The organism is Xanthomonas sp. NCPPB 1067, from assembly GCF_020783795.1.
GTDB classification, from domain to species: Bacteria; Pseudomonadota; Gammaproteobacteria; order Xanthomonadales; family Xanthomonadaceae; genus Xanthomonas; species Xanthomonas melonis.
Genome location: NZ_JAJGQG010000004.1, coordinates 170,511 through 227,833 on the forward strand (window position 1 = coordinate 170,511; position 57,323 = coordinate 227,833).

General features: G+C 61.5%; 53 protein-coding genes and 1 tRNA gene (2 of these 54 cut by a window edge). 31 read left to right on the forward strand and 23 right to left on the reverse strand.

Features of this window, described 5'->3' with window-relative positions; genetic code table 11:
* The 3 genes from LL962_RS05120 to LL962_RS05130 form a co-directional block, all read right to left on the reverse strand.
* On the reverse strand, nt 1-303 hold the beginning of the coding sequence (locus LL962_RS05120) for a TonB-dependent receptor (RefSeq protein ID WP_228316148.1). 2,760 nt of this gene lie to the left of the window's left edge; the window shows 303 of its 3,063 coding nt (coding positions 1-303); the start codon lies at nt 301-303; its stop codon lies beyond the left edge, outside the window.
* Nucleotides 304-408: 105 nt separating this feature from the next.
* Complete coding sequence (locus tag LL962_RS05125; RefSeq protein WP_228316149.1) at nt 409-1,458, reverse strand: FecR family protein; 1,050 nt, start codon at nt 1,456-1,458, stop codon at nt 409-411.
* Nucleotides 1,439-2,014, reverse strand: a complete 576-nt coding sequence (locus LL962_RS05130; protein WP_228316150.1) for an RNA polymerase sigma factor — start codon at nt 2,012-2,014, stop codon at nt 1,439-1,441. The genes LL962_RS05125 and LL962_RS05130 overlap by 20 nt, the downstream gene beginning before the upstream one ends.
* A 205-nt stretch (nt 2,015-2,219) precedes the next feature.
* On the opposite strand from LL962_RS05130, the gene LL962_RS05135 reads away from it, so the two are divergent.
* On the forward strand, nt 2,220-2,882 hold the full coding sequence (locus LL962_RS05135; RefSeq protein ID WP_228316151.1) for a LuxR C-terminal-related transcriptional regulator: 663 nt from the start codon (nt 2,220-2,222) through the stop codon (nt 2,880-2,882).
* A 146-nt stretch (nt 2,883-3,028) separates the two neighbouring features.
* Here LL962_RS05135 and LL962_RS05140 read toward each other — a convergent pair whose 3' ends face one another.
* The 3 genes from LL962_RS05140 to LL962_RS05150 form a co-directional block, all read right to left on the reverse strand.
* Nucleotides 3,029-3,613, reverse strand: coding sequence for a hypothetical protein (locus LL962_RS05140; RefSeq protein ID WP_228316152.1), 585 nt, complete (start codon nt 3,611-3,613; stop codon nt 3,029-3,031).
* 107 nt (nt 3,614-3,720) lie between these two features.
* On the reverse strand, nt 3,721-4,149 hold the full coding sequence (locus tag LL962_RS05145) for a hypothetical protein (protein WP_228316153.1): 429 nt from the start codon (nt 4,147-4,149) through the stop codon (nt 3,721-3,723).
* Between the two features lie 191 nt (nt 4,150-4,340).
* Nucleotides 4,341-4,691: a hypothetical protein gene (locus LL962_RS05150; protein ID WP_228316154.1), complete on the reverse strand. Its 351-nt coding sequence runs from the start codon at nt 4,689-4,691 to the stop codon at nt 4,341-4,343.
* A 375-nt stretch (nt 4,692-5,066) separates the two neighbouring features.
* Between LL962_RS05150 and LL962_RS05155 the strand changes: the two genes are divergently transcribed.
* The 10 genes from LL962_RS05155 (at nt 5,067) to LL962_RS05200 (ending at nt 16,521) form a co-directional block, all read left to right on the forward strand.
* A complete protein-coding gene (locus LL962_RS05155) occupies nt 5,067-5,522 on the forward strand; it encodes a hypothetical protein (protein ID WP_228316155.1) in 456 nt (151 codons plus the stop codon).
* 242 nt (nt 5,523-5,764) lie between these two features.
* On the forward strand, nt 5,765-8,131 hold the full coding sequence (locus LL962_RS05160; protein WP_228316156.1) for a TonB-dependent siderophore receptor: 2,367 nt from the start codon (nt 5,765-5,767) through the stop codon (nt 8,129-8,131).
* A 222-nt stretch (nt 8,132-8,353) separates the two neighbouring features.
* The gene (locus tag LL962_RS05165) at nt 8,354-10,588 is read left to right on the forward strand and encodes a type VI secretion system Vgr family protein (RefSeq protein ID WP_228316157.1); all 2,235 of its coding nucleotides are present in this window, start codon (nt 8,354-8,356) and stop codon (nt 10,586-10,588) included.
* Nucleotides 10,589-10,597: 9 nt separating this feature from the next.
* Nucleotides 10,598-11,938 carry a DUF2169 family type VI secretion system accessory protein gene (locus LL962_RS05170; protein WP_228316158.1) on the forward strand — a complete coding sequence of 447 codons (1,341 nt, stop codon included), beginning with the start codon at nt 10,598-10,600 and terminating at the stop codon, nt 11,936-11,938.
* Entirely contained in the window at nt 11,928-12,287 is a 360-nt protein-coding gene (locus LL962_RS05175) for a DUF4150 domain-containing protein (protein ID WP_228316159.1), read from the forward strand. The genes LL962_RS05170 and LL962_RS05175 overlap by 11 nt, the downstream gene beginning before the upstream one ends.
* A gap of 6 nt (nt 12,288-12,293) precedes the next feature.
* Nucleotides 12,294-13,283, forward strand: coding sequence for a hypothetical protein (locus LL962_RS05180; protein ID WP_228316160.1), 990 nt, complete (start codon nt 12,294-12,296; stop codon nt 13,281-13,283).
* The gene (locus LL962_RS05185; protein ID WP_228316161.1) at nt 13,283-13,759 is read left to right on the forward strand and encodes a hypothetical protein; all 477 of its coding nucleotides are present in this window, start codon (nt 13,283-13,285) and stop codon (nt 13,757-13,759) included. Before LL962_RS05180 ends, LL962_RS05185 begins: the two co-directional genes overlap by 1 nt.
* 29 nt (nt 13,760-13,788) lie before the next feature.
* Nucleotides 13,789-14,919 carry a hypothetical protein gene (locus LL962_RS05190; RefSeq protein ID WP_228316162.1) on the forward strand — a complete coding sequence of 377 codons (1,131 nt, stop codon included), beginning with the start codon at nt 13,789-13,791 and terminating at the stop codon, nt 14,917-14,919.
* A gap of 143 nt (nt 14,920-15,062) precedes the next feature.
* Nucleotides 15,063-15,425 carry a hypothetical protein gene (locus LL962_RS05195; protein ID WP_228316163.1) on the forward strand — a complete coding sequence of 121 codons (363 nt, stop codon included), beginning with the start codon at nt 15,063-15,065 and terminating at the stop codon, nt 15,423-15,425.
* 235 nt (nt 15,426-15,660) lie between these two features.
* Nucleotides 15,661-16,521, forward strand: a complete 861-nt coding sequence (locus LL962_RS05200; RefSeq protein WP_228316164.1) for an AP2/ERF family transcription factor — start codon at nt 15,661-15,663, stop codon at nt 16,519-16,521.
* A gap of 8 nt (nt 16,522-16,529) precedes the next feature.
* Here the strand turns inward: LL962_RS05200 and LL962_RS05205 are convergent, their stop codons facing one another.
* Entirely contained in the window at nt 16,530-16,793 is a 264-nt protein-coding gene (locus LL962_RS05205; protein WP_228316165.1) for a hypothetical protein, read from the reverse strand.
* Nucleotides 16,794-17,189: 396 nt separating this feature from the next.
* Here LL962_RS05205 and LL962_RS05210 point away from each other — a divergent pair, with 396 nt between their 5' ends.
* Entirely contained in the window at nt 17,190-18,152 is a 963-nt protein-coding gene (locus tag LL962_RS05210; RefSeq protein ID WP_228316166.1) for a hypothetical protein, read from the forward strand.
* Nucleotides 18,153-18,785: 633 nt separating this feature from the next.
* On the opposite strand, the gene LL962_RS05215 is transcribed toward LL962_RS05210, so the two are convergent.
* From LL962_RS05215 to LL962_RS05225, 3 genes are all read right to left on the reverse strand, one after another.
* Entirely contained in the window at nt 18,786-19,412 is a 627-nt protein-coding gene (locus tag LL962_RS05215; protein ID WP_228316167.1) for a LysE family translocator, read from the reverse strand.
* 96 nt (nt 19,413-19,508) lie between these two features.
* Complete coding sequence (locus tag LL962_RS05220; protein WP_228316168.1) at nt 19,509-19,844, reverse strand: hypothetical protein; 336 nt, start codon at nt 19,842-19,844, stop codon at nt 19,509-19,511.
* The gene (locus LL962_RS05225) at nt 19,841-20,473 is read right to left on the reverse strand and encodes a hypothetical protein (protein WP_228316169.1); all 633 of its coding nucleotides are present in this window, start codon (nt 20,471-20,473) and stop codon (nt 19,841-19,843) included. The genes LL962_RS05220 and LL962_RS05225 overlap by 4 nt, the downstream gene beginning before the upstream one ends.
* A 309-nt stretch (nt 20,474-20,782) precedes the next feature.
* On the opposite strand from LL962_RS05225, the gene LL962_RS05230 reads away from it, so the two are divergent.
* From LL962_RS05230 to LL962_RS05250, 5 genes are all read left to right on the forward strand, one after another.
* Nucleotides 20,783-22,018, forward strand: a complete 1,236-nt coding sequence (locus LL962_RS05230) for a DUF1444 family protein (RefSeq protein ID WP_228316170.1) — start codon at nt 20,783-20,785, stop codon at nt 22,016-22,018.
* Nucleotides 22,019-22,277: 259 nt separating this feature from the next.
* Nucleotides 22,278-22,982, forward strand: coding sequence for a hypothetical protein (locus LL962_RS05235; RefSeq protein ID WP_228316171.1), 705 nt, complete (start codon nt 22,278-22,280; stop codon nt 22,980-22,982).
* Complete coding sequence (locus LL962_RS05240) at nt 22,979-23,695, forward strand: hypothetical protein (protein ID WP_228316172.1); 717 nt, start codon at nt 22,979-22,981, stop codon at nt 23,693-23,695. The genes LL962_RS05235 and LL962_RS05240 overlap by 4 nt, the downstream gene beginning before the upstream one ends.
* 293 nt (nt 23,696-23,988) lie before the next feature.
* The gene (locus LL962_RS05245; RefSeq protein WP_228316173.1) at nt 23,989-24,975 is read left to right on the forward strand and encodes a hypothetical protein; all 987 of its coding nucleotides are present in this window, start codon (nt 23,989-23,991) and stop codon (nt 24,973-24,975) included.
* Between the two features lie 24 nt (nt 24,976-24,999).
* Nucleotides 25,000-25,464, forward strand: coding sequence for an STY0301 family protein (locus tag LL962_RS05250; RefSeq protein ID WP_228316174.1), 465 nt, complete (start codon nt 25,000-25,002; stop codon nt 25,462-25,464).
* A gap of 353 nt (nt 25,465-25,817) precedes the next feature.
* Here LL962_RS05250 and mobH read toward each other — a convergent pair whose 3' ends face one another.
* From mobH to LL962_RS05270, 4 genes are all read right to left on the reverse strand, one after another.
* On the reverse strand, nt 25,818-27,716 hold the full coding sequence (gene mobH / locus LL962_RS05255) for a MobH family relaxase (protein ID WP_228316175.1): 1,899 nt from the start codon (nt 27,714-27,716) through the stop codon (nt 25,818-25,820).
* A 130-nt stretch (nt 27,717-27,846) separates the two neighbouring features.
* A complete protein-coding gene (locus LL962_RS05260) occupies nt 27,847-29,022 on the reverse strand; it encodes an MFS transporter (RefSeq protein WP_228316176.1) in 1,176 nt (391 codons plus the stop codon).
* 71 nt (nt 29,023-29,093) lie between these two features.
* Nucleotides 29,094-29,927 carry a hypothetical protein gene (locus LL962_RS05265; RefSeq protein ID WP_228316177.1) on the reverse strand — a complete coding sequence of 278 codons (834 nt, stop codon included), beginning with the start codon at nt 29,925-29,927 and terminating at the stop codon, nt 29,094-29,096.
* Between the two features lie 175 nt (nt 29,928-30,102).
* The gene (locus LL962_RS05270) at nt 30,103-30,825 is read right to left on the reverse strand and encodes a helix-turn-helix domain-containing protein (protein ID WP_228316178.1); all 723 of its coding nucleotides are present in this window, start codon (nt 30,823-30,825) and stop codon (nt 30,103-30,105) included.
* Between the two features lie 247 nt (nt 30,826-31,072).
* Here LL962_RS05270 and LL962_RS05275 point away from each other — a divergent pair, with 247 nt between their 5' ends.
* The 11 genes from LL962_RS05275 to LL962_RS05325 all read left to right on the forward strand — a co-directional run bounded on the left by LL962_RS05275 (nt 31,073) and on the right by LL962_RS05325 (nt 42,726).
* Nucleotides 31,073-32,062 (forward strand): Bug family tripartite tricarboxylate transporter substrate binding protein, encoded by a 990-nt coding sequence (locus LL962_RS05275; RefSeq protein ID WP_228316179.1) that lies wholly within the window; start codon nt 31,073-31,075, stop codon nt 32,060-32,062.
* A 5-nt stretch (nt 32,063-32,067) separates the two neighbouring features.
* Entirely contained in the window at nt 32,068-32,988 is a 921-nt protein-coding gene (locus LL962_RS05280) for a PhzF family phenazine biosynthesis protein (RefSeq protein ID WP_228316221.1), read from the forward strand.
* Nucleotides 32,985-33,464 carry a RidA family protein gene (locus tag LL962_RS05285; protein WP_228316222.1) on the forward strand — a complete coding sequence of 160 codons (480 nt, stop codon included), beginning with the start codon at nt 32,985-32,987 and terminating at the stop codon, nt 33,462-33,464. Before LL962_RS05280 ends, LL962_RS05285 begins: the two co-directional genes overlap by 4 nt.
* Nucleotides 33,465-33,475: 11 nt before the next feature.
* Nucleotides 33,476-34,729, forward strand: a complete 1,254-nt coding sequence (locus LL962_RS05290; protein ID WP_228316180.1) for a lyase family protein — start codon at nt 33,476-33,478, stop codon at nt 34,727-34,729.
* 33 nt (nt 34,730-34,762) lie between these two features.
* Nucleotides 34,763-35,518, forward strand: coding sequence for a sulfite exporter TauE/SafE family protein (locus LL962_RS05295; protein ID WP_228316181.1), 756 nt, complete (start codon nt 34,763-34,765; stop codon nt 35,516-35,518).
* Nucleotides 35,519-35,750: 232 nt separating this feature from the next.
* Nucleotides 35,751-38,750: a DEAD/DEAH box helicase gene (locus LL962_RS05300; protein WP_228316182.1), complete on the forward strand. Its 3,000-nt coding sequence runs from the start codon at nt 35,751-35,753 to the stop codon at nt 38,748-38,750.
* Between the two features lie 85 nt (nt 38,751-38,835).
* Nucleotides 38,836-40,371: a hypothetical protein gene (locus LL962_RS05305; RefSeq protein WP_228316183.1), complete on the forward strand. Its 1,536-nt coding sequence runs from the start codon at nt 38,836-38,838 to the stop codon at nt 40,369-40,371.
* Between the two features lie 405 nt (nt 40,372-40,776).
* Complete coding sequence (locus LL962_RS05310; protein ID WP_228316184.1) at nt 40,777-41,400, forward strand: hypothetical protein; 624 nt, start codon at nt 40,777-40,779, stop codon at nt 41,398-41,400.
* 300 nt (nt 41,401-41,700) lie between these two features.
* Nucleotides 41,701-41,934 carry an AbrB/MazE/SpoVT family DNA-binding domain-containing protein gene (locus LL962_RS05315; protein WP_128421519.1) on the forward strand — a complete coding sequence of 78 codons (234 nt, stop codon included), beginning with the start codon at nt 41,701-41,703 and terminating at the stop codon, nt 41,932-41,934.
* Nucleotides 41,921-42,334, forward strand: coding sequence for a PIN domain-containing protein (locus tag LL962_RS05320; protein ID WP_228316185.1), 414 nt, complete (start codon nt 41,921-41,923; stop codon nt 42,332-42,334). The genes LL962_RS05315 and LL962_RS05320 overlap by 14 nt, the downstream gene beginning before the upstream one ends.
* Before the next feature lie 23 nt (nt 42,335-42,357).
* Complete coding sequence (locus LL962_RS05325) at nt 42,358-42,726, forward strand: DUF3742 family protein (RefSeq protein ID WP_228316186.1); 369 nt, start codon at nt 42,358-42,360, stop codon at nt 42,724-42,726.
* Between the two features lie 4 nt (nt 42,727-42,730).
* Here the strand turns inward: LL962_RS05325 and LL962_RS05330 are convergent, their stop codons facing one another.
* The 7 genes from LL962_RS05330 to LL962_RS05360 form a co-directional block, all read right to left on the reverse strand.
* Nucleotides 42,731-44,248 (reverse strand): conjugal transfer protein TraG N-terminal domain-containing protein, encoded by a 1,518-nt coding sequence (locus LL962_RS05330; RefSeq protein WP_228316187.1) that lies wholly within the window; start codon nt 44,246-44,248, stop codon nt 42,731-42,733.
* A 488-nt stretch (nt 44,249-44,736) separates the two neighbouring features.
* Nucleotides 44,737-46,683 (reverse strand): DUF3732 domain-containing protein, encoded by a 1,947-nt coding sequence (locus tag LL962_RS05335; protein WP_228316188.1) that lies wholly within the window; start codon nt 46,681-46,683, stop codon nt 44,737-44,739.
* Entirely contained in the window at nt 46,680-47,195 is a 516-nt protein-coding gene (locus LL962_RS05340) for a three component ABC system middle component (RefSeq protein WP_228316189.1), read from the reverse strand. Before LL962_RS05340 ends, LL962_RS05335 begins: the two co-directional genes overlap by 4 nt.
* Nucleotides 47,192-48,406 carry an ABC-three component system protein gene (locus tag LL962_RS05345; protein WP_228316190.1) on the reverse strand — a complete coding sequence of 405 codons (1,215 nt, stop codon included), beginning with the start codon at nt 48,404-48,406 and terminating at the stop codon, nt 47,192-47,194. The genes LL962_RS05340 and LL962_RS05345 overlap by 4 nt, the downstream gene beginning before the upstream one ends.
* A 28-nt stretch (nt 48,407-48,434) precedes the next feature.
* A complete protein-coding gene (locus LL962_RS05350) occupies nt 48,435-50,342 on the reverse strand; it encodes a UvrD-helicase domain-containing protein (protein ID WP_228316191.1) in 1,908 nt (635 codons plus the stop codon).
* Nucleotides 50,339-52,309 carry an ATP-dependent nuclease gene (locus LL962_RS05355; protein ID WP_228316192.1) on the reverse strand — a complete coding sequence of 657 codons (1,971 nt, stop codon included), beginning with the start codon at nt 52,307-52,309 and terminating at the stop codon, nt 50,339-50,341. Before LL962_RS05355 ends, LL962_RS05350 begins: the two co-directional genes overlap by 4 nt.
* Before the next feature lie 1,072 nt (nt 52,310-53,381).
* Nucleotides 53,382-53,465 (reverse strand) — tRNA-Leu (locus tag LL962_RS05360).
* Nucleotides 53,466-53,606: 141 nt separating this feature from the next.
* Between LL962_RS05360 and LL962_RS05365 the strand changes: the two genes are divergently transcribed.
* Nucleotides 53,607-54,899 carry a nucleotide sugar dehydrogenase gene (locus LL962_RS05365; RefSeq protein WP_104587069.1) on the forward strand — a complete coding sequence of 431 codons (1,293 nt, stop codon included), beginning with the start codon at nt 53,607-53,609 and terminating at the stop codon, nt 54,897-54,899.
* On the opposite strand, the gene LL962_RS05370 is transcribed toward LL962_RS05365, so the two are convergent.
* Nucleotides 54,883-56,145 (reverse strand): TIGR03862 family flavoprotein, encoded by a 1,263-nt coding sequence (locus LL962_RS05370; protein WP_228316193.1) that lies wholly within the window; start codon nt 56,143-56,145, stop codon nt 54,883-54,885. The two genes, LL962_RS05365 and LL962_RS05370, sit on opposite strands and share 17 nt — an antisense overlap.
* An 11-nt stretch (nt 56,146-56,156) precedes the next feature.
* Entirely contained in the window at nt 56,157-56,588 is a 432-nt protein-coding gene (locus LL962_RS05375) for an FKBP-type peptidyl-prolyl cis-trans isomerase (RefSeq protein WP_228316194.1), read from the reverse strand.
* A gap of 59 nt (nt 56,589-56,647) precedes the next feature.
* On the opposite strand from LL962_RS05375, the gene LL962_RS05380 reads away from it, so the two are divergent.
* Both LL962_RS05380 and LL962_RS05385 read left to right on the forward strand, forming a co-directional pair.
* The gene (locus tag LL962_RS05380) at nt 56,648-57,013 is read left to right on the forward strand and encodes a DUF6164 family protein (protein WP_104587071.1); all 366 of its coding nucleotides are present in this window, start codon (nt 56,648-56,650) and stop codon (nt 57,011-57,013) included.
* A gap of 166 nt (nt 57,014-57,179) precedes the next feature.
* Nucleotides 57,180-57,323: the 5' portion of a sulfurtransferase gene (locus LL962_RS05385; protein ID WP_228316195.1), read on the forward strand. Its footprint extends 618 nt past the window's final position; the window shows 144 of its 762 coding nt (coding positions 1-144); its start codon is at nt 57,180-57,182; the stop codon falls past the right edge of the window.

Consider the following 57,323-nt stretch of genomic DNA (forward strand, 5'->3'; position numbering starts at 1 on the left):
CGGTGCCGGTTGCAGCAATACCGCGCCGGAAGCATCGCGGTGCGCCATGAGGCCAGTGCCGCGGAGCAACTGTTCCAGCGCTTGGTCAGCGCCCGCTGCGCCATGGGCGCCGGGGCTTGAGACACCTTCAACCTGCTGCGGCTGGTACAGCACCTGCGTCCCGGCACGGCGCGACAGGGTGTCCAGCGCCACGCTCAGCGGGCCGGCGGGGATGTCGATCGTGGTGGGTATGGCGATTGCCTGCAGCGCGGGCACTGCACAGCAGATCAAGCCGAGCCATTGCGAGCACGCACGAAGCGACATCCGGTCCTTCTTTCCCATTCACGGCGCACCGTTGCGCCCGCTAATAAAGACGAACGAATGCGCTGTATCCCCACCGACAGACGCGTGGCACCACGCAGGCGGCGCTCAGCGGGCGTGAAGGATGACCTGTTCGGCGCGCGATTCGGCGCGTATCGGATAGCTGCGCTCGAGCAGCCGCGCGAACCCGTCGGTGTTGCGCCAACTGAAGCGCCCGCCGATGCGCAGCTCTCCCAACTGGGGATCTGCCAGGACCAATGGACGTGTGCTGAAGCGATTGAACTCGGCCACCGCCTCGCGCAGCGGCGCATTGACGAAGCTGAGATAGCCCGATCGCCAGTCCACTTGCTGCTCTGCTTCGGCGATGGTGCTGGCGCGAACGAGCACGCCATGGGGACCGGCCACGGCGATCCCGCCCGCGGCGATGAGTACCGGCGATTGCGGTTTGCCATCCTTTGGATCGGTCTCCAGGCGTACCGTTCCCTCGGTGACGATCACCCGCAGTTCGTCGGCATCGCGGCGCACGGAAAACTGCGTGCCGACGGCCACGACGCGGCGTGTGCCGACCTGCACGACGAATGGGCGGCTCCTGTCCTTGGCGACCTCGAAGAAGGCTTCGCCTCGCTGCAGCGCAATCTGCCGTTCACGGCCCCCGAGATCGACGCTGATCCGCGTATCGCTGCCAAGCGTGGACCGTGAGCCATCGGCCAGGGTCAACGACCGCAGTGTGCCGGGCATGCTCTGGTAGGCGAGCCCCGCTCGTGGCGGCGCAGGTGGGGCGCGGTCCAGGAACAGGGCGCCGGCAATGGCCATGCCACCGACCAACGCGACAGCGAGCGGTGCCTTCCAGCGGCGCCTGGGCCGAGCGGGGCGGGACCATGGCTCTGTGCGCGCGAGCGTGCCATCGGCGGCACCGGCGACTGCATTCCCGGCAAAACGGCCGCGCGGCGGCGGGCCGCCCTTCGGGAGGCCGGCGGCGATCGCCTTCAGGCGCCCAGCTTCCCGCCAGGCTGCATCCAGGCGCAGGAACGCAACGCGATGCGCAGTGGACTGTGCCAGCCAGGCGTCGAGTTGCATCTGGTCGGTCGCATCCCACGGGCTGCTCTCGCGCCGCGCCAGCCATTGCGCGGCGACCTGTTCAATCTGCCTGCTGTCCATCGCGCGTTGAATTGAGTGCCTTGACGGGCGTCGGAAGCGGGGGTGTCGTGGAGCCGTGGAAATAGTCCGCCAGCAGGCGCACGCCCTTGGCCATGTGTTTTTCGACGGTCTTCTCGCTGATACCCAACTGCACGGCGACCTCCCTTTGCGACAGTTCCTGCACACGGCGCAGCCACACCACTTCGCGGCAGCGATCTGGCAACCGGTCGAAGGCGTGGACAAGGCGTGCGAGCAACTGGCGCCCACCCATCCAGCGCTCCGGGGTGCACTCATCTACTAAGACGAGCAGGGAGTCTGGATCACCCACTGCCTCGATCGATACCACCCTGCTGCGGCGGATGCGATCGGTGACGAGGTGATTGGCGGTGCTGAAGAGGAAAGCCCGCGGCATGTCGGGAAGTTTGCGGCTCGCCGACTCGTACACGCGGGCATAGATCTCCTGGCGAAGATCGTGGACGTCATCAGGGTTGGGCCAGCAACGCCTCAGGTAAGCGGTCAAGGCCGTTTCGTGGATGAGGATGTGCTGGACGAACCATTCGTCGACGGCGCTAGACATCCGTCCAGATTAGCCCAAATCAGTGCTGTTCGCACCAGCGCTCCCGTCTCGATCGGGAGGTAGGGAAATCCGCCTCTCGCTCGACTACGTTAAGTGAAGCGCTGCGAATTGAAGTCCGGCCCAGCGGCTCTTGGTGCAACAACCGCAGTGATGCAATCGCAAGAGCAGGAGCAGGAGCAGGAGCAGGCGCAAGCAGGGCAGCAGCATGGCTATCGCGGTCTATGTCATTGGAAGGCATACGTTGGTGCGCGAAAGCATCGAGATGCTCCTTTCCCACGAGCCTGGAATCGATGTGCGCAGTGGTGCTGGCTCGGGCAAGGAGGCACTGCAAAAGATTCGCATGGCATGCCCGGACGTGGTGCTATGCGATATGACGTTGCCGGACGCCCGCGCCATCGATGTCATCCCGCATCTGATTGGGAATGACGGTATGCCGCGCGTCGTCGTCCTGTCAGAGATGGATGATGGACCCTGGCCTGCGCGTGTGATGCGTGCGGGAGCATCGGGTTGCATCAGCCTGAGTAGTGAAGTGCGCGAACTGATAAAAGCCGTGCGTAAGGCCGCTGCCGGTCACTCCTATCTCGGAAGCGCTATCGCGCAGAACCTGGCTTTCGATTCACGCCCATCCAGTGGTGATCCATTCGACATGCTATCCCCTCGCGAGCTGGCGGTGGCATCTTTGCTCATCCAGGGCCAGCGGCCAAAAGAGGTCGCTCGGCGTTTAGGCGTGAACTCCAAGACGGTGGGAACCTACAAGGCGAGATTGCAAAAGAAACTAGGGGTCTCCCACACCGTCGCGCTGTTGCAGCTAGCCAAACGCTATGACCGATTGAGCTCACTCGACCTGGCTTGGCTACAACCACGATGAAAGGTGCAATCTCGCAATCGTGCTTGTTCATGCTGATCGCGCGAATGGAACGCCATGCATGCGTGCATGAATCGCCTGTCTTGAGTCCAGTTGTCGGACTGAGCATTCGAATCATTGCAGCGCGTTCAAGTCATGCAGATCGGGAACTATGGCGTTGTCGTGGGTGGCTTGAACGCCGCAATCCTCACTTGGACGCCCACGCGCCGACACTGAGAGTGCTCACGATCAACCCAGGAACGGCTCACCAGAAAGGTGCTGGTGCCGACATCCTCGTCGGTCGGAACCACATCGGTGGTGAGATCCACGGCGTCTGTGCTGGAGGCCAGTAACCGCCCCTCGGTCAACGGATCCATTGCGCTATCACGTTCGTAGCGCTCTCCCGATCTAACGAGGTTGACAAGGTAGATCGCCTTGCCTTCATGCCAGATCATGGACAACACACTCATGCCCGGATCGGCCGTCTCCGGCCGGTCCAGTCGCCGCTGTACGAAACAGAACGTGTTCGCGCGAGCGTAGCGTTTCGTTTCAGTCAAGAACGCACGCAGCGTAGCGCGGCTCGGCATGCGCTGTGCGTCGGGCCGGGAGAACGACGGGTCGGTCGCGGGATAGGGGACGGTTTGCGGGGCAGATGCTGCCTGCGCAGGAGATAGCGCTGCGATCGCAGGAGATGCAGCAGCCAAGGCGAGTGCCAGCCCAAGGCTGGGAGAACTGAAGCCTGCAATGGTGGTCATGGTCCTGCGGTTCGTCGATGGCTGCGGTGGGGGAAGGCTTGCCAAAAGGTGCCAGCAGGCCGGCATTCCCGTTGGGGGATATCGAATGTCGACACGGGCATGCTGCCTCAAAGCCCGTCAGGCTCGAATGCGTGTGCGGGCAGCCTCTGCGCGCACCAGGGACAGAAATTCGCAAACGCGTAGTGCTCATTGATCAGCCAGCACGGGTCGAGACGGAACAGCTCGAACGAGAATCGAATCTCGGCCGCAGGATCTGTCACTGCCTCGAACATGTGGAGACAGCAATATCTTGCTTGCCGTTCCCGGTGTCGGATGCGTTCCGGGGACTGCGCATCCAGCCAACTGCTGAGCCAACTCTGGCATGCCGGGCAGCCCTCCACATGGACTGCCGCCTCATAGGCCTGTCTGTTGGGGAAATTTTCCTCTTCCACCAAAATCGCACCTTCGAAGGTCAGTTTCAGGGCTGGATCTGTCTCGATCTGGCGGTGCATCGTCGACACGATGTGCCTGGCGGCAGTGCAGATATTGGGGTTCATTGGCCGTGTGCAGTCAGGCTCGTGGTGGAAAGGGGAAAACCTCGTGCAGCGCTGAGGTCGAGGTGCCACAGGTTTCGACGATGTAGTCGGGAGACAGCCAATTGCCGGACCAAAAGCGCGATCACAGTAGCTCGGCATCACAAGCCTTGGTACAGCGTCGCATATGACATCGGTGGCCATATGGCGATTGCTCAATCGCGCTTTCGCGCGCGGGCTGATGGCGCGATTGTCCTACGCCGTCGCAGGCCCATGCGCAGCCCGAACACCAGCGCGGTAACGAACACCCCCGCACCCAGGTACGCCTGAAGGTAGTAGATCCAGCCTCGCTCTGCAGACAGGTAGGGGCCGATGTCGGGCGAGTGCATTTCCAACAGCAGTCCAGTCAGCCAAAACGCAGGCAGAACGGTGGCCAAGGCCCCCACCCAAGGCCGCCAGGCGATGAGCGCGCCACACACACCCGACGCGGCAAGCGCGATGATCCAGACATCCGTCGGGGAGGGCATCTTGTCGCTGACTTCGGCGACAGCCAGGGCCGGCGTCAACGAAAGAGCCAGCCCAGCCAGTCGATGAAATGAAGTCGAGTGAACAATGCGTAGCATTTGTGCAGGCCTGGCTCTCGTTTGCGCCTTTCCAGCGGACCGATCAGGATCGGGCCGCCCACGCTAGCCGCAGGAACTGGACCAGGCAAGCGGTCAGGGACGCTGGCGCACTGGCCGAAGTAGCCAGCGCTGCAAAGCGCGACACCCCGAAGCGGTTGCTTGAATCCTGCGGGTGGGGAAATCGACCGCTTGTTCGTCTTGATACAGGCAGGGCGGTTGAGTTCGTGAAGCCAGCACGTGGTGTGTGATCCAGCTGCTGAGCCTTGAGTCCTGAACCTCTCCGTACGTTCCCTGACCTATCCACCAAGGAAGATGTTGATGAAACTTCGCTACCGCCTGCGCCAGTTGACTGCCACGGCCGTGCTCTTTCCCGTCCTGTTTGCCGGTGCTGTTGCGACGGTCCATGCAGACGCGCCTCGCGCGGAAATCGCCACGCAGGTGAAGACCTATGCGTCCACCGATGGCGTCAAGGCCTGGACCTTGCGTTACGGCCCGCGCGAGAAGAACCAGGCACTGATCCAGGTCACCGATTCCGACAGCACGATCGACAAGAAGATTTTGCTCGCAACGACCAGCACCACGGCCAAGGACACGCGTTACACGGTCCAGCTCAACGGACGCCCCTACGTGCTGCTGATCCTCAATGGGAGCGCGGGCGAGCTGTATGTCCCCGGCTCGCAGAAGTCCACCTGGGTGCGCTATGACGAAGATCTGTCCGCGCAGAGCAACCCGGAGCACTACCTGACGGACTACGAGCAGCAAGGCAAGCCGTAACCGCCCGGGCTGCGTCCTTGCCTTGCAAGGCGAGGTGAGAAGGATCCTGCTGCTTGCGTGCCGCAGGATTCTGCCGCAGCCAATCGGTCTTCCCACTGCCATACCGTTTTACCAAGGCAGCCAATCCGAGAGTCCGCTCGCGCATGCAGGGCGGCGCCGAAGCGCAACAGCGCGAGCCCGGCCCCTCATCGGTCGCCACCGAGGCAAAGGTCGTTCATTCTTGCCCGTCGGAGTCCGGTTCCATGCCCCATCGTGTGCCTTCCATTGTTTCAACCGGCATGGCCGCTGCCTTGCTTGTCCTTGGTGTGTCCGCTCCCGCATCGGCAACCGATGCGCGCGAGCATGAGGCGCCCATTTCCGTCTCGGTTCCCGCGCGACCGCTCGGCGAGGCGCTCAACGAGTTTTCCCGGCAAGCCGGCATGCAGTTGCTGGCGCCGCCTTCGCTGACGGCGGGCAGGCAATCGGTAGCCGTCTTCGGCCGTTTGAGCCGTCGCGAAGCCCTGCACCGGATGCTGGCTGGCACAGGGCTCGCCGCCGAGATCGACCTGCAAGAACGCCTGGTGGTGCTGAGGTCCGCGGCACTACCCGCCGCCACCTCGCTTCCGACGCTCCAGGTCACGGCGGATGCACAAGTGCCCGAGCCCATCGGCTATGCGGCGCAGCGAAGCCTGACGGCCACCAAGACCGACACCGCGATGCTGGAGACACCGCAGTCGATCTCGGTGATTGGGCGCACCGAAATGGATGCGCGCGGCTCGCTGGACCTGATGGACATCGTGGCGCAGACGCCCGGTGTCTCGGTGGCCGCGTACGGACCGGACAACCGCGGCTGGGAGTACATCGCGCTGCGCGGCTTTCCGGGCAACACCAGCAGCTACAGGGACGGCTTGCCACAGACGCAGTTCGGGGTGATCTATCGCCTGACCGAGCCGTATGGGCTGGAGCGCGTGGAAGTGCTGCGCGGCCCGGCGTCGGTACTGTTCGGCCAGGGGGATGCGGGCGGTGTCGTCAACCGTGTGAGCAAGGCGCCGGGTGCGGACGCTGCGCGCGAGATCGAGGTGCAGGTCGGCAGTTTCGACCGCAGGCAAGTGGCATTCGATGTGGGCGGTGCTCTGGGCGATGGCAGCAACGTGGGCCTCCGGTTGGTGGGCGTGGGCTTGGACAGCAATGACCAGGATCGGTATCCCAATGGTGAGCGCATCAACCGCACACGCGTTCATCTCGCCCCATCGGTGCGTTGGCGGCCTACGCCCACCACCTCGCTCACACTACTGGGGGAGTTCATCAAGGATCGCTCGGGCGAAGACCCGTACTACGCCAATTTTGTCGATCCCGACGACCGCCTGCGCCGCATCAAATACGGCGATCCGTCGTTCAGCCGCTTCCAGCAGAACCAGTACTCGCTCGGCTACCAGTTCGAGCATGCATTCCAGGGCGGCTGGACGTTGCGCCAGAACACGCGATACACCGACATCGCGCTGGAGCGCGATGCCCTGTGGGGCGATGCACTGCAGGGGGACGGACACACACTGTCCCGCAGCACGCGCTCCTGGGACGACGGACTGAAGCAAGGGTCCGTCGACACGCAGGTGCAGGGTAGTGCGCGCACCGGATCAGTCCAGCACACACTGCTGTTCGGGCTGGATTGGAACCACCTCGAAGGCAGGGCGCTGCGCTTTCGGGGCACGGGACCCAACCTGGACTTGCTCTCTCCGGTCTACGGGATGGCCGTGCCGGCACCGCGCACCCCCATGGCGGATTTCACCCAAGACATGGATCAGATCGGGCTCTACGCACAGGATCAGATCCGCGTTGGGGACCGTTGGGTCACCACGCTGGGCGGGCGCCGGGACCGCGTTACGACCACCACGGCCAACCGCCTGAACGCGCAACGCACGGGACAACGGGACGACGCCTTCAGCGGCCGCATCGGCGTGAACTACCTGCTGGGCCGCGGATGGTCGCCCTACGCCAGCTATGCCGAATCGTTCCTGCCCACCAGTGGCGTGGACGCCGACAACAAACCGTTCCAGCCCAGTCGCGGCAAGCAGGTGGAGGCCGGCATCAAGTACCAGCCCGAGGACGGCAGAAGTCTGTTCACCGCAGCGTTGTTCGATCTTCGAAAGACCAACGTGGTCACGTACGACAGCATCACTTCGGACGCACGTCAGATCGGCAAGCAGCGCTCGCGCGGCTTGGAACTGGAAGCCAAAGGCGCGTTGTCTCCGAAGCTGCAGCTCGCCGCATCCTATACCTGGCTCGATCTCGAGGTGACCGATAGCGCGGACGTCACCGAAGTCGGCAAGATCCCGCCCACGGTGCCCAAGCAGACTGCATCGCTTTGGCTGGACTACGCGCTCGCTGGAGGCTTCGGTGTGGGCGCGGGTCTCAACTACGTGGGGGAGCGCCAGAACGACGAAGCCAACACTTCGGCAGAGGGCGGATTCACCCTGCTGGCAGCCATGCTGCGCTATGACACGGGAAAGTGGCGGATGGCCTTGAACGTCACCAACCTGCTCAACCACCAATACAACACCATCTGCTACCACGGCGAGTGCTACCTGGGAAAAGAGCGCACCTGGACCGCCAGTGCCAAGTACCGGTTCTGAGCGTTGCATGGGCGCCCGATGCAGGCGCTGCAACATGGCGACTCCCTTGCTCAAAGCATGGGATTACCATGATGGAGATAAAAATGGCTTATCTAAAATATAAGAAATAACATTTGAATACACATATTCGCTCGTAGGGGAAGGGCGTATGTTATCGGTTGCACGTTAATATCCGCGCCAATTGATACAACTGCGTTTCCTTCACGGGTACGCCCATGGAAAATGACCCGGCGCGTTACGATTCAAACTCCCGTTGGCGATCAACTGCAATTCAGGCAGTTGAAGGGGGAGGAGGCCATCAGCCAACTGTTTCGTTTCGATATCGACTTGTTGAGCGACAGCAAGGGGATCGATCCCAAGGCGTTGCTGGGCAAGAACGCCACCGTCGTGGTGGAAACGCAGGGGGGTGGGGTGCGACATCTCGATGGAATCGTCACGCGATTTGGTATGCAGGGTGAGGATCATCGGTATTACGCCTACCGGCTCGAACTGAGTCCCTGGCTTTGGCTGGCCACCCGCAAGAGCGATTTCAAGATTTTTCAGGGAAAGACTGCCCCGGAAATCATCGAGCAGGTCTTGGGGAAATATGGTTACCCCATGGAAAAACGCCTGACGCGCAGCTATCGCACCTGGGATTACTGCGTCCAGTACAACGAAACCGATTACCAATTCGTCTCGCGCCTCATGGAGCACGAGGGCATCTATTACTTCCATCAGCACAATGCGGGCCAGCACACGCTGACCCTGGCCGACGACATCGTCGCCTCGCACAGCCCATTGCCAGGGGCGGCGGTGATTCCGTTCTACCCGCCGGAGAAGGCGGCGGTCGCTGATAAGGAAAACATCCACGCCTGGCAACTGAGCCAGAGCATCCACTCCGGACGGCACTACAACGACGACTACGACTTCACCAAACCCCGGGCGGACCTCTCCAACATGCGTCAGACCCCGCCGGGCCATGCGCACGACAGCTACGAGATGTACGAATGGCCTGGGGGCTATACCGACTTTGGCGACGGTGAGGCCTATGCCCGTGTTCGTCTGCAGGAGAGCCTGACGGGTCACAGCATCGTGCGTGGGCAATCGCGCCACAGGGCCCTTGCACCTGGCTATACCTTTACGCTGGAGAACTACCCCCGCGAAGACCAGAACCAGCAGTACCTGCTCACCAGCCTCGAGTACCACTTCAAGGAAAATCCCCAGGTCAGCGCCGCGGCGCCCGGGCCGAAGGGCACGCCGCAGGAGGAGGGTTCGTTTCAGAAGTTCACCCTGCAGGCGCAGCCGACTACGTTGCCCTATACGCCGGCGCGCACCACGCCCAAACCCAAGACCACTGGCCCGCAGACTGCTGTGGTCGTCGGTCCGCCCGGCGAAGAGATCTGGCCCGACCAGTACGGGCGCGTCAAAGTGCAGTTCCACTGGGACCGCGTGGGTGCGATGGACGAGAACTCCAGTTGCTGGGTGCGCGTCTCCAGCAGTTGGGCCGGCTCCGGCTTCGGGGCCATGTTCATCCCGCGCATCGGCCACGAGGTCGTGGTGGATTTTTTGAACGGAGACCCCGATTACCCGATCATCACCGGCTGCGTCTACAACGCCAACAACATGCCCCCGTGGTCGTTGCCCGGCAACGCCACGCAATCGGGCATCAAGACCAAATCGAGCAAGGGTGGCGCATTTGGCGACGGATTGAAGAACGGAGCGGGCGATGCCAATGCCATCCGATTCGAAGACAAGGCCGGGGCCGAGCAGCTGTGGCTGCACGCGCAGAAGGACCAACTATCCGAGGTGGAAAACGACGAGGACCGCTGGATCGGCCACGATCTGCGTACCGTGGTGGACCACGATGAAACCCGCACGGTGCACCACGACCGCGTGACCACCATCGACAACGACGAAACCCAGACCGTCCACAACGACCGCAAGCGGCGCGTGGACCATAACGAAACCCTGTCCGTGGGCGACAACCGTCGGCGCGACGTGGGGATCGATGAGACGGTGAGCATCGGCAAGAACCGAACTCAGACCATTGGTCGCAACGAGAAAGACAAGATCGGCAATAACTGGTCGATCAAGGTGGGTAGTTTCAAGACCGAGACCATTGGCTTGGCTTATCTGCAGAACGTGGGCCTGGCCAAGATGATGAACATCGGAGCGGCCTACAACGTGAACGTGGGCGCGGCCATGGTGGTCAACGTGGGGCTGACGCAGAGCACCAACGTGCTGATGGGCCGCTCGGTCACCGTGGGGCAGAGCCAGACCACCAAGGTGGGGGAAAACTGGAGCCAGAAGACCGGCAAGGTAATCCGCATCGAGGCAGGCGATTCCATCGAACTGGTATGCGGCGCCTCGGTGATCAAGATGGAAAAAGGCGGGCAGATCACCGTCAACGGCAAGGAAATCGATGTGGTGGGGACCAAGCACATTGGCCTGGATTCCAAGCGCATCGACCTTAATTGAATCGACGCCATGGCACTCCCATCGCACACCTTGCCCAGCCCTATCGATGCTGCGGGCGTTCCGGAAGTCATCAACCACACGCCTTGGCCGAGCCAATACTTCCAGCATGTGGATCCGCAGGGGGACATCTTCCATGTGGTGGTCACCCGCATTTCGTACTCATTGCTCCAACTTCAGGAAAAGAACGGACGCATGGAGCCGGTGCTGCTGCCGCCCGAGCAGCAGCTACCGCTGTGCCAAGCGGACCAGTTCCAAGGCAAGGTCAACGAAAGTAGCCTTCTGCAAGAAAGCGACTACGCGCCATATAAGCCCAGGTGCGACGTGCTTTTGGTCAATGCAACAGCACATTCGCCGGAAGGCACGCCGCTGGCCCGTTGGCCAGTGGGATTTCGCTTCGGAAGCGCCATCGAAAAAACCTTTCATGTTACCGGTCCGCGCCGCTTTGCCCGGTCCGTCGCCGCACTGGGCATGCTCCAACTGACCGATCCCGAGCCGACTACCCGTGTGCGCCTGCGCTACGAAACTGCCTTCGGCGGCCCCAACGTCATCCGCCAGGAAAATGCCTTGCAGGCCTGTGCGGACGGCGAACTGGACGGCGGCATGCCCGACGCATCGCGGCAATTTGCACGGAAGGCGCATTCGCAACTGCCGGCGCTGTACCCCGCCAACCCTATCGGTTGCGGGCGGTTGCCCGACGCGGTGGTGCAAGCCAACGAGGCGTTGGACAGACTCCGGCGCGACGGTGCCTCGCTGGGATCCCCGCCCATCACCGATGCATCGATGTCCGACGCCGAACGGCCCGCACCGCAGATCGAGGCATTCAATCGCCCTTATACCGGGCAGGACGACTATCCCGTCGTGGGTGTCGGGCCGGTAGGCCGCTGGTGGTCCCCGCGGGTGGCGCTGGCCGGCACCCACGACGAGCGCTGGAAGCAGATCCAGTGGCCCAGGAGCCCGCTCGACCACGACTACCGCTACTGGAACTGCGCACCCGAGGACCAGCAGATCGACTATCCGCAAGGCGGTGAGGAAGTGGTGTTGGTGCATTTCACGGCGGCAGCAAGGCACAAGGGCCCCTACCGTTTCACGCTGCCCCGCCAGGACTTGCAGTTGCTGGTGCGGTTGAAGGTCGGTGTGCTGATGTTCGCGCCGATGCACATCGACACCGTGATCCTCGATCTGGAAGCGGGCACGCTCAGCATCGTGCGTCGCGCGGTCGTCAGCGCCAAGACCGATGTGCGGCAGTTGGAACTGGGCACCTGGCCTGCAGGCACTGGCATGCAACTCGATGAGGCGATGCAGCAGGCAGCCCGGCAGAACCAAGCCCGGGGAGCCAGCCATGGCCAATGAAAACATCGTCGCCAAGGACGGGCGCTTTCGCGTCGTCTCGCTCGCGCCCGACGTCTGCCTGACGCCCAGCAAGAACGGCGTGCCGGTGCCATATCCCATCACCCACCAGCTGGATCAAAGCCAGCATTGCTCGCCCAACGTCTTCTTGCAGGGAAAGCCGGTGTATCTGCACAACCAGAGCTATGTGGACAACGTGATGGGCGATGAACCTGGACAGGGAAAGGGGGTGGTCAGCCAGACCAACGTCTTCATCAGTCACGACATCGACCACAGCAAATCCGTGTACGTCAACGGGCGGGCCATCGTGCGTACCGCCGACAAGATGTGGATGAACTGGAAGAAACCGTAACACCCTATGGCGTCCAAAAGACCCCGGCCGCCAGAGGCCGAAACACGCAACGCGCGCGTCAAGCCCAATAACTATCCGTCACCGGGTCCGATCGGCAACACCACGGGCATCGTGGTCCCGGACACCGCGCCTAATCCGCACGGCAACAGCGCCCCACCTATCAAGCCCACCGAGCCCGAGAAAAGCTGGTGGAGTCGCTGGGGCAGCGACGTGGTGCATACCGGGTTGGATGTCGTCGGGCTGATTCCCGGGGCCGGCGAAATCGCGGATGGCGCCAATGCTTTGATCTATCTGGCGGAGGGCGATAAAGTCAATGCTGCCATCAGCGCGGCGGCCATGATTCCTGGCGCGGGCATGGCCTCCACGGGCGCAAAGTACGGTAAGAAAGCCGCTGACGCTGCAGTTGAGGCAGTAGGCAAGAAAACTGCCCGCGAGGCGGAAGAGGCCTTGGCCAAGCGGGAGGCCAAGGAGGCGGAAGAAGCTGCTGCGAAGAAGGCGGAGGGCAATGCAGGCGGTAAGGACACGGGAAAGCCCAAGAGGCACAAGGATTGCGGCAAGAAGGTGCCTTATAACGACAGAAAGTCACTGAAGGGCAGTGGCCTGGAAAAGGACCACACGCCTTCGGGTGCCGCGCTAGAGCATGCTGCGGAGCTAAAAATCCTGGAGTTGCGCGAGAGCGGAATGAGAATAAATGAAATTCAGGCGAAGAAAATTCTAAACGCAGTTAGAAATCAGGCTCCGACCATCGCCATTCCGCCTGATATACATTCTGACGGAGACACTTGGAGGCACAAAAATACTCCTGAGAAGATCAAGAAAGACGCATCAGACTTGAAGGGCGCGGTGAAAAGAAATACTGAGAAAATATCAAAAGCTATGGAGGGTAAAGATCACGGGTGCAAAGATGCTTATGACAAAGCGGCTGAAGAGTTGAGGAATATGGATTGGGATAAATACATTCAGGATGCGATTGATAACGCAATAAAGGCTAAATAATGAATGCGATTGAAATGATCGGTTTTTTAGGGCACGGCAGTATCTATAAGCCTTTCGATGCTTACCTGACGGCGTCAGGGGTCAAAAAACGGCCAAAAATAGGAAAGTCGCTTGATACCATTATTCCGATAAAAGGTACTGGGCTTACCATGTCTTTCCAAATCAGCGTGGAAAGCTTGGGCATTACGCCCAAAAGTGAAGGTACTTTTGTATTTTATCAATTAGAGATCATGCTGCTGGATGAGGGGCAGGATCACGGAATTTATACTGGCCCTTTGCCTTATAGCCTTAATGCCACAGATTCGCGTAGCGAAATTGAGAGCAAACTTAAAAATCTGAAAAGGCGCCTACCAGACAATGACAGTTACTTCCTTGATGGACTCGTGTGGACAGTGGCCTTCGAAGGGGAAAAGCTGCAGTTCTTCCAGATTGGCGTGCCAACTAATGGAAAGCGTAAATACGGACTTTGTGATTGAAGGCAAGGCGCAGAGATTTAGGGGTTGTGATGGCTGATTTTATCGGTGACGTCTTGGCTTTGATCGAATTATTAGGTTGCTCTTCCGAAGCCCATCGCTTGGAGGCATATCTCGTCCAGAAATATATTCACGACCGCCCTATGACTCCCGACCAAGTAGAGAGTGAAGGTTTAGTCGAAGACAATGGCGATACGGATGTGGAATACGAGCTGATGCGTCGGTCCAAGGAGTCTATGGTCGTACAGTCTGAGCGGGACGGCTTCTGCCTGATCTTCCAGCCCCGCGAAGACTATGATCTGGTGCATCGATCCCCGTGTGGTGTTGAAGCAGCGTTCGTTTTAGAACAGATTGCGTTTTTCGCTAAAGGTGTTCAGATCTACCAGGGATTCGAAGGTCCGGTTTTCCGGGGCGTGCGCATGACAACCCGACGATCAGATGCCGCATATGCGGCGTTAGGTGCGCCACTGGCCCGCCGAACCGTTTACGAAACCTCCACGGACCTCTTTGTCGTCGACGACTTCGTTCTGAACTTTGGCTTTCAGAATGATGGGCAGGACTCTCCTCTGGCTCACGTTCATATCCGGCGCAAGAACGTTTTCGACGACGTCATGCTAGACCCGCAGTTACTGGATATTCCTCTCAACGCCCCTTACACCATGCCGGGCTTGGCTCAACTCGGGCATTCCTCGGATTCGCTGGAGGTGCAGGATTTCCTTGCGAGCCTGGGACTGAGCAACGAAATCGATGAGGACATCGGTTGCCCCGAGGAAATGAGTGGCCGAGCCCGATCACATGGCACTGTCATTTACTTCAAGGAAATCACTGGGGCAGCAAACCGTCCTCACGAGCTGCCTGACAAGATCGTATCGGCCATTACCTACAAGCGACGGGGCGACCTCGGTTCCTCGGGATATCTCGGTGACCTGCCTTTCGGTATGCACTTTGGTGACCGCCCTGACGTGGCGATTGCCAAGGCAGAACATCCACCCGTAAAAGTAGCTGAGAGCGAACAACTGCTGTCTTATTATTGGCACGTAAGCTCAGGAATAGTTGTGCAAGCCGTCTTCAGCCTCATCGATTGGCAGTTAGCCAGAGTCACACTTCACGCTCCAGTACGCGCTGCTTCTGTTTTGAAAGAGCCACTTCGTACAGTGATTTAAAATAATTTTAGAAAACATTTGTGAAATGGTTTATCAGGCGAGCCTAAGTGGTCGTTAGGTTGGAAAGTGTGAAGTCGGTCGGCTAGGTTGACTGACGGCAGCATCGGGAGGATTATCGCTTTTCCATTGACAAGGATGACATGATGAGCATTCACAGCATAACCTTGAAAATTACGAACTCCTCTAATCATTCTTTAACCTTGACCAATTACGGGCACAATGGCGCTGGAGCGCATTGGGATAACCGTCCTACTGACCTGCCGCAAAATTCAAGTTGCAGTTGCCACGTTTATAGTAATGATGTCGATATATTAATGATTTGGTTTGAATACACGTCAGACGATGGCTCTGCTCTTTATTTTACAGCAACAGTCAACATTCCGGGGGGTTTTGAATTTGATGTATCGGGGGTGAATTCGCCGTATTGGACGGAATCAAACTATTCGTACGTCAATGCGGATGTCAACCACATTCAGGCCGAGCTTACGTTAGAGACACAACCTTAGTTCCTATAGGTATGCACCTCTTCTAGTCATATTCATCCTATATATGACGATGCTCACTTACCGCGACGGTCGGAATGCTAATCCTAAAAACTTAGATAAGTAAATGGCGACGGCGCGCTCAATTACCTGGCGTCGCAGCAGAAGCATTGCTGCGGGTCAGTTTTAAAGCCGCATCTCCCCTCGCAGGCCTGCGCCCGGCAGGTATTTTTTCATCCGATTTACTAGGCATAACAGTATGGTATTTGGCATCATCAGCGCCCCTTTGCACAACAGAGATGTTGAACAGCGGATTGGTGAAGGCGCCAAAGATCATCCTTTTGTACAACTTAACGCTTGGCTGGGGTTGACCGCCCAGACAAAACGTTATGGAATTAGCATGCGCACTGTCAACTCAGTCCCGTCCGCTTGGCGTGTAAGCATTCGCCGTCGTGGAAGCGTCATTGGGCGTCAATTCAGCGCGAAGGCATTTGGCAGCATGGAAGAAGCGTTAAAAGCTGCACTGGCTTTTAGGGCTGAGGTCAATGAACGTTTCCCGCCGTTGACAAAGCAAGAGGCACACGCCATTCGCCGATCAACGAATACCAGCGGTGTGCCTGGTGTGTTTCGCACGAAAATGGGCGAATGGAAAGCCTCTATCCACTTTGAAGACGGCACATGCAAGACGCGGCAGTTCGCAGTGCGCGTATATGGCGAGGAAAAAGCAAGACAACTGGCAATTGGGGCACGCGTTGAATTGCTCAAGCAGGTTCATGGGCACGTCATTTACCACGACGAAAAGCTCGACCTCCGGTCGTCGCGCGGCAATGATGAGCCTGCTGTTTGCATCATTCCCAACAAGGAGGAGCCCGCGCCCAATCCGTATCGCCTGCAGACCGATAGAGTTCCAGGTGTAGGTACTGTCAATGTCAAAACGGTTCTGCGCAACGGACAGGTGCGGAGGGTGACGTATCGAGTGGCTCAGTTCACCAAACCAGAGGGATTACCCAAGCGAAGGTACTTCTCTGTGCTTCGTTATGGTGAAAAAGAAGCCGAGCGCTTGGCCATCGCGCAACGCCAAGCCTGGGAGCGCGAGGCGCACGATGCCCTAGGGCGCTAGCAAGGTTGCTAATGCTGTGGCAAGCAACGGACTGCGTAGGTGAAGGCCGACTCGGCTTGGCCGCACATGGCGGCAAAGTTTCTATTCGGATAAAAGAGTCTTGCGCCGAAGAAGGTCAGCAGCCCGCCGGTCAACCGGTCGATGATCTGTTTGGTGGTGGCGTAGCGCTTGCGAGCCGCGTCGGCGGAAATCGCATTGGCGATCAGGGTGTTCAAGGTGAGCGAGATCGCCGCGACAACCAGTGCCGCGGCTGCCTTGGCCCAGAAGGCCAAGTCTGGGGTTGAAGAGTGTCGCGAAGGCGCTGCTGGAAAACACCAGTGCCTTGGGGTTCGTCAGATTGGCTGCCAAACCGTCGCGGTAGGCCTGCCATGGACCTCCCATTGCGGGCGCCTGATCACTCTGGGTGAGCGGCGGGCTTGGCTGGCAAGCCCGCTAGGCACAGCAGAACTCGGTTTACTAGAAGCAGTAGGTGCGTTTTCGGTAGGGAAAATCACAGGCTGCAACCCCATCCTGCTGAAGCGCAGTTACTTGCGTACCATAAGCTCAAGGGGGTGGACGTTGATACGGTCGTGCGGGCAGACCTCAGCGGAAAAATACCCATCGATTTCTCAAAGATCGGTCCAGGAAAAACATCGCAAGGAGGCCCGCTGCGATAGCGGGTTAAGACAATGAACGCAGTCGCCATCACTTTCAGCCGTTGCACCGCCATCGAAAGCGACTATTACATGATCGCATCGAAACCTGATGCCCTCGACACCAGCGAAGAGTTCACTCGGCTTTTCTATTTTGATGCTCAGGCCCCCAACACCTGGCGTCACACCGACATGCCGTATTTCACTGCCGTTGACATGTGCGTCGTGCACCGGGCGCTCGGCAGCCAGCGCCGCTATGCCGTGCTCTCCAGGCAGGGGCAAGTCCTCTATTACTGGCCCGGTGACCAGCTGGCCGAAAAGATAGAAGGCGCGGGATTGGCAGAGCCGGAGGGACCTGTTTACGGATACCTCAACGCGCTCAAGGAAATCGACGGTTCGTTGTATGTTTGTGGAGGTGGTGGTCAGATCTACCGGCGGAACGGCCGGGGCTGGAGCGACATGGCAGGCACATTGCGCAAGCCAGCACCGCTTTTGAAGGCAGACCTCGCGCTGCATTCCCCTATTGTGGGGGACGATCTGTCGGACATCGATGGCTACCGCGCCGACGACCTGTATGTTGCCGGCGGGCAGGGGATCTACCACTACGGCGGCCACGACTGGATAGCTTGTGAAACCTCTACCGATGAAACCCTCATGGCGGTGATGTGCACGCCGGGCGGTGTAGTGTGGGCCTGTGGATTCAATGGAGCGGTAATGCGTGGTAACGCCGCTGAAGGCTTTCGAGACGTCAGTCATTACGATGACAACATGCTCCTGACAAACATGGCCTTCTTCGGCAGGCATTTGTATTTTTCATCCAACCAGGGCTTGTTCCGCTTGGATCCGCAGGCGCCGAAGAGTCGGTTGGAAAAGATCAACATGGTGCCTGAGTGCGAGGACGTGTCGGTGGTGGGCGATGTTCTGCTTTGCGTCGGTCCGAAGAGCATCCATATCTTGCAGTCGGGCGATTGGAGAGAACTGGTTCACCCGGACAATTAGCCAATCCGAGAAACAAGGGCATGATCGGCCAGATCGATGCGTTCATCATCTATACCGTCGACTATTGCAAGATGGTCTACGGCATCGCCTAACACGCAGCAGGGCAGGCCGAAGCCACTAAAAAAGAAGACTTGAGCACGTGGTTGGCCCGTTGCCTGAGGAAAGGCAACTACTGGCGATGTACGTCGATTCGGTGGCGGAGATGGTCGTGGTTCGGGGGCTTTCCCAAGCGTGAGAAGAAGTCATCCAAAAACTCGGTAGCGGAGTTGATGGCCCAGGCCGCACAATCGATGCAGGCACTCCACGGATGTCCTTGCGTGGTCGGCCGTCGTTTTCGGAAAGCTCGTTGGCGGTAGCGTCGATGAAGGCGCCTGCGCAAATCACGGCGCCGGAGACGTGAGCGCTCATTGCACTTGCGTTTTCTTCAGAGCCATCGAGCTCAAGCGTCGCGGCTGTTCTGGCATGGTATGCCGCCATCTGTGCATGGTGCAGGGAGAAGTAGGTCCGCAGAAGCATGCCGGTCAACATGTATCAAGTCCGTTTCATTGAGAGAGTATTGCGTTGGAGCGGATGCAGGCGGAACATCATGGCGTAAGCCAGGACGATCTGGCAGCGAACATGGCTGCAGGGTTCCTATTTGGGTAGAAGAAGTCTTGCGCCGAAGAAGATCAGTAGCCCGCCGGTCAATCGGTCGATGATCGGTTTGGCGGTCGCGTAACGCTTGCGGGCCGCGTCGGCAGAAAACGCATTGGCGATCACGGTGTTCAAGGTGAGCGAGATCGCCGCGACCACCAGTACCGCGGCTGCCTTGGCCCATAAGGCCAGGTTCGGGGTGAAGAGTGTCGCGAAGGCACTGCTGAAAAACACCAGTGTCTTGGGGTTCGTCAGATTGGTTGCCAGGCCGTAGCGATATGCCTGCCATGAGCCTTGCATTGCGGGAGCTTGATCGCGCTGCGTGATCGGTCGATCCGCTCCATGGAACATCCTGATGCCGATGTAGACGAGATAGACACCGCCGATCGCGCGCAGGAGTTGTTGGGCCCAGTGGTACTGCCCAAGCACCACGCCCAGGCCCACCGCAGCGAGACTGGCCCACACCACACTGGCCGTGGAAACACCCAGCCCCACACACAATGCCTGGCGCCGGGACTGGCTGATGGCCGTTGCCGTGATCACCAGGAAATTGGGGCCTGGACTGATTGCCAGCATCAAGTAAAGGCTGGCGATGCTGCTCAGAAAGAGCATTTCATTGGCTGCCATCGAAGATCCATTTTCTCGAAGCAAGTGAAAGATTGCATAAAAGTGGGTGACAACGCTGGCGTCGACGTAGACATCAAGGTCACCGTACACACGACGTCACCTTGCCGAACTCAGCGCAACAAGCACCATCCCAACAATGATCAAGCTGGCAGAGAGCGTCCGTTCCCACGGCGAGCGGGTTCTAACGCCAAGGACCGCCTGCACCAGTGCCACGAGCGCAAACACAACTCCGGCTACGACGACGTGGTTGCCGGAGCCATGCTCGATGGCATGCGGGGGGATGGACGGGTCCATCTCGTAGATCAGGTCATCTTTCCGCCCGGTGAGTGCGATGACCATCAGGCCGAGAAGGGACGCAGCATGGAGAACGATGCGAATCAGCTTTTTCATGGCGAACAGGTTGCGTTGGATCAGGGGCGGATCGAAGATCATGGAGATACCAAGAAGTCGAGTCCTTTCAGATCGTCGTTGATCTGAGCCACAGCCTGTCCGCGGCCCGGATAGGCGCTGAATGCAATGGTCAACTTCCCATCCCTGACCGTGTAGGGACTCAGATCGTTGCCGCTACTGGCTGCCAGTTCAATGTTGTCCAGGCAGCTGGACACCGGCACATGTCCTTCGACCTTCGGCACGGGGCGCAGGTTCACCGCGGTCACGCTGATCTCGGCACCCGCGCCACAGTAGCCATGCCCATCGCCTGGTGATGAACGGCGTGCGGAGAAATAGAGCAGCTTGCCGTGTGCGAGATAAGGCTGCAGCTTCATTGGTAGCCAGCGGATGAGGTTCTCCGCGCCAACCCGTGCGGGGTCGTAAGGGTGGGGGATGGTCTCCAGCACGGTCTTTCGTGCAGTGGGCGCCTGCAGCACGATGCGGCCAGACGCGCGCTCATACGTGAGCTTCAGCAAGCCATGCTGCGCAGTGCACAACGCCGTGTCCCCTGTGAGGGCCGGTGCCTTGACGCACTCCGGTGACCGGTCATGGGTGACGGCGTATGCGGCGCCTACGCTGCACATCGCGGCACCGGCCAGCACGGTAAGCAGCACGTTCAGGGCGGGCAGCATGGGGCAGTCTGCATCGATTCGAAGGCGCCAGTGTGCCAGCGGCACGAGCGATGGTCGAATATGCGGCACGTCAGAAGGCGGGGTAGGGTACGGTCCTTCTCGCTCGTCTCCTTATCGAAGAAGAACTGTGCGGTGATTCGGGTTAATTTTTCCAAAGATTTCTAGATACCGTATGACAGCCGCAAGTTTGCCTGCCCATGTTTGTCAGGAAGAGATGACGTATGGGACTACTTACTACAGAGGCGAAGGCCGGGTGACTATGTTCTGGCCGAGCGCACGCATGACCCCATTCGCCGAGGACCACTGCTGATGTTCGCTGCACTGTTCGACATGCTATTCAACCGCAAACCCGGCCCTGACACTTTTGCCAAGCGATTCCTCGCCGCGTTGCGCGCGCAGGGCGCTGGAGAAGACATGGACTACGATCCGGACACGTTCCAACTGGTCGGTCGCAATGGTCGCACCATCAATCTCCACAACCTGTATCAAACCTACAGCAATTCCGACCACCGCCACCGGGACGAAGCGATCCGCAGCTATGTCGCCGCCTTCATGGAAGGGAACAACGGAGAAAGCCAGGCCATGACGTTCGAAAAGGTGCGGCCTACACTGATGCCGGTGCTGCGCCATCGCGCCATGCTAGAGGAAATGCGGCTGGTTCACCGCCGTGAGCACGGTCCCGACGCCGCGTTCACTGTCGTCTTCCGCGACATCGCCGACGACTGCGTCGAGTTGCTGGCCGTCGACCGCACTGAGTCCGTCTCCCCCCTGTTGCAGGGGCCGAATCAAGAATGGGGCATCACCCTGGAACAAGGTCTGGCCATCGCTCATGACAACCTGCGCGACGCCACCTCAGACCGCTTCGTAGAGGTGGCCCCGGGCGTATTCCGGGGCGCCTGGCAGGACGCCTACGATACCAGTCGCGTGCTGTTGCCCGACGTGATCGAGCGCGTAGCGGTCAGGGGACGCCCTGTGTTCATGCTGCCCACCCGCGACTGCCTGCTGGTCGTCGGCGACCGCGACGAAGCGCCGATGGCGGCCATGTTGGAACTGAGCATCGAAGCCGCCAGTCAAGGGCGCTGCATTTCCGCGCTAGCCTACACATACGAAGAGCGCCGCATCGTGCCCTTCGCGCTGTCGCAGCCCCAGCACCTGCGTCGCCAAGACGACTTGCGGCGCATGATGGACGCCTCCAGTTATGCCATGCAGAACGAGTTGCTGCAGGCGGTGCACAAGACCGAACAGCTGGACATCTTTGTCGCGTCCTACCGCTTGTACAAGGAAAACGACGGGAGCGGCCATCAATTCTCGCTCGCCACTTGGACCGAAGATGTAGACATCCTGCTGCCTAAGGCCGACCGCATCGCCTTCGTCACCTCTAACGAGGAAGGCGATGCCGACGTGGTGGTGGTGCAGTGGAACCAGGCGGTCGGCGTTGTCGGTGCATTGATGGAGCTGCAGCCAGATTTCTACCCGCCGCGCTATCGCGTGCGCAGCTTTCCCAGTTCAGTGCAATTGCAGCAATTGGTGCAGGCCGAGCTATGAGGGGTCACTTGATTGGAGTAGGAGTTCATCCGAATCGGTTTTGAGAGACTGATCTCGGACAGCCAGTCATGCTGATCGCTCCAGCAGCGTGTACAGGCCGTTTTATTTAATCTGCTGAGGGCCCATGCGATAGCCGAAAAAGACGGGGTAGGGCGTGGTCCTTCTCGCTCGTCTTCTTGAAGAAATGCATGTGCTTGCACGACACTGGTTTGGCTCGTGCGCAGCCGCTACCTGGTGCAAACCGTCATCGAAGGTCAACATGGATCCGACTGGTATTTTTGCTGCAATTTCGCTGTCCCCACTGTCATTCGAGCGTTTCTGCGACGACCACGGTAAAGCGCTGGTGCAGGATATCAACTACATCCTCGCTAACCGCGCGATTGATCGGGAGTATCAAGAGGCGCTGGCCGAGGCTCGAAGCCAGTCGGCGACGCTGACGTCGTTCTTGAATTTTCAGAAAAGCCATCCCTCTCCGGATTCACGCTACCGCAGAACGCTGGAGAACTATCTGCATCCGGGGTCGGACGAACTGATCATTCAGTACGATCTGGCCAGTCAGACAATGTTCTATTTCTACATTCTTGATCGCCGCAATCCCGATGAAATCGAGGACGTGCCATCCCTCAGGGTGCTGCGCGAGGTCGTCAAGTACAAGGACGAAGACGGCACGGACTACGTGGCCTTGTCCTCCAGCGCCACGAACTTCAATACCGATCCGATCTGGAGATCGTTCACCATCCAGAAGACCGGTTGGAGCCGGCAGCCCGACGGCACCCCGATTCCCCAGCATGTGATCTCCCGGCTGGATGGCTTGTCGCAAAAGTATTATTTCGATGCGATTGACCGTGATCTCGGTTTGGCATCGGCGGGCACGGAGGAAGAGGCACCCTGGATTTATCCGAAGGACCACCTGCATCCCTGCTTGCTCAGGCATGTCACCGAACAGCCGATGAACCTGGATTGATCCCTTTGCTGCTTGCGCGAGCGCTGCGAATGAAACGGGCGATAGCCCTTGCCGCTGCGGTGATGGTGACCGGTGCTTTGCATGCTGCCAACACCAGTGCTGCTGCCGACAACGCTGCTGGTGTGGTGCATGTCATCAACCCGGAACTGCTCTCGGCGCTGCAAAACCTCAAAGCAACCCTGCCGGCCGGGCGCACGCCGCTCGCGTTCGACAACGGCGCTTCGGCCAAGAACTGCCTGGAGTATTCGGATCTGTTGTCGACAAGCAAGCCAGCCGAATCGACTCGCAACTTCGAGATTCGAAGCGAGTACCGGTTGTGCGACAGCATTCGCATCATTGCGGGTAAGCCCTTCGTCGCGCAGAAGGCCGCAGCCTCCGGCGAACAGGGCAAAACCCTGTACGAAAAGCTGGACCTGCGCTCATTCCCTTCATCGCTGCGTAATCGCACTGATGCCAGCAAGCGCACGCTCAGTGCGTTGCTGCCCGGCGACGTTCGATCCGAAGGCAGCACCGTGCAAGTGGACACCCCGGAGCAGTTCTTCCGGTTGGAGGTGGTGGGCATCATCGACCATGGCAAGGGCCAAGCACCCGAATGGATCGTCTGGGTGACCGACCAGCTCAAGACCGGCAGCTACCGCGGGTACAGCACCCTCGTCGTGCACCCGCCTCGTGTCGCATCGGATCTCTACACCGCAAGCCCTTCTCCCCGATGAGCGAAAGCCTGCCGATTTTCTGCTCGTGGGGCTGCCATTGGTCGACGGATGCACCGCGCATCGCCTCGCGCATCGCATCCACTCGACGGCGGCTGGGACGCCATCGACTGCAGGTGGTTTATCGCCAACGAGGCATGCGAGAAGGACATGATGGTCTGCTTGACGGGGTCGGATGGCTCAAGCCAGGCAACTTCTCAGGCGCAAGGAGCTAGGTGGTGCAGGACTGCGTGCGTCGATGGATTCGGCATAGGTTGTCTCCAGGCCAGTATGTTGGCAGGGCGATCGTGCCTGCGATGATGATGGGTGTGTTACCAGTGGTGGAGATGCTGGGATCCGTCGATGCGTGCGCTCCCGATGATCCAAGCCGCCAGGTGCTGGAGTCACTTCCCGCGGATATTGGCGTGGATGGCGGACGCCGTTCGACCTACGAGCTCGCTCTCGTCCCATGCGATGACGCCGCATGTCCCTTTGAGGTGCGCTTGGTCGCGAGGACATCGCAAGCAGAGTCTGCAGAAGGCCACGCGAAGATGGGCGTTAACACGCATGGACCGGTCAGGTTGACGTGGTACGCGTCGGGCGCGCCGGCATGGGGAGCCGATGCGCAGACGCACACCGCTGAACCCATCGCATTCTTCGGAGCGGCTTTGCCACGCGTCTGGACGACGGGCTTGGAGGAGCATCAGGTCGCCGTCTCCGCCGGCGCGGTGCCGCTTGAGCCGGGCAAGCAAACGGGTGCGTATGCACTGCTCGTGACGCAGACTGCGGGGTTCGAGCATCCGAAACGTCAGCACGCCCTGTTGACCGCGGTATCGGATGATCTGAAAGTGGCGTGGTCCAAGGTCGAGCCGCAGGGCCCTCACGTATCCTGGGTCGCGATCCCCAAGCGCCATGCCCCGGTCTACGTCTCGCTGTTCTTCTCGCCTGACGATGATGCTGCAGATGACGTGCTTGCTCGTCAGCTGAAGTGGGATACCGAACAGCAGGTGTTTTCCGAGGAACCTCCGCCGCCGCAGGTGCAGGCCGTCGTCGCAGGTTCTTACCGCACCCTGAGCGCGGCAAGGGTAGCCAGGTCCGCCTCGGACTGCCTGACTGGATACAGCGCGATCGATACCGGTCCGAATCAATGGGCGATGCCGCATCGGTACGCGTTGATCCGGGTGACCTGGGAGCCAGCCCAGGTCGCCACGGAGACCGAGCGACTTCGCCAGTGCCGTCCAGGCGGCCCGGCGCACTCGCTTCCGCTCACGAATCTGTTGTCGTCCTCGCCCTCCAACCCATAAGCCCAACGCATCAGGAGTCATCGCGTGTCATCCAAACGTTTTTCAACCGCTGCGATCGCGGCAATGTCGTTGGCTGGGGTGCTGCTATGCGGTGCAGCGTTTGCCAAGGACACGTTGAAGTGTCCAACGACACTGGCTGTTTCAGAGACGGTCCTGCAAACCCAGGATGTACCGGAAGGAACCCGGGCCATCCTCAAGGGAGACGGGTCTTTGCCATTCTTTTCCATGGGTGTCTTTTCAGGGCACCCTCGCGATTTGGCCTCGCTGATCCCTGACGGTGGCGATGAGCAGGAATCATCGGGGGTCTCAAAGGGCGTCTGGAAATTTGAGAGCAGAAATCCCTATGGAATCTACCTGGTGTGCGAATACGGCGCCCTTGGCGCGGTGCAGATCTACAAGCGCGTCGGCGACGACGTCAGGTCTTGCACGGCGACGACGCGCAAGGACCGCGACCAGCATCTGATCGACATTGATTTCGAGTGCGAATGAGCGCTAGGCCCTTCGCTTTGATTTGTGTGACTGCAATCAGGCGTGCGTGCGATCCACCCTACAAAGCAGTCAGTGACTTCTTACAAGCCCGTCAGGGGTGACCCGATGGAGCCGCTCGATGGTCCGCGGCAATCTATGGATGTCGGATGGGTCGTTACAGCCCGCAGCTCGGTGACGAGGTCCGAGCAGGCCGACAACAAAGACCAGCAACGTTCGGGCCGATGGCTATCCACCGGGCGGGCCAGGTAGGGATACCTCGGCTGCTGGTCCCTTTTATAGCCGGACCGGCGCAAGGGCGCTATCACGCATCCTGACTGTGCGCGCTGCCATCCAATGGCTACTTGTGGAAAGCGTCAGCCGTGGACGGCCGTTTCGCCCTTATCAGCCTCCGATTCTGGCGCCGGCTCCTTCAAGACGAGATACGGATTGCCAGGAAGGGATTGCGGCAGGACCATCAAGGGGTCAATGAGCAGATAGCCATGCAGTCTGCGCGTTTTGCGAGGACCGGCGACCTCGCATGTCCAGATGTTCAGTCCGTCGCGCTGCTTGCGATGCACGCGCAGTTTTTCAAACTGCTTTTGCACCCACTGCCACTCGGGAAGTTTTTCTTGCCTGGCTAAAGCGGCGACCTCCGGATGCTCCTGCGCATAGCGCTGAAAGACACCCGGGCTGACCAGGTAGGCGGTGTCCGCCACCGTGTGCACCAACGCCTTGGCATCGTTGATGACGAGCCGGCGGCTCACGATGCTATGCCGCAACCAGCTCAGGAAATGCCTGCCCGATGGTGTGGCTTGCCCATCGGCGGGAAGGCCAGCGCAGTCGGTGGTGGATGCCGTGCCTCCACCATGCGGAGTGATGGCCGGCGCGACAGTTTCGAAGGGCGTTTGCGGCGCGTCCTCGTGCGTTTTCGCGTCCGGCTGCATCAGCGCCAGCAGCGCATCGATTCCATCGTGCGGCGGTGGGGCCGATGGGAAGGGGAGGGCCGCGGCGGTGGGTGGGCGGCCAGCGGCTTCGCTTTCGGGCGCCTGCGGCGGAGATGCTGAGGGGCTTGGATGATCCGCCGCTGCCACCGGCGCCAGATCGTCCTTCATATCCGTCTCCACCACAGTCACCTGGCCATGGAAGGCTTCCGGCCGCTCGGAGGCATCCCAGACCAGGGCAGGGGAGAGGCGCAGAAACGTGAACGTATTGGACCAGCCGCCGTCGCTTCGGACCGTGGCCCGCCAGATCGCTTTGCCATCGGGTGTCGGCAACGCAATGCCATGCTCCTGCAAGACATTGAACACCGCCAGGTTGCTGGTGGGGATGCCCTCCATGCCTTGCGACAGCAAGTGCGCGCGCAACTTGTCCGAGACGGTCTTGCTGACCAGCCAGAGGGCGTCCTGCGTCAGCCAGCCATCGGAGGCTTCGGGCTGGTTGAGCTTCAGTTGGTCACGCAGCAGGTAGCGCAGGCCGTCGAGGAGCTTGCGCTGCAGGGCGTGGCGAGGGGCGGCCAGGGCTTTGGCGGGATCTCCACCCAGCGATTGCGCGACCGAGGCCTGATCGGCTTGCACGACCAGTTCGCCCAGCACGCCGGCATGTTCGTGCTGACCTGCCAGGACGTAGAGCAGCGGACCCCACAGGTCCGGAAAACCGCTGAGCCAGTCCAGGATGTCCCGGTCCAGCACGCGCACGTAGAGCAACCCGGTGGCCGCGCCATGCAGGCGATATTCGCGCCCGGCGCGATAGCGGAATCGATACGGGCGCAGCAGCGGGCCGTGCCATGGATGCCATGCGCTCCCATCACCGTACTCGACCTCCAGATCGACCGCGATCTTGCCCAGATCGTGCACCAGCGCAGCGTAGGCCACGCCAGCGGTCCAGGCCTCCGCCTGGGCGGCCTGGGCCTCGGGCGTGGCGCCAGCGGGCAGCAGATGCGACTGCCGCAGCTTCAGCGCATAGGCCACAATTTCCAGGCCATGGTCCAGCATGCCGCCCGGGTACGCGTGGTGGTGACTCTCGGAAGCGGGAAATTGTTGCACCAACTCGGCGTAGCGCTGCAGCGGCGCCCGGTAGAGATTGTCGAATTGCGCACGCGAGAGCGAGGTGCGCTGCCAGATGTGCTCGATGAGGCGCTGGCGACGGGCCGTGGAGAGTAGGGCCTGCGCCGATTGCGGCGACACGAGGCTGGAGGGGGCCGCGGAGGGCGGCGTGGCCACGAGAGCCGATGCGTCTGGGCGTTTCGCCCGCGAGCGTTGGAAAAGATTGAACATGCAGGCCCGTCGGCAGGATGGGGCTGCACCGAGATGGCGAACCCAGCCGCAGGGTGGCGCAAGTCCTTCCCTGCTGTCCGGCACCAATCGGGCACCGCGCGATGCCGATAGAGTGCGATGCACGAACGTCTCATTGCTTGGCAATGGACTGGGTTGTTCTCCCTGTCCATCCGCACAGCAAGCCAGCGATGACAGTGCTGGCTGACAATGCCCACCATGCCGGGCGATACCCGCCGATCTGATCGACGCTCCATCCGAACGCTAGCGGAAGCAGGGCGATCGACACCTGGTTCATGGCCATGGCTGCGCCGAGTGCTCGGCCGGTCTGGTCTGCCCGCGCGGATTCCGTCAGCCAGACCACCCAGGGCCCATACCAGCCAAAGCCGAAGAAGCCCGCCGCGCAGCTCAGGCTGACCAGCCATGTCAGCGGCACCGAGGCGGGGAGCAGTGCGGTGCAGGCCATGACGGCCGCACATCCCCATGCGCATCCACCAACGCTCATCCATCGCTGGCCGGGATGCCGATCGCTGGCGCGTGCCAGGAAGATGCGGCCCACGGCTCCGGCCAGTTGCGCCTGGAATAGCAGCGCTGTCGCGGTTGTCAGCGGCAGCGCGAAGACATGGGCCATGAACAGTCCCCAGTACACGCTGATGGCCGTCTGTCCCAGGACCAGCAGGGCGCCGACTACCATGGGCAACGACGTGGCGTGCCCGGCCGGGCCGGCACGCGGGGCAGCATGCGGTGCTGCAATCGGTGCCGGGCGATGAATCCAGGCGAATGCCCCACCCGCCTGGCCCATCAGGAGCGCTGCGCTGCCCATCGCATCCATCCAGCCCCGTGCGCCGATGAGCGCAGGAAAGAGCAGCGCTGCCAGTGCCCCTCCGAGGGGCAACGCTGCTTGGCGGATGCCCATCGCCAGTCCGCGTTGCGCCGGCGGGAACCAGCCGTGGACGACCCGGCTGCCGCCCGGCTGGATGGGGCTGTAGCCCAGGCCCAGCAGCACCATCGCGGCCAGGCAGGCGGGGTAGCTGTCGGCCAGTCCCAGCAAGGCCATGGCAGCGGCCACGATGCACACGCCAGCGGCGACCGGCCATCGCTCTCCGTGACGGTCCAGGGCGCAGCCGGCCAGCCACAGCCCGGGGATGGTGATGGCGCCGCAGAGCGTGGCCAGCAGGCCGAGCTGGGCATGGGTGAGCCCGAAACGCTGCTGCGCGAACACACCCCATGCACCGATGCTCTGTGTCCCGAGCGCCGCGCACAGCTGCACGCCCGTGGACACGGCGAGAATCTTCCAGCGGGTGTGCATGCGGGCGCTCCTCGGATGCAAGGATTCTGCGAGAACATGCCGCACATCGGGCGCTGGCGGCTGCGCCTGGATCAGGCCACCGCTTCCAGTTCGGATCGGGTGTGTGCCGCTTGCATGTATTGCATCAGCAGCCCGTAGTGGGTCGCCATGTTCTCGATCAACTGCCGGCTCGCTTGGTATAGCAACTGCCAGTCAGGCTCCCGCTGTGCTGCGGCGAAGTAGTCCTCCATGCCGCGCACCAGAGCGGCGAAGTGTCCACTTTCCGTGGTGCCCAGGTGATCGTGAAGGAACTGCAAATCCTCCTTGATTTCTTCCTGGCCTCGGCCCAGCCGATCACGACGCCAAGCCACGAAACAGGGCGTGGCATAGGCAAATTCACCGTGGTTGTAAAGCTCTTCCGGCAGCGAACGGATGATGGCCACCCCGAGATCTTCCCCGTTTTCCCGGTAGCGCCGCGAGGCATTGAGATATGCCTTGGCGCCGGACATGCGGTACCGATCCAGCTTCCATTGGTCGTCGCCGGTCAGGCCGGTGGCGAAGCGGTCGTACAGCAGTTGGTGGTTGGTCGTGCCGATGCCCACGTCTTCGCGCGACACCTCGGACACACGGGCCGCCGTTCGCAACAAGAGCACTTGGCGATCCTGTGGTGCGTGCTCGGCTTGTTCGAGCACGCGGAAGGCCAGGGCGCAGAAACTGGCCGATCCGATCCCCGGACTGCGCCAGTTGTGAAAGAAGATGCGCCGGGCATCAGGATGCCAGGCCATCGTGCTAAAGGCGTCGAAAAATTCTTCGATACGTCGCAGGCTTTCGATGCAATCGCGATAGGCGTTGCGCAGCGCCTGCTGCGCCTGCGGTGCATGGACCAAGGCGATTTCCGGTTCCACGATATCGTTGATGCGTTTCATGGGCGCTGTCCTCTGCGGTCGCGCGGAAAGTGACCACGTGGCAGCGCTCTCGGCGCCGCAGTGGCTTCCGAGCAGGGGCGCGATGGCAAACAACGGTGCGTCGGACTGCTCGCAGCCCCGACGTTATGCGTCGGCGGCTGCCGCTTGAATCAGGCTTCCCTGAAACGCCTGTGCGTTATTTCGTACGTGGTGCGCAGGCGCTGCGCTCTGTGTGCGCCCGCAACTCCGAGGCGGACATCCCGAAGGATTTCCTCATGATCCGTGCCAGGTAGGAGCCGGACTCCCAGCCCACCTGCTGCGCAATGCACAGCACCGATTCCTCGGTGTTTTCCAGCAGGTACTTGGCGCGCAGCAGACGCTTGCTTTGTTGGAACTCCAGGGGCGAGTGGCCGTACTGCAGGCGGAAGTAGCGCTCGACCTGGCGGCGCGACAGCCGCTGAGTGCGCGCGAACGCATCCAGCGCGAGTGGTTGATCCAGGTCGGTTTCGATGTGGTCGGCAAGCAGGCTGGCGATGTGTCGCGAAGGGTGCGGTTCGGTGTTCCGAACCGGGTGCGAACACAGTCGCGCGGCTTCCATCACCACCGCACCGCACCAAGCGGTGGTATCGATCTCGCGACCGTGTACTGCAATGTCGAGCAGGCGACGCGAGAGCGCGCCCAGTGCTGCACTTCCCGTTCGCAAGCCCTGCGAGGGGCGGACGATGGCCTGTGCTTCCAAGACAGCAGACCAAAGTTCCGGATCGACATAGATCGCGAGGTGCGTCTGCCGAAACGTCTGGGCGGACGTGGCATGGGCCGCATCTGCAGCAAGCCACAAAAAGTCGCCAGGCGACGATTGCAGGCTGCGCTCCCACGCATCCACGATCTCGAACCGTCCCTGCATCGGCACGAACAGCATGTCGCAATCGTGCGTGTGAGGTGACGCTGCGTAGCCCTGCCGGTGATTCGCCACCAGCGTAGAGCCATGGCGCAACTGCTCCCGAAAGGGAGACACCCGCAATCCCTGCGGTCCCAATTCTTGTTGCATATCCATCCCTTGTCGCGATTGTGCTGAGTGATGTCGCAATCGGATGTGCGCTCCACTCAGTGTTCGCGAAGAATTAATTGCAGCGTTTCATCCACTGCGTTTTTTTGAAAGAACTGCTATGACTCTTCGATCTCAGCGCTTTTGGCGCCTCGGCATATTGTCGGCATGCCTCGCTTTGGCATCTGCTACTTCCCGCATCGCGAACGCGCAGGATTTCCCTAGCAAACCCATCACCATTGTCGTCCCGTTTCCTGCCGGCGGGGGCACGGATGTGGTTTTTCGGTCGATCTCCCCGAAACTCCAGGCCGCCCTGGGACCTGCTGCACGCATCGTCATCGACAACCGCGCCGGTGCTGGCGGAACCGTTGGCACGGCCTCCGCCGCCAAGGCCACGCCAGACGGTTACACGTTGATTGCTGCCACGACAACGACCATTGCTTCTGCCCAGGCGGTGTATCCGAAACTCGGTTACGACCCCAACGCCCTGGTGCCCATCGGCCTGCTGGGTACCACTCCCTTCGTGCTGGTCACTGCGCCAGGATTCCCTGCGCGAACCCCGGCAGAATTCATCGCCCATGCGAAGGCCCACCCGGGCACGATCAACTACGCCAGCATCGGAAACGGCAGTGCGAGTCACTTGGTCGCGGAACTGTTCAAGCAGCGAGCAGGGGTGGAGATGACGCATGTGCCTTACCGGGGCGCCGGACCGGCGCAGACCGATCTCATGGCCGGGCAGGTGCAGGTGCTGTTCGACAACCCGACGGCGCTCGTGCAGCAGGTGCGCGCCGGGCGCATGCAGGCCCTGGCGATCACCGAGCCTTCGGCCGTGTTCCAGGACCTTCCCACCTTCGCGGCGGCGGGCATGCAGGGTTTCCGTCCCGAGCTTTGGTATGGCCTCATGGCACCGGCGGCGACACCGGAGCCGGTGATCCAGCGGCTGCACGCGGCGCTGAGCCGGGTGCTGGAGGACCGGGAAGTCCGGGCCGATCTGCTCGCCCGCGGCGTGGCTCCGGTGGCCGGAACGCCCCAGGCGTTCGCGCAGCGGATCCGTGCCGACATCGCCCTGTGGGGCGGCATCGCCCGCGCGGTCGGTGCCAAGGTGGAGTGAGCACGATGCACTCCCAGCATAGGGTTTCCCCAAGTCCAAGCCATGCATCGACCCGGGCACCGTTGGTGCGGGTCTTCACCATCGATGGCGATCCACGCGGCGGCAATCCCGCGCCGGTCTGGCTGGACGCCGAGGCCATGACCGGTGCCGAGATGCAATCGCATGCGCGTGCCAGCGGTCACGAGTCCGTCTTCGTGACCGCGTGCAGCGACGGTGTGCATCGCTGGGAAATGCGCTACTTCGTACCGATGCACGAGATGGAAATGTGTGGCCATGCCACCATCGCCGCGCTGTGGCTGCTGCATGCGCAGGACCGTTGGGACGGAGGCCCGGTCGCGATCCGCACGGCCAGCGGGACGGTGCATGGGCGCAGGGTGGACGGTCGCATCGAAATCAGCCAGCCACCGGCTTGCATGCGGTTGCTGGGCGAGGGGCACATCCGTTCGATTGTGCAGTGCCTGGGGCTCAGAACGTCGCAGGTCGTCGATGGCGTATTGAATGCCTCCACCAGTCGGGCCAAGACGCTCATCCGGCTGGACAGCATGCAAACCCTGCAGGCCCTGCGCGTCAATGCGGAGCAGGTACCTATCGTCTGTGAGCGCATTGGTTCAACCGGGTTGTATCCCTATGCCGTCTCCCGCGTCGAACCGCGGGAGGTGCATTGCAGTGCGCGACAGTTTCCCAGGGCGTCCGGCTATCTGGAGGACCCGGCGACAGGCATCGCTGCCGCTGCCCTGGCCTGGGGATTGCGCCGCATGGCGCTGGTGGGGCCGAGGTCCGCGGTGGTCACCGTCCGGCAGGGCGAGGCGATGGGATCTCCCTCTCAGATCACAGTGCGCATGCCCGCGGTGACCCAGGAGGCCGAGGGCTGCTGGGTGGGTGGCCAAGCGCTGTTGGAAACAGATTGGGGAGGGCAGTGGATATGAACCACGTTGTTTGCGCAGCCGACCGAAGGCTCGATGCACTGGTGGCGGGCGAGCCTGAGCTGAAGCCATCGGGCCGCTACAGCAGCTTCTTCCAGATTGGCGATTGCTGGGTGTCCAGCGGCGTGGTGGGGCGGCGGGGTGGTGCCATCATCGCCGGTCCACTGCGAGGCGAAGAGGACGTACCTATCGGCGAACGGGCGGCTGCCGCCGCAGTGCTGCTGCTCCTGCGCGCGGCGCAAAAGGCGCTGGGCACCCTGGACCGGGTCGATCGGGTCGTCACGCTGCAGGGCTTCATCAGCAGTACCGCGGACTTCCGAGACCACGTGCGGGTGATGGACGCGGCGTCGGCCTGCCTGCAGGACGTGCTGCCGCAATCACCGTTGCCCGCTCGCACGGCGGTGGGCGTGGCGTCGTTGCCCGGTGGCGGCGCGGTCGAGGTGATCATGGTGCTCGCGACCCGCGATATCCCGGATTGAAGGAGCCAAGAATGGTCGATCCGAAATGGGGCGCCTACACGGCCGATGCCCTCATGCACTATCCGAGCGGCCTGGGCCGGATTCCATGCAGCCTGATCCACGCTTTCGGGCTGCAAAAGCAGGCGAGCGCGCGGGCCAATGCGCACCTGCAGGAACTGCCGGTGCCCATTGCCGACGCCATTGCACTTGCTGCGCAGGAAGTGGCGGCGGGGGCGTGGGACGCGCATTTCCCACTCGGAATGTGGCAGGCAGGCGATGGCAACCAGACCCACATCAACGTCAACGAAGTGATCGCGTGCCGGGCGGCCGAGCTCATGGCCGAGACCAAGGCCGGGTCACCCGACATCGGGGCGGTTGCCGAAATCCATCCGCTCGACCACGTCAACCGGAACCAGTCGTCCAACGACAGCTGGCCGACCGTGGTGCATATGGCACTGGCCCGCGAACTACAGGCTTCGTTTTCTTCATCGCTGGAGACCTTGGTGACGGCGCTGGACCTCTTCGCAGCGAGGCATCATGAGACAGCCAAGGTCGGTCGCACCTTTCTGCGCGACGCGCATTGCACGACGGTAGGCATGGAGTTCCGTGGATTCGCCGCCTTGCTGCGCGGATCTCAATCCCATCTGGCGACCGCCTGCGAGACGCTGCGAGTGCTCCCTCAAGGGGGCGGTGCAGTGGGCAACGGCGCAGGAGTCCATCCGGGCTTCGGGACACGCTTTGCGGAGGAGCTGCGTACGCTGACGGGCATGCCGTTTCAATCTGCGCCGCAGCCATGCGCGGCCCAAGTGGTGGATACGGCGTTGCTGACGGTGTGGAGCGGGTTGGTCATGATCTCGGTGGTGTGTTTGAAGCTCTGCCGCGACATCGAGCTACTGGGATCGGGGCCCGCATGCGGATTAGGCGAGCTGTTACTGCCCGCGGTGGGGCCGGGTTCCTCCAGCATGGCCGGCAAGGTCAATCCGACCCACGCCTCCATGCTGGAGATGATGTGCATGAAGGTGCTGTCCGACCACGCGATGGTCTGTGCCTCGCTGTCGAGCGCGCGTCTGCAACTCAATACGACCTATCTGCTGGCCGCTTGCGTGACCGTGGATGCGGTTGAGACGCTAGGGCAGGGCCTGGAGTGCTTTGCCAGCTCGTGTATCGATCGGCTGGAGGTCGATCATTCGCAGTTGGACGTACACCTGGCAAAAGGACCGGGTGCGCGGTACCTGCAGTCGCGAGAGCTGGGATATGACGCGGTGGCGAGGCAAGATGTGGGGTGAGCGCAGCGCGTAGCGAATCGGAGTGACGGGTACGTGGACGAGGTGTTTTGGGTGGTGGTGATCGGTGCCGTGGTGGCAGGCTTCGTGCAGGGCTTGTCGGGTTTTGCGTTCAGTCTGGTCGCGATGTCGTTTTGGGCCTGGGCGTTGGAGCCGCGCGTTGCCGCGGCGCTCGCCGTATTCGGTGCATTGACAGGGCAACTGTTGGCCGTGGCATCGGTGCGACGTGGTTTTGACTGGCGCCTGTTGCTGCCTTTCGTGTTGGGCGGATTCGCGGGTATTCCGCTGGGCGTGGCCTTGCTGCCGCGGATCGATATGGCCATGTTCAAGGCGATCCTGGGCACGTTGCTGGTGCTGTGGTGCCCCGCGATGCTGATGGCCAAGCAGCTACCCCGCATTCGCAAAGGCGGACGTGTGGCCGACGGGGTCGTGGGACTGGCCGGTGGCGTCATGGGCGGCCTTGGCGGCTTCACCGGCGCGCTGCCCACGCTGTGGTGCACGCTGCGCGGCTACGAGAAGGACCAGCAGCGCGCCGTGATCCAGAACTTCAACTTGTCGATGCTGCTGGTCACAATGGCGACCTACCTGGGCACCGGGGCGGTCACGCGGGACATGCTGCCGCTGTTCGCCATCGTAGCCCCTGCGATGCTCGTACCGACCTTGCTTGGTGCTCGACTGTATGTCGGCCTGAGCGAGGCGACCTTTCGGCAGGTCGTGCTGGGGCTACTCACCGTGTCGGGCTTGGCAATGCTGTTGTCTGCCGTTCCACGCTTGCTGCAAAAGAGTTTTTGACGCTGTGCATCAACGCATTTCGCAATGGAATTGATGGCAAGATGAGACCACATACAGCTCGCTTGGTCATCTTGCTGGCCGCTTTGTCTGTGAGGACAAGACGGTAGGCTTCAGACGATGGTCTGCGTCCTTTGCCAAGCTTGGTTTTGGTGAAAGCGATGACCCCAAAAAAGTGGGGGCTCCGGCCTGCGAGCGACAAGATTAGTAATTTTCAGCGCGAACCGGAGACGGCATGGCAATCAAAGCAATCTTCGTCGGCATCAACAAACACCTCGATGCAACGATTCCTGAGTTGAGCGGGGCCCGCCGCGATGCGACGGCTTTATGGGCGCTGTTTACCGACACTGTCGAAGGGCTGGCTGGCCGACTGCTCGTCGATGAGGCCGCCACGCATGCAGAAGTCTCACAAACCATCCTCGGAACGCTGTCGGCCGCGTGTCAGGATGAGGTGGTCGTCATCACCTTCGCTGGGCACGGTTCTCCCGATGGAAACCTAGTCCTGTTCGATACCAACGCAGCCGATCTTTCCGGTACAGGCCTGTCGATGGCGGGCTTGGCCGATGCCTTCAAGGCGACGAAGGCGCGTGCGGTGCTGTGCGTGCTTGACTGCTGCTTCAGCGGGCAGGCGCCTGCCCGTGTGCTGGAGGCTGCAGCTCGCCCGCGAAGCGCATTTGCGTTGACCGGGATTTACGGCGAAGGGCGGATTCTGCTTGCCGCTTGTGCAACCAATGAGTCTGCCTGGGAGCAGCCGGGCACCGGGCACGGACTGCTTACGCATGCCGTGATCGAGGCGTTGACGGGTGCGGCCGGCGACTCGGTCAGCTTTCCGGAAATCGCCGGCGAGATCATCCGGCTGGCGCGTGTCGAGGCCGAGCGTATCAGTGTGACGCAGACGCCTGTATTCCTGGGCAACGTCCAGGGTGGCCTTGTGTTTCCAGCCCTCAAGCGTGGTGACAACTACGCCGCTGCGTTCCCGGCCAGAGCGGTTCAGCAAATGTCGGGGTCATTTGCGGAATTTTCCGCGCACGGCTTTCCGCCGGAAATCGTCGATCAGTGGACGACGGACTTTCCGCGAGGCCTCAATGCGCTGCAACTCAAGGCAGTCAACGAACACGGCGTACTGTCCGGCAGATCGCTGCTGGTGGTCGCGCCGACCAGCTCGGGTAAGACCATGATCGGCGAACTGGCTGCGATTCAGGCAGTCACAGCCGGCAAGAAGGCGGCATTTCTGCTGCCGTATCGGGCGCTGGTCAACGAGAAGTTCGAGGAGTTCAGCGAGCGATACGGACCCGCGGGCCTGCGCGTCGTTCGGTGCAGCGGTGATGCAACGGATGGCATTGGCCCCGTGTTGGGCGGTCGCTATGACCTGGGTTTCTTCACCTACGAAACCTTTCTCAATCTAGCGCTCGGCTCGCCGCGCCTGCTCAACCAGCTCGGCCTCGTCGTGCTTGACGAGGGCCAGTTCATCACGGACCCAAATCGAGGCATTACGGTCGAGTTGATTTTCGCGCTTCTGCTGCGGGCGCGTCAGCGCGGCATCGAGCCGCAACTGGTGATCTTGTCGGCGGTCATTGGCAACCTCAACAGCTTCGATCGCTGGCTCGACCTGCCCTTATTGATGTCCCGCGAGCGGCCTGTGCCCCTGGTCGAGGGCGTGCTCGATCGGCGCGGGACGTTCCAGTTCGTCGATGTGGACGGCACCACCAAGACCGAAGCCCTGTTGCCTGCGCATCGTATCGTGCAGCGTCGCGACAAGCCCAGCTCCCAAGACGTGATCGTGCCGTTGGTTCAGCAACTGGTTGCACAGGGCGAGAAGTTGCTGGTCTTCCGCAACATGCGTGGTCCGGCACAGGGGTGCGCCAAATACTTGTCCAAGGAATTGGGCCTGGGTCCTGCGACGACCGTCCTGGACGTGCTGCCGACTCAGGATCTGACCGGCGCCTCGCAGGATCTGCGGGAATGCCTTGCGGGGGGCACCGCGTTTCACAACACCAATCTCTTGCGCGCCGAGCGCGAAGCCGTCGAGAAAGGTTATCGCAACGCTGGCGGCGGTATCCATGCGCTGGTGGCCACCACAACGCTAGCTGCCGGCATCAACACGCCGGCATCGACGGTAATCCTGGCCGAGAACGAGTTCGTCGGTGAGGACGGCCGCCCATTCACCGTCGCCGAGTACAAGAACATGGCAGGACGGGCAGGACGGCTCGGATACAACGAGACCGGCAAGGCCATCATCCTTGCCGACACGCCGATGGAACGCGCGCAACTGTTCCAGAAGTACGTGCTCGGCGTGCCTGAAGACGTGAAGTCATCCTTCCAGCAGCGCGACCTGCCAACCTGGACATTGCGCTTGCTTAGCCAGGTTCGGGGCGTGCGAGCCAGCGAAATTCCTGGCCTCCTGGTCAACACGTTCGGCGGCTACTCTGCATCACGTGCAAACCCACAATGGATCGCGATCGTGGAGCATGAAGTCACCGCGTTGGTCGACCGCCTGCTGCAGGCCGGGCTGGCCGAGCGCGAGGGCGAGTTGATCCACCTGACCTTGCTCGGACGCGCCTGCGGCGCTTCGTCCTTGTCGTTTGGGTCGAGCCTGCGGCTGGTCGAGTTGATGAAACAACTGAACGCCGCACAGACGTCGCCCACCCAGGTGCTAGCGATGGTGCAGGTCCTCGACGAAATGGATGCGATCTACACACCGGTCATGAAGCGGGGGCGATCGGAGAGCATGCGCGCCAATGACGTAGCGCAGCGTTATGGGCATGCGATGACGCAGGCACTGCAGCGATATTGCCGGGACGAGATTGAGTTCTGGTGCCGATGCAAGCGCGCGGCGCTCTTGTACGACTGGATCGAGGGCACCCCCGTCGACGTGTTGGAGAAGCGGTTCTCGACCACGCCCTTCGGAGGCGCGATCGGATACGGAAACATCATCGGAATCACCGACGCAACCCGCTTTCACCTGCGCTCAACGCACCAAATCCTGTCGGCGCTCCTCCCGGACCAGCCCACGTTCCTGGCGGGACTCGACGAAGTTCTGCAACGACTCGAATTCGGCCTTCCGGCCGGTGCCCTGCCGCTCACAAACTTGCCGCTCGCCCTGACCAGGGGGCAATACCTCGGGCTCTTCCACGCCGGATGCTTGACGCCGGAAGCTGTGAACGACTTGAGCAGCGAGCGGCTAGAAGCATGCATTGGTCCAACTAGCGCGTCGCTGCTGAGGCCCAAAGGATGAACACCATAGTCCTGTGCAGGGGAATGAAATTATTGGAGAGACACGTCGCCACCATGGCGTCGTGGCCGCGAACGGAGTCAATGTGATGAGCGGCCACAAGCAGGGAAGGAGCGAAATGGCGAATACGTGCATCGTTTGCGGCCAAGCCGCAGGTTCTGGCGAACACGTCTTTCCGGCCGCACTGGGCGGTAGGCGAATCAACAAGAAGATCTACTGCACCAAGCACGATAACGGCTATTCCGGTCTGGTCGCGGATCTGGCGAATCAGATGGATGTTCTCAACGCGCAGTTGGGAGTGGTTCCAGACCACTCAGACGATGTCAAAAGTGTCTACGCGCGGGACCCGCATACCGGGGAGGAGTTGAGGCTTTCCGTTAAGCAAAACTCGTTCACGGCGTCACGCGTCATCTCGCAGCAGCATGTGGAAAACGGCCTGCTGGTTGACATGTCTTTTCCCAATCGAGAAGCGATGAAGCAATGGCTGGCGGAGCAAAAGGCCATGGGCATCGACGTGAAGCTGCTACGGAGGCCAGAAGAGCGCCCCTACTTCCTTGATGCGGTCCACCACCGGCGCCGGTTTGGCGGCCGGTGCGGCCTCGGCGCCGTGGCTTATGTGACGCAGACCTTTTTGGCCCAGGCGTTCCCGGAGCTGGCGCGATCGAACGACGTTGCAGATTTCATCACTTATACCCAAGCCATTGCTGCGGTCGCCCAAATTCGAGGCGGCTGTGGCGAACCTGCGGATGGTCCTGTCGATCCGAAATTGGGGCCAGCGCTGCAAACACTAGAGGCCGCTCAGGCACCCTGGGGTGGCCATGCGCCGGTTTGGTGGGACTTTGACCCGCAGCCCGACGCGACTCCGAATGCCTTTGAGTTTGGGCATCGCGTGGTGGTTGGGGTTGACGCTGCAGATGGACAGATTTTTGGGCGCTTCTCGCTGTTCTCGGCAATCCACTTTGGTATGCACTTTGGGGATGCGAGTGCGGGCGTCACGACCAGGACGGTGACAGTCGACATCGATCCCATGGCTGCTCATCCGCCCAACGACATCAAGAAAGTCGAGGCTGCTTCAGCCACCGCTCGAGTCACTCGGCCAGCAGACCCCACGGAAGGCTTGGCCACGGCCATCTCTGGAAATACCCAAGAGGCTGTGTTCACTGATTTGATACAGCGGATCGAGGCCCATTCCCTCGCCAAGACGGCCGCCAAGATGCATGTTGAGCTCGCCGCTTATTCCATCGCGTCATACTTCGAAGGCGACAAACTTATCGGTCGCGTAGTAGATGGGCAGGCGCAGCGCGTTTTCAACATGGCTAAATGGGTACTTAAAAACTTCAAGCAAAGCCTTCCAGCTGAATTGCTTCCTGTGCTTGGCCCAATCATTGACTCAATGACAGCGCACGATCCTACTTCGATCAATGGGCTGTCTCAGATGGCGAGCGCAACGCTTGAACTCGCCAAAGCGGCACTGGTCGCGAAGATGCGGGAGGACATCGTGGCCGGTCGGCTCGATGAGCGCCGCATTGTCGAGTTGATGGGCGAGGGGCCTGGCGCAGCAGTGGTGGGCGAGATCGTCCTTGCGCCGATCATGCAAGCAATTGAGCGCGAAAAGGGCGCGTGACTGTGGTGTCATGGACAGTCAGGCTCGCCATGCAGACCTTTGCGGAACTTGATCTGGGAAGTTTCGCACGTCAGGCGCTGCGTCAGGTGGATCAGTCCGAGTCTTGCTTGATCGCTACTTACATGTCTCCTCTCTGTCCGCCGCCTCCGGGCTGCTGGATCAAGGTGTTCGACTCGCCAGTTCTTTGTAGCAGTTCTGAGAGAACTCGGTGTCGGTGGTTCTGAACTGAAATTTCGATATCTTCGATGTCGTCATGTTTGCGCAAGTCCGGGGCGTTCTGCCATGGGGGAAATTGCCGTCTGGTTCGTCTTATCTAAAGAGGTACCCCCGGCACGTGCTGACGATCGTGACGCATCGTGCTGGGGGAATCTGGACCAAAATCCAAAGAGGAACCAGAGTCAGCACATGGACAACGAAAAAGACCAACCTTCCACCCCTTCCCGTGCCCAGTTGCGCGAGCTTGCTGCCCAGGGGCGCAAAACCATCGCGGTGTATGAAGGAGGAAGGGCGCTCAGCGTGTTGCTGTGGATGTTGGCGCTTCTGTGTGTGGTGCCTGGTTTGGCAATGCTGTCATTTGCTCGGCAGGGTGGGCTATTGGTCGCCTCGGCGTTCTTGCTGATAGGTATTGCATTTGGAGCGCTCGGAAGGGCATTAGGCCGTCGCCGCAAAGTTCCTTTCCTCACGCTCGGGGAGCAGGGACTGCACTACGCCGATCTGACGCAGCCGATACCGTGGACCGCGATCGAAAATTACCGTGTAGGTGCGGGCACTCATCGCGGCGAAAACCTAATCGTGTTCGTCGACTTGTCCCAAGGCTACGAGGTTCCGCTCAGGGACAAGAACGTGACGAGTGCTTGGCACAGCGTCCGGCGCGCTTGGTACAACGCCAAGGAAAATTGGATCATCTTCAAGGCGACCGGCGTGCGTGGGATGACCAATCCCGAACTGGTCGAGCATCTATCGACGTACTGGCAGGCCGGTCTCGCCCGCGCGCAGCTCGGGAACCTGGACGAGTCGTTGGTGGGGTGAGCATCAAGGCATCGCCAGCGACTTGGATAGCATCCCTGGCTGCACTTTGATTCGTGCAGGGGCATGTCGCTGCTAACAAGCTTGGCTCTTCGGCGGTTGCCACTGTTTTGGCGGCAAAAAAACAGCGAAAAGCCTTTTTTCCTTTTCAGGATAGAGCCTTTCCCCTTACTGCCCCTTCCATTCCATTTCCCCTTTGACGTGCCTGGCCGGGCGTAACTGCCGTAATGAAGCCGGGGTTGCGAAGACGGTCAGGAGTTGTAGGATATACGTCAATTGTGTATATCCTTGAAGGGCGCTAACATGCAAGTCGCAAAGTGGGGCAATAGTCTGGCAGTGCGTCTGCCTGCAAGCCTGGTGGAGGCCCTGGAGTTGCGCGAGGGCGACGACATCGAGATTGTCGTGGACGAGCCACGCCTTTTCGCGGTGCGCAAGAAGCCAGGTTCGGAAGCTCTGTTGGAGCGGCTTCGCGCGTTCCGCGGCAAGCTGCCGGCAGATTTCAGGTTCAACCGGGAAGAGGCCAATGGTCGGGGGTAGGGCCAAGATATTCCTGGACAGCAATGTGGTGCTTTACCTGTTGTCCGAGGACTCCGCGAAGGCGGATGATGCTGAAAAGCTCCTTCAGCGGCGGCCGATCATCAGCGTGCAGGTGCTCAACGAAGTTACTCACGTGTGTGTGCGCAAGCTCAAGATGGGGTGGGGCGAGGTGGGGCAATTCCTTGCGCTGGTGCGGGAATTCTGCAAGGTTGTGCCTCTCACGGTCGAAGTGCACGACCGGGCTCGGCAGTTGGCCGAACGGCACCAGCTGTCGTTCTACGATGCCTGCATCATTGCGGCGGCAGCCATCGAAGGCTGTCAGACCCTGTACACGGAAGACATGCAACACGGCCTCATCATCGAAGAAAGCCTTTCGATCCGGAATCCATTCAACACCTGATCCAACGATTGCAGGAGGACACCATGATGGCTACCTCTTACTCCAAGCCAACATTGAGCCGCAGGGCTGGACGTGCTGCGAGGAGGGTGTGGCGCTGGCTGGTACAGCGCGACAGCCAGTTTAATGAATGGGTGGCCGCTTTCGTCCCATCTCGGGAAACTGCACTACTCGTGAGTTGGTGCGTCAAGTTCGTCATTCTCGGCCTTGCTATCTACGTGGCTTTTGGGGTTGCCTTGTTGATTGCTACTTCCCTTGCATTGATTTGGGTTGTAAGCAAATCTGAACTAGAGACTCCATCAAAACCAGAGTGGCGGGACGGCCATTCTGGATATGGCTTCTATGACAAAAATGAGTGGCGTCACGATATGGGAGACACTGGCGAAGATTCGTAAATTTTCATTTGAAGACTGATTTCACGCCTCCTATCACGCCTCTTCCGCCACTTCCTCCCGCTGATTTCGCGTCTCCTGTTGCCGCTGTTAGCGCTCCTACGAGATTGCCGGCTCGTACCCCAGCCCAAGCCAATGCCATAACCCAGAAGCTCGGAAGAACGATGAACATCGATGCCATCACGAAGTTCAGGAGCATGTCTCCGAAGGCATTGTTGAGGCCTAGAAACAGGTTGAGGTTGCTGTGCGGTGAATTCCACCCGTAGAGCGCATCAAGGATGGTGCTATCAAGCCAGCGCGCCAACTGGAACCAGAAATCCACGAAGAACAGCGCGAACTGTACGCAACTCATCGTCACCACGGCCTTGAGGTCGTAAGTGCCGAATAGCAGTACGAGAGGGATGCAGATGACCATCGCCATCTTGAGAAACGACAGAACCATCGGCAGCGCCTGCCGTACCACATCCATCGCCGGGAAGAACCCGATCGAGCCAGCTGCCAGACCGACGTCAGCTGCGCCGCGCGTCACGATGTTGGGTAGCGTCATGTCCACCTGGCCGCCGTAGTCGGCGTAGGCCTGTCCTTGGTTCATTGTCTGCTGCCGCGGTGCGGCGATCGCGCGGATGATGGCATCGTCCGCCTGTTGGCGTGAGACGAAACCCACCCATCGCCCGATACGCGACAGCAGATCGGGATCGACCTGGGCGAGCAAACGGTTACGCAAACCTTGGTCTCCGTCCGACCACCATTGCTGGCAGGTTGGATAGCCGCCTCCGTTGTCCACCTGGGCTAGGCCTGCATCGCGCGTCGCGTTATAGGGCCATGCAGAGCGCGGTGTTTGCGAGTGGTAGGTGTCGTAAAACCCGTCCGTGCCCAGGAAGTAGGCCGATCCGATCCAGGTCACATCGTTCATCTCTGCTTCGGAGAGCGCCGGGCGGCCCATGAATAGCTTTGCGCGCGCGAGGCCGTAGCAGTCGTGTGTGAAGTCGGCGACTTCCTGGGCCAGCACGGGGTCATTGATGCGTATGCTGTCGATCTCCATGCGCATCTGCCGCAGATCGGTACCGCACGGGATGGCGGCGACGGCCGCGCCCGTGACGGCCTTCGAAACCGCATGCATGAAGAACCACCAGACCGGTACCTGCGCACTCTGATTGTTGAGCGTGGTGAAGGCATTGGACCATCGTGTGTCCTGCGGTGTTGCCAAATCTACCTTGCATTGCGTGGAGCGCGAGGCATCGAACTGGATCGTCGAGAGATTGACGTTGATGAAGGGGATGCCGGCGAACAGGATGACCACGATGGCGACCCATACGCGGTTCTCGATGCGGACCGCCGACAGCACTCCCTTGTTCCCCTCGTCGGCACCCTCGGTGCGCGCCCGGAGCCATTCTTGGATGACGATGGACACGAAGGGCAGGGCGAACATGCCGCTGGCGACCAAGATGTTCCATATCCCGTTGTGCACGATCCAGCCGACCAGCGTGAGGTAGTACTCCAAGTAGTCTGTGGTGTAGAGGGTCATGAAATCTCCGCGCCTAGCGTGGAGCTTGATGTTGGGGGGTCGCGCGTCCGTATAGGCAGACAATCCGAATTGCGCCCGCCCTGATTCTTATGGATTGGCTTTCAGGGACGAGGGCAACCAAGAATTGAAGGCCTGCCGGCTACCGGTTATGGTGCCGGGGAGCCTTGGTTGCCGCGTATCTGATGACCGTTGATGTCAGTCCTAGGTCTTGGAAGCCATATCGAATCGTCTATTGAGTGTCGCAGGAGTCCGGAGTAGCACACGTGAGTTTCTATTCCAGCTAAGTTGACGAGCAAGCCCACTAACATGAACACCACTAGGTGATCGCCCTAAGCCCGACTGGTATCGGCCAGAAGCTGCTGTTGGATAGGCCTCGTCCGAGATCCTCTTCAGGCTGATTGCGGTCTTCCTGTCTTAACGTCCCAATGACTGCTCCTGCCGTTGGCGGTCATTCGCACCCAGAGGTATGGACGCCAGCACGAAGGCGCTCAGGTGGCACGTGGCCAATCTTCGGGTACCAACTTGAGTCCGTCACGCCAGCGCTCGCGTAGCGCGTCCTGGAATCGGGTGTCATCGCTAAAGTCCGGGTGATCCGTGATGATCACCTGGAACTTGCCCTGCAGGCTGGCGACCACATCAAAGATAAGGCCGAAGAGGCGCTTCACGGCCTTGCGATCGGTGTCGATCTTCTCTTGAGTCACTCCCTCTCCCGGCACCGTGTCCGGAGAGAAGTGCGCCTGCGAGAGCTGATCCAGTAACAGGAAAGATGGCACTGGCCGCCCGCGGCTCGCGAACCAAGTGTGCAGGGCCAGGTGCGCCACGATGTGATAGCCCACATGGTTCTCGCCGCTGCCGATCTCGCGCATCTGCACAGGCCGCTCCAGCGTGTCCGCCACGATGGTCAGGTTGCGAGGGTCCAGGCGCAAGGGTGTATCGGAATACTCCAGGTCGATCTGCTTGGCGTAATTCCATAGATGCTGGTTGACGTTGGACAAGCAGGACTCCATCTTGGCCTGGATGGTGTCGGCACTGACCGCCTCGTCGAGCAGGCCCTCCTGCAGCCGCAGTTCCTTCAGTCGCTCCTGCTGCGCGCTGAGATCCGGCATTTGCGGGATGTTTTCCATGTACAGGCTGATCCGGCCGAGCACCATGGCGCGCCGCGCTTCCATGTCCGATGCCAGTTGCAGACGCTGGTTGCCCCGCTTGACTGCCGTCAGCAGGACGCGGTTGTCTTCCATGCGGCGGCGCACATCTGATAGCTTGGTCTCGACATCCTGGATGGCGGTCTCGATGCGTGGGGTCGCTGCATCCATCGCGCCACTGCGTTCGCCGATATAGTCCTGGGCGGCCCGGAGGTCGCCGATGGACGGAACCTTCGAGGTTTCGGGCAGCCCTTGCAGACACAACGGGCAGGCATGTCCTGGCTGGTCATGCTCGAAGACGCTCACAGCTTGCAGGCGCGCTGTGTGCTCTCGCGCTTCCGTCGAATACCCCTTGGAACTGCCTTCGAAGCTGCGTGCACGCTCAAGCGTGGACCGCAAGGTGCGCTGCTCCTGCAGGAGTTCGCTGCGCACCGAGGAGAGCCTGTGGAACTCAGCGTCGCCGTCGACCTCTGCCGCTGCCGAAGGCACCGGCCTGTTCTGAATCTCGCGCAGTGTGTCGAGCTTTTCCTGCCAGGATGCGCTGTCAGGGAGCTCGCTCATTCCGACCGATTTGGCTTCGGCCAGCAGCGTGTCCGCGCGGCCAACGCCATTGCCTCGGATTGCGGCGGCTTCCGCAAGCCGGCGGTCGATCTGGCGTATCTCGGCACGAACGCGTTTGAGTTCCTGCTGATTGGCGACGTAGCCGTCGGTGACCGCGCCCAGGAAGTAGGGCAGGGTGTCCTTGATCGCCTGCGCTACAAATCGGTCACTGGAGCCATGGAACAGGTGCTTGCGCTGCGCGATCTCGTTCTGCGATTGCAAGCAGAAGGTGAGCGCATGGCTGATGGTGGCGGCCAGCGCATCGCGCGTTTGCCCAGGTGGCGGTTCATGCAGATAGTCCGACAGGCCTGTCCAGGAAGCCAATAGCGAACGCAGCCCCTCTCGGTTGGTGGTCTGGCGCAGCACCGAGGCTGGGGGAATGTCGATCTCAGTGTCGGTCTGCACATAAACCACCTCGTTGGACTTGCCGTCTCCTATCGGCAGTTGCCGCGCCACAAAGGCCTGACCACGCGTTGTCTGCAGCAGCAATGCAAACCAGGCAACATTTCGGCGGACCTTGCCTTCGGGCACGTCGATCTCTTTAGCCCCGAAGCAGTAGTCGATGATGCCCAGGATCGCCGACTTGCCCGTGCGCGAGTCTCCAGAAATGATGTTGACGCGGCCTGGTTCGAAGGGCACCACGCGGTGGCGTCCGTCGTGGCTGTAGATCACTACGGCGCGAATCTGAATCATGCTTGAACTCCCAATAGCGCCAACACGGTTGGGGGCGCGCCCGCTTTGCACAGCCAACGACCGACGAACACGGCCTGGCGCATGCAGTCCCTCACCTCGGTGCTCGATGCGCCCAAGTAGGTCTTGATCTTTTTGGCTTGCGATTCGCCGGCGGCAATTCGGCGGCCATCCAGCGCGAGCAGTTGGTGCTGCGCGCCGAACAGCAAGGCCTCGCGGACCGTCTGCCGCAACACGACCACGCCCTTGGCGACGGCCGAACGCTCCAGCGGATGATCGTGCACCCAGGTGGCCAGTGAACTCGTGATCGTGCGAGGCAATTGCTCCCGCGTCTGGCCACGCAGCACCAGGCTCGCGCCCACGAAGGCCAGCTCAAACGGCAGCGCCGCCTGGCCTGTGCCGAGAGCCTTCGCCTCGGTGGTGTAGCCATGCGCGAGATGCCACACTGCGACGGCGCAGAAGGCTGGGTTGAGCAGATTGCGCTGCTCGATGGTGCGATCCTGCCAAGCCGTCATGCTGTCTTCCCCTGAGCGGCAGCGTCGAGGACGGCTTTCAGCCGGGTCTCGAACTGTGGATGCCAGCCCACGCGCATGTCCTCTGCGAGCATGTGCAGCGAACCGCGGCAGACCCAAGGGACATCCACACCCGAACGGATGAAGACATGGGCGTCTTCTGCCCACTTCAGGAGCGCGCGCCCCGCCTGTGCCATTGCCGCATCGGTGGCGTCCGCGCCGAGCTCGTCGCAGACTTGGCCGTACTGCAGCTCCCATTCGGCCTGCAGGCGCTTGTCGTACTTGTCCAGGTCGGCATCGAACAGCAGGTCGTGGCGGGTCCAGGCAGAGCGTTGCCGAAAAGCCTGCAGATAGCTGGTGATCGCGTTTCGGATGCGCAGTTGGCTACCGCTTACCAGTTCGACCTGTTTGTAGAAAGGGCGATCAGCGAATTCTGGCAGTTGTTCCAGCGCGATCATCAGCGCGTCGAGGTCCTCATCGATCGGCAGGGCGTCGGGTTTCAGCGATTCCTGGATGTCCGAGATCTGCGCGTCGATCTCGGCGCGAGGGATGCCGCCCTCGGGGTGGACCAGTTCCTTCAGCACCCGCTTGAACCACCAACCTTCGAGCATCTGCACCGACAGCGCCTGATGGTTCAGAGCGACATGGTAGAGCTCGGACTGCAACTGCTCTGTGATCTCGACGGCGTCGGGCTGCGACGGGATCACGTAGACCTGTGCCAGCAGGCCTTCGCGCTCATTATCCTCCAGTGCGAGGTAGGCCTCGAAAGCCGGCTTTAGCTCGCTGTTGGTGGAACTGATCGCTGCATGCTTGAGTCGCTTGGCCGCCTCAGCCACGTCGCGGTCGCGGCCTTCGATGCCCAGGGCGGCGCATGCGCTTCCAGGCGCGGCCGCCGCGGTGGTGATCAGAAAGCGCGCTGTGCCAAGCGGAATTTCACCGCTGGCCAGACCGACAAGCCAGACGCGCAGCGTCTTCCACAGTTCTGCGCTCAAATCTGTCAGGTTCGCAGCCGCCTTCAGAGAGTGCTTGGCCTGCAGCACTGCCAGCGGTTCTCCGCCGACTTCGAAACTCACGTCATCTAATGTTTCCAGGCTGACGACGAAGTCGCTGGTACGGCTGCGGCGAATTGCCCACAGCAGGGCAAGTCGGACCTGGTATAGGTAGCCCACCATTGACGGGGCGGCGCCGAAGGTGGAGATGCTGGGCGGGATCATTGTGGATGCCTCCTGTCCTGAATTCGATCTACGCCACGGCAACGCGCGTAACGCCGGCCTTGTCGAGCAATTCGTAGAGCGGCGCGACCGTCGCTCGCTGGCCGCGCTCGGGCGAGTAGGTAAAAATTACCCGCTGCTTGGCGCGGGTGAATGCGACGAAAAATCCGGCAGTTGCATCGACCGGGTCCTGGGTGTAGCTCCACCAGGAATCGTCATCGAGCCCGACGAAAACAACTGTGTGGTACTCCAGGCCTTTGCTCTTGTGCAGAGTCATCAGGGGGAGCGCGTTGACGCCCTCATAGGCGTCCAGTGCTGCACGCCAGTCCTGCGCTTGCGCGGCGCTGGCCAGCAGGTGCAGCACGACGCTACTCTCCACCTCGGCGAACCAGTTTCCCTGGCCATAGGGAACGTGCGCGGCGACTAAGGCATTGGGATCCAGGAATACCAGCACTGCCTGGACCATGGACCGAGCTTGCGCTTCGGTGGACGGTGGCTGTGGATGCAGTCGGACAAATCCACTGGCGAAGCCATCCAGATCGCGGGCCAGCGCGCGCCGGGCCCGATCATCGGTGGGGTCAATGCCGCGCAACTCGGCCAACGCATGCTGAGCCTCGCTCCAACTCGTTCCACCGCGTGCGGCGCAGGCCAGGCGCAGCATCACGAGCACCAACTCTGAAAGCGGCTCCGTCAGCAACTCCTGCAGCATTTGGCTGCCGACATAAGTGGCTTCGTTGCGGACAGGAATACCGGCTGCCGCGAAAGCGGGCGTCAGCACTTGGGCATAGTCCTCCGCCTTCTGCCGGACCAGCAGCACGAAATCGGTGGGCTGCAGGCCGTCTTCGCGCATTTTCGCCGCGACGTAAGCTGCCAACGTGCTGGCTTCTACGCGCGTACTGGAGAAGTCCCAGATGGAACAGCAGGCGTCGTAGATGGCTGCCTTCGCCTTGGATTCGGGGCGCGCTGCACTCGCGTCCAGGGCCTGCGCTAGCACGTGCTGAATGCGGACCAGCTCGGGCGATGACCGGTAGTTGCTGAGCAGCGGGATGCGCTTCGCTGCGAAGGACAGCTCAAAGGCACCGAATGGATCATCCATCGCGAGCGCGAAGCGCATGATCTGCTGCTTGTTGTCGCCCACGGCCGTCATGACCGTCGAGGTGCCGAGGAAAATGGTTTGAACGAGGTCGAGCTGGGCCTGGGTGGTGTCCTGGAACTCATCCATGAACACATGCGAATAGGTCAGGGCCAGGGCATGACGTACCGCTGTGTTGACGCGTACCAAGAGCTCGGCCAAGCGGCTGAGCATTGGGAAGGACAGGTAGCTGCGCTCGGCGCTGCGCAATTGTTGATCCCAAAAGCGCTGCCCTGCCCACCGGCCGGCCGTGGTGGTGGGCCAGCCAGCTTCCGGCAGAGGGGCGTCTAGGACATGGAGTCGCTCGAACGAGGGGGCCGGAATGGTCTGTACTGCGGTAGCTCCGAACGGGTTGTCCTGGGCCTGCCCCGCACGTCGCAGGAAGTCCATCCAGTAGGCCTTCTTCGCAAACAGGATGCCGTAGTCGGCTGTCGGCCGCCAACGGTCCGGCAGCGCTTGTCCAAAGCGATCAACAAGGCTTTTGGCGAATGCGTCGAACGTGAGAGAGTCGAAGCGCCTTGCGTGATCCGCGTGGCAGCGCTGGCGTACGCGGCGGGCCAGATTGCGCGCCGCGTCGCGCTTGAAGCTGATCGCCAGGATGCGCTGCGGGGCGGGGGAGGCGCCCGTCTGCAAGAGAAATGCCGCCCGCTGTGCCAGCAACTCCGTTTTGCCTGCGCCCGGTCCAGCGAGCACCGAACAGTGCTCGCTAGAGCGCACCACAGTCAGTGCATTCGGCTCAAGGCTGTCGACGCCCACCGGCAGCCAGTCGGCCGCTGGGATACGCAGCGGCGGCAGGGCCACGCTCACAGCGGTGACACCTCGACGGCGATGCGCTGCAGCACACGCTTGAGTGCAGGTGGCATGCCGGCACGCAGCGCGGGCAGATCGATGTGCGTTAGGGCGCGCAGGTGGGTGGCGGGCTTGCTGTGAGTCAGGAAGTGATAGCGATAGGCGGCCATGTGAGCGCAAAAAGGCTGTGCATTGCCTGTGTAGCCGGTCAGGCCGGGCCCTGCCGTTCCCAGGACCACCTCGGCGGCGGCCTCGTTGGTCATGCGCGGCCCTGTTCCTTCGATGGTGGCTGCATAAGCGGCCGGGAAGGCGTGCAGCATGGCCAGATCGAGATCCAAGGGCCAACAGAAGAAGACCGACGACGAGCGCTCCAGATAGTCGAGCCAGCCTTCGAGGTTCGCACCGTTCCAGGTGTCCATCGTTGCGAGGTGCTCGTCGGTCAGGACCGTGTCGTTAGACAGGGTCATGATCTGCTCACGAGGGGTTCCCGATGCAAGTAGCTGCTGCAGCACGTTCTTGACGCGGCCAAAGCCACCGCCGTCTCGCCCCAAGTCGAGGTCGAGTAGCGTCGCATATGGAATGCCTAGTCCCTTTAGAAGTCGCCAGAAGTGATTCACGTGGCGACCACCGAGCGGCACGATGGCCACGAAGGACGGATCGACCAGGAGGTCTAGGGCCTCGGCCAGCCGCGGTAGCACGATGCGCTCGGAGTCGCCTTCGACTAGCAGAACGAATCGCGCGAAGTACAGCTCCGGAAAGGCCAGGAAGGCATTGCGGACGAATTTGATCGCCTCGACGCTGCCGGCGGGCATCGGAATGGGCTTGACGGTCGACGTTCCGCTAGCCGTATCGCGTTGGCAATAGCGCACATCCTCTGGGGGGATGCGCCCAAGCACCGAGGGTGCATGGCTGCTGACCAACGCCTGCCCGGCACCAGTCTCCACCAGACTGCGGATCTGCTTCAGGATCCGTGAGAGGTAGTATGGAGTGACGTGGTTCTCCGGCTCCTCGACCGCGAAGAGGGTCAGGGCAGGCACGCTGAGGTCCTCGGACCGGAACCCCCTGATCCGGCCTGCCACCGCAGCTCGCTCCACATCGAACACGGCCGCCGCCAGCGCAAAGTAAAAGAGGGACTGCTGCCCGTCGCTCAAGGCCTCCAGCCCACGGTCCTGGCCCGCCGGGCCGCGCTTGAACATCACGCCGATGCGCGCGACGACTTCCTCGAAGCGCCGGCTCGTCAAGCTGAGCTCCGGCGCGCAGTCGATGTCGCCCTCGTGCAGAGCGTCCCAACGCTGGGACAGCGACCGACTGATCGCCTGGATAGCCTTCTCGCTGCCAAACGCGGTCGTCAGCTGTTCCGTGGCTGCGTTAACCGCAGACTGCGTCCCTGCTGACCACTCGATGGCCCTAAGCAGCCGCGCGGCGAGAGCCCCTGTCGTGGCGCGAATCTGCGTTGCTGCATCACGGATGGCTGGTGTGTAGAACAACTGGATCAAGCCACGGTCAGCGGGCGCCACGGGGAAAGCCTGGTCATCGCGGACGGTCGGCTCGGCGGTCCCGATCCAACTCAGCTCCTGGCTGACGGTACCTTCGACCGTACCGTCATCATCCCAGCGAGCGCGCAGCCGCAACCGGCACAGCGGAGTACCACCGGGCCGCTCCACCCGTATATGACGGAATACGGGCGCCACGGTTGCCGCAGTGGCGCTACCGTCCGCCAACTCCGGCAAGCTCAGCCGCACATCGATGGTTAGCGTCCGCGATTTGGGGCGCTGGGCCTCAGTAGGTGGCACATGGAAGTCAGATAGGACGACCGTGCGCAGTGCCCGGGTCACCCCGAAGAGGCGCATGAGGGCTTGGAGTGCCGCTGTCTTGCCGGAAGCATTGGCCCCGACGAACCCGGTCAGGCCCGGGCTGAGATGGATGACTGTCGGGACGGGGCCGTAGCACCGGAATCCGGTGATGGTGACACTTTCGATATGCATTGGCACCGCTCCCTGGTGACCGCCTATTGTTTGTGCGCGCCAGATCTACCGTCGACATTGCAATGCACATACCGGCGCTACTCAATGGTAGCAAATCGATGCGCGCGTTCGCCTGGACGCAATCAGATCTGGCGTATCCAGCGATCGCAAAGCGGTGGATACTTGACATAGGCCCCACCGAGGTAAAGGACCGCAACCGCTGCGAAGTGGTTGTCCGCGACGGATGGGCAAATAACGGCTCTTGGTTGTTTGCTACCGGTCCAGCTGTCAAATTCAGCGATCACGGCGAAATGGACTGAGTGGCTGGCAGCGGATGAGCCAAGGCCTGGGTTGTTGGCGGGGAGGCATCCCATCATCGGAAGCCTCGTCCGCCTATTTTTAAGCTCCAGACTTTGCCAGGTCCTCAAAAGTAGTACATAATAGCGTTCTTCCAACGGAGGGTTGTCTGACAAACCTCTTATGGATCAAGGAGTTAGGGCAGAAGTGAGCATCTCGTTTCCCGCTCCAAATTCGAACCCTGGATATCAGCCGATATCCAGGGTTTTTTATTTGTACTTTCGTGCCTGGGATGCGTACCGCTACCGGTATTGGTTGGATGCGCTTCGGCAAGAATCTTTGAGCCGTGGCTCTGCCCTAGGTGGAGTCGCAGGTTTGCATGGGGACGCGTCGCGTCGCGTCGACGCTGCGCTCCATCACGCTGCGTGCATAAGCACATAGGTCATCCCCTCCAAGTACATCAACCTGCGGTCCCGGTTTCAGCGCAGCCAGCACTTGGAAAATGCGGTCTGCCGGATTCTGCATCGATCGGCCGCAAATGCCGTTGGGTTGGTGCCTGCGCTTATCGGCGTAGCGTCGATAGCCGCAAAGTGGGGCAGGGGGGAGATGACACAACCCGCACGGTGCGTACGACTGCCTTGGTCTGCATGAGCGCGGCGCCAGCAGCCAGAACGCTGTGCGCAAGATAAAGACATCAAATCGCGTCTAACGGTCGCGAGACGCACCTCGGTCTGCAATCAGACGACGATAGCTCCAGTCATCTGCTTCAGCAGCAGACCTGCGCTTCGATGAGGTGTGCCCGGGGCGGGGGTCGAACCCGCATAGCCTTGCGGCTGAGGGATTTTAAGTCCCTTGCGTCTACCAATTTCGCCACCCGGGCATGGCGATAGCGTGCCTGATTGCGCGTCGATTGTGAATGGTCGTCCGCAGATGTGTCCCGTCGCCGGCACCTAGCCGCGTGCGCTATGCTGCCGCCGCATCCCTGCGCGGCAACCGAACGCGCACGAGTCCAAGGAACTGCATGTCCGGCAATCCCCTTTTTCAAGCGCAGCAGGCCCGAATCGCCGTGATCGGGCTCGGGTATGTCGGCCTGCCGCTCGCGGTGGCCTTTGGCGAACAACGTGACACGCTGGGCTTCGATATCGATGCCCAGCGTGTTGCACAACTACGCGATGGCCATGACGCCACACTGGAACTGGACGATGCCGAGCTGGCGGCCGCAACGCGGTTGCGCTACAGCTCGAACGCTGCGGACCTGGCAGAGTGCGGGATCTTCGTGGTCACCGTGCCGACACCCATCGACAGCTTCGAGCAGCCGGATCTGGAGCCCTTGCGCAGCGCCACCAGCCTGATCGCCGCCGCGCTCAAGCCTGGCGATCTGGTGATCTACGAATCGACGGTGTACCCGGGCACCACCGAGGAAGTGTGCGTGCCGCTGCTCGAAGCGGCGTCCGGATTGCATTTCAACCACGACTTCTTCTGCGGCTACAGCCCGGAACGGGTCAACCCTGGCGATCGCCAGCGTCGCTTGCGCGACATCCGCAAGATCACTTCCGGTTCCACGCCGCAGGCGGCCGATGCGGTCGATGCGCTGTATGCGGCCATCATCACCGCCGGCACCTGGCGTGCGCCGTCGATGCGGGTGGCCGAAGCGGCCAAAGTGGTGGAAAACATCCAGCGCGACGTGAACATCGCGTTGGTCAACGAGCTGGCGCTGATCTTCGACAAGCTGGGGATCGATACGCTCGACGTGTTGGAAGCGGCAGGCACCAAGTGGAATTTCCTGCCGTTTCGCCCTGGCCTGGTCGGTGGGCACTGCATCGGGGTGGACCCGTATTATCTGCTGCACAAGTCCGAGAGCATGGGCTACCACCCGGACCTGATCCACACCGCACGCCAGGTCAACAACCGCGTTGGCCGGCACGTGGCCGAGCGCGTCTGCGGCATGCTTGCCACCCGCGGCGTCGCACTCGCGCAGGCGAGGGTGCTGGTGCTGGGCGCCACCTTCAAGGAGAACTGCCCGGACCTGCGCAACAGTCGGGCACTGGAGCTGGTGCAGCTGTTGCAGGCAGCCGGTATGCGAGTCGATACCTGCGACCCGTGGGCCGATCCTGCGGAGGCGCTGCAGCATGCCGGAGTGCAGTTGTGCGAGGGCCCCGACGAGGGAGCCTATGATGCGGTCGTGCTGGCGGTGGCGCACGCGCAGTATCGTGACTATGACGCCACGCGTATCGCAGCACTGGGCAAGCCGGATGCGGTGGTCTACGACGTCAAGTCGGTGTGGCCGCGTGCGGCCGTCAGCGACCGGCTGTAGCGCCGGCGTGCTGTAGCGCCAGCCAATCGGCCGCGCCGAGTGCGGCGCGGCGGCCGCTGGCAAAGCAGGCGGTCAGCAGGTAGCCGCCGGTCGGTGCTTCCCAATCGAGCATTTCGCCGGCGCAGAACACCCCAGGCCGTGCCAGCGCCATCAACCGCGGGTCCAGCGCTTCCAGGGCCACACCACCGGCGGAGCTGATCGCTTCGGCAAGCGGGCGCGGCCGCAAGAGACGTAGCGGCAACTGCTTGAGCGTGCGGGCGACCAGGGCCGGATCGTCCCCGGCCTGCTTGCCGAGCAGTTCGTAGATGAGCGCGGCCTTGACGCCCTCGATCCCGACCTGGCGCCGCAGGTGTTCACTGAAACTGCGCCCCTTGCGCGGCATCGCCAGCTCGCTGCCGATGCGTTCCAGCGAACGTCCCGGTATCAGGTCCAGTACAAGCTCGGCCATGCCATGCGCATCGATCTGCGCGCGCAGTTCCGCGGCGATGGCGTAGATCAGGCTGCCCTCGATTCCGGTCGCGGTGATCACGCATTCGCCTTGCAGTGCGTGCTGCGTGCCGGTGCTGTCACGCCAATGCGCGACCACCGGTTTGAGCGGTGCGCCCGCATGCCGTTGCGCGAAATGCGCACTCCAGTCGATATCGAATCCGCAATTGGCCGGTACCAGCGGGCGAACGGCGATGCCGTGCTGCTGCAACATCGTCTGCCAGGCACCGTCGGAGCCGAGCTGCGGCCAACTGCCGCCGCCAAGCGCCAGCACCGTGGCATCGGCCTGGCGTTCGGTATCGCCCGCAGGCGTGGCAAATCGCAGTGCGCCGTCATCGCTCCATCCAAGCCAGCGGTGCTGCACATGAAAGGCGACACCTTGTTCCTTGAGTCGGCGGACCCAGCCGCGCAACAGGGGCGCGGCCTTGCGATCCAAGGGGAACACCCGCCCGGAACTGCCAACATAGGTGTCCACACCCAGCTCGCGCGCCCATGCACGCAGCGCATCGGCGTCGAAATCCTGCAACCAGGCCGCAGCTGCGGACGCGCGCTCCCGATAGCGCTGTGCAAACAGCGGCATCGGGTCGGAGTGGGTGAGATTCAGCCCGCCCTTGCCGGCGATCAGGAATTTACGCCCCACCGAGCCCTTGGCTTCGTAGAGATCCACCGCTATCCCTGCGGCGCACGCGGTTTCTGCAGCCATCAGGCCTGCCGGGCCGCCGCCAATCACCGCAAGCCGCGGTCTGCTCGCATTTGTCATCGGTCGATCACTCAGCGCGGCTGCACGCCGAGCAGTTCCACATCGAACACCAGCGATGCGCCAGGCGGTATCACGCCGCCCGCGCCGTTGTTGCCGTAACCGTACTCCGGCGGAACCATCAAGGTGCGCTTGCCGCCCACCCGCATCCCGGCGACCCCCTCGTCCCAGCCGCGGATGACCTGGCGGCCACCAAGCACGAACTGGAACGGCTCGGCGCGATCGAGCGAACTGTCGAATTTCTTGCCGTGCCTGTCGGCGGCTTTTTCGTCGTAGAGCCAGCCGGTGTAGTGCACCGTCACCAGCGCACCAGGCGTGGCTTCCGCGCCGGTGCCCACGGTGCGGTCGATCTGCTCGAAACGGGCGATGGTTCCGCCGGAAGGCGGCAGGGCGGGCGCACAGCCAGCGAGCAGCAGGGCGGCACAGAGCGTGAGCACTAGGCGCATGAGAGTGTCCGTGAAGGAAGACGCGCATTATCGCATCTGGCTCCCGTTATCATCCTCCCATGGCCAAGCTGCTGCTCAACCTGCGCAACGTTCCCGACGACGAGGCCGACGAGGTGCGGGCGCTGCTGCGCGAACACCTTGTCCAGGTCTACGAAACGCGCCCCAGCAATTGGGGCATTTCCGCAGGTGGCATCTGGCTCAGCAACGACGCCGATTATGCACGGGCCAAGGTCGTACTCGAGGCCTACCAGGCCCAGCGCGGCGCGATCGCGCGTGCACAGCGCCAGGAAGCCATCGCCGCCGGCACCGCGGAGACCTTCGGGGCGTTGCTGCGCAGGCGGCCGGTATTCGTGATCGCCACATTGCTGGGCATGCTGACCGTCGCATCCCTGGTGCTGCTGCCGTTCCTGTTGCTGCGCGGTTGACTGCTGCCGGGCAGCGTCCGTCAGCGCGGGAGTCGATCACTGCGTAGCGCACTTGGGTGCGCAATGGCCTGCAGCAACGTTCTACCTTGGTCACGATCAGGTCTGCCTGGAGCGACGAACCTGGCAAGCGCTCGCTACCCGGGGGCAGGCGCTTTAAAATGGCCGCATGATTACCAATACCGCGGCCTACCAATTCGTCCCCATTCACGGCCCGCAGCAACTGGCCGACAGCGTGCTGGCGCAGGCGCGGCAGCAGGAGTTGAAAGGGTCGGTGCTGGTGGCGGAGGAGGGTATCAACCTGTTTCTGGCT

Bases quoted from the DNA above. Each gene is read 5' to 3' on its own strand.
- LL962_RS05285 (WP_228316222.1), top strand. From the start codon at position 32,985: ATGAACCACGTTGTTTGCGCAGCCGACCGAAGGCTCGATGCACTGGTG.
- LL962_RS05330 (WP_228316187.1), bottom strand. From the start codon at position 44,248: ATGACCCTCTACACCACAGACTACTTGGAGTACTACCTCACGCTGGTC.
- LL962_RS05345 (WP_228316190.1), bottom strand. From the start codon at position 48,406: ATGATCCCGCCCAGCATCTCCACCTTCGGCGCCGCCCCGTCAATGGTG.
- LL962_RS05335 (WP_228316188.1), bottom strand. From the start codon at position 46,683: ATGATTCAGATTCGCGCCGTAGTGATCTACAGCCACGACGGACGCCAC.
- LL962_RS05230 (WP_228316170.1), top strand. From the start codon at position 20,783: ATGTTCGCTGCACTGTTCGACATGCTATTCAACCGCAAACCCGGCCCT.
- LL962_RS05190 (WP_228316162.1), top strand. From the start codon at position 13,789: ATGGCTGATTTTATCGGTGACGTCTTGGCTTTGATCGAATTATTAGGT.
- LL962_RS05170 (WP_228316158.1), top strand. From the start codon at position 10,598: ATGGCACTCCCATCGCACACCTTGCCCAGCCCTATCGATGCTGCGGGC.
- LL962_RS05210 (WP_228316166.1), top strand. From the start codon at position 17,190: ATGAACGCAGTCGCCATCACTTTCAGCCGTTGCACCGCCATCGAAAGC.
- LL962_RS05310 (WP_228316184.1), top strand. From the start codon at position 40,777: ATGGACAACGAAAAAGACCAACCTTCCACCCCTTCCCGTGCCCAGTTG.
- LL962_RS05265 (WP_228316177.1), bottom strand. From the start codon at position 29,927: ATGAAACGCATCAACGATATCGTGGAACCGGAAATCGCCTTGGTCCAT.
- LL962_RS05275 (WP_228316179.1), top strand. From the start codon at position 31,073: ATGACTCTTCGATCTCAGCGCTTTTGGCGCCTCGGCATATTGTCGGCA.
- LL962_RS05200 (WP_228316164.1), top strand. From the start codon at position 15,661: ATGGTATTTGGCATCATCAGCGCCCCTTTGCACAACAGAGATGTTGAA.
- LL962_RS05195 (WP_228316163.1), top strand. From the start codon at position 15,063: ATGAGCATTCACAGCATAACCTTGAAAATTACGAACTCCTCTAATCAT.
- LL962_RS05280 (WP_228316221.1), top strand. From the start codon at position 32,068: ATGCACTCCCAGCATAGGGTTTCCCCAAGTCCAAGCCATGCATCGACC.
- LL962_RS05375 (WP_228316194.1), bottom strand. From the start codon at position 56,588: ATGCGCCTAGTGCTCACGCTCTGTGCCGCCCTGCTGCTCGCTGGCTGT.
- LL962_RS05270 (WP_228316178.1), bottom strand. From the start codon at position 30,825: ATGCTGTTCGTGCCGATGCAGGGACGGTTCGAGATCGTGGATGCGTGG.
- LL962_RS05180 (WP_228316160.1), top strand. From the start codon at position 12,294: ATGGCGTCCAAAAGACCCCGGCCGCCAGAGGCCGAAACACGCAACGCG.
- LL962_RS05355 (WP_228316192.1), bottom strand. From the start codon at position 52,309: ATGCATATCGAAAGTGTCACCATCACCGGATTCCGGTGCTACGGCCCC.
- LL962_RS05245 (WP_228316173.1), top strand. From the start codon at position 23,989: ATGATGATGGGTGTGTTACCAGTGGTGGAGATGCTGGGATCCGTCGAT.
- LL962_RS05185 (WP_228316161.1), top strand. From the start codon at position 13,283: ATGAATGCGATTGAAATGATCGGTTTTTTAGGGCACGGCAGTATCTAT.
- LL962_RS05365 (WP_104587069.1), top strand. From the start codon at position 53,607: ATGTCCGGCAATCCCCTTTTTCAAGCGCAGCAGGCCCGAATCGCCGTG.
- LL962_RS05325 (WP_228316186.1), top strand. From the start codon at position 42,358: ATGATGGCTACCTCTTACTCCAAGCCAACATTGAGCCGCAGGGCTGGA.
- LL962_RS05175 (WP_228316159.1), top strand. From the start codon at position 11,928: ATGGCCAATGAAAACATCGTCGCCAAGGACGGGCGCTTTCGCGTCGTC.
- LL962_RS05340 (WP_228316189.1), bottom strand. From the start codon at position 47,195: ATGACGGCTTGGCAGGATCGCACCATCGAGCAGCGCAATCTGCTCAAC.
- LL962_RS05160 (WP_228316156.1), top strand. From the start codon at position 5,765: ATGCCCCATCGTGTGCCTTCCATTGTTTCAACCGGCATGGCCGCTGCC.
- mobH (WP_228316175.1), bottom strand. From the start codon at position 27,716: ATGTTCAATCTTTTCCAACGCTCGCGGGCGAAACGCCCAGACGCATCG.
- LL962_RS05260 (WP_228316176.1), bottom strand. From the start codon at position 29,022: ATGCACACCCGCTGGAAGATTCTCGCCGTGTCCACGGGCGTGCAGCTG.
- LL962_RS05370 (WP_228316193.1), bottom strand. From the start codon at position 56,145: ATGACAAATGCGAGCAGACCGCGGCTTGCGGTGATTGGCGGCGGCCCG.
- LL962_RS05290 (WP_228316180.1), top strand. From the start codon at position 33,476: ATGGTCGATCCGAAATGGGGCGCCTACACGGCCGATGCCCTCATGCAC.
- LL962_RS05305 (WP_228316183.1), top strand. From the start codon at position 38,836: ATGAGCGGCCACAAGCAGGGAAGGAGCGAAATGGCGAATACGTGCATC.
- LL962_RS05320 (WP_228316185.1), top strand. From the start codon at position 41,921: ATGGTCGGGGGTAGGGCCAAGATATTCCTGGACAGCAATGTGGTGCTT.
- LL962_RS05155 (WP_228316155.1), top strand. From the start codon at position 5,067: ATGAAACTTCGCTACCGCCTGCGCCAGTTGACTGCCACGGCCGTGCTC.
- LL962_RS05315 (WP_128421519.1), top strand. From the start codon at position 41,701: ATGCAAGTCGCAAAGTGGGGCAATAGTCTGGCAGTGCGTCTGCCTGCA.
- LL962_RS05135 (WP_228316151.1), top strand. From the start codon at position 2,220: ATGGCTATCGCGGTCTATGTCATTGGAAGGCATACGTTGGTGCGCGAA.
- LL962_RS05130 (WP_228316150.1), bottom strand. From the start codon at position 2,014: ATGTCTAGCGCCGTCGACGAATGGTTCGTCCAGCACATCCTCATCCAC.
- LL962_RS05225 (WP_228316169.1), bottom strand. From the start codon at position 20,473: ATGCTGCCCGCCCTGAACGTGCTGCTTACCGTGCTGGCCGGTGCCGCG.
- LL962_RS05235 (WP_228316171.1), top strand. From the start codon at position 22,278: ATGGATCCGACTGGTATTTTTGCTGCAATTTCGCTGTCCCCACTGTCA.
- LL962_RS05125 (WP_228316149.1), bottom strand. From the start codon at position 1,458: ATGGACAGCAGGCAGATTGAACAGGTCGCCGCGCAATGGCTGGCGCGG.
- LL962_RS05300 (WP_228316182.1), top strand. From the start codon at position 35,751: ATGGCAATCAAAGCAATCTTCGTCGGCATCAACAAACACCTCGATGCA.
- LL962_RS05215 (WP_228316167.1), bottom strand. From the start codon at position 19,412: ATGGCAGCCAATGAAATGCTCTTTCTGAGCAGCATCGCCAGCCTTTAC.
- LL962_RS05145 (WP_228316153.1), bottom strand. From the start codon at position 4,149: ATGAACCCCAATATCTGCACTGCCGCCAGGCACATCGTGTCGACGATG.
- LL962_RS05140 (WP_228316152.1), bottom strand. From the start codon at position 3,613: ATGACCACCATTGCAGGCTTCAGTTCTCCCAGCCTTGGGCTGGCACTC.
- LL962_RS05380 (WP_104587071.1), top strand. From the start codon at position 56,648: ATGGCCAAGCTGCTGCTCAACCTGCGCAACGTTCCCGACGACGAGGCC.
- LL962_RS05220 (WP_228316168.1), bottom strand. From the start codon at position 19,844: ATGATCTTCGATCCGCCCCTGATCCAACGCAACCTGTTCGCCATGAAA.
- LL962_RS05165 (WP_228316157.1), top strand. From the start codon at position 8,354: ATGACCCGGCGCGTTACGATTCAAACTCCCGTTGGCGATCAACTGCAA.